The following is a 57,671-nucleotide window of genomic DNA, read 5'->3' as shown; positions in this document are numbered from 1 at the left end:
AACTAGCTATTGCCCATATTGCTGCAGCAAGTATGTTCAGAACAAAAAACTTTTTCTTTGATACTCCGGCTGATCCTATGATAAAAGGACTGATATTTCTTACTCCATATATGAATCTAAATCCAAATATGAATAAAGTTTCGAAATTTGTTAATAGACTTATAACTTTATCGTAATGTTTTTTGAATTTAGGGAATTTTTTTAAGAAACGATTACCATACTTATGTCCTATCAAAAAACATGATTGATCTGATATGACAGAACCTAAAAATGCTAGAAAAATGACTTTGTATATTGACATATGACCTGCACTTGACAAAACAGAAGCTGCAATTATTATTGTTTCTCCTTCAATCATTGATCCTATGAACACAGCAAAATATCCGTAATTCTTAAAGAATTCAATCATGCCGGTACTTACGTCGCTCATAATTTAATTTGCAAAGACGTGAGCATTGTAGCAAGAATATAGCAAAATGAGAATGATGTTTTTACTAGTTATTTTACATTTTTATTAGCAGAATGCTTTAGTGTGCACTTTTTAAAAATTCAAGTTTATTATCGAAATCCATCTATTCTTGAGTTTTTTGAAGCAATATAATTTTGACAGTCACTATATACATATATTTATTTTCAACATCATCATGTGTGTACAACTTTAAAATTATCGAACGAATACAAAATTCCTGCAGTAATTGTTTTTGACTAAATGTTCTACAAATTAATATTTTTTGGTATCTTAAGTTATTGTTTTTTTTGAATTTCATGTTTAATTTAAGTGGAATGAATGCACTTGTTAGTGGTGGTTCAAATGGAATAGGAAGAGCAATTTCAATTGCTCTAGCTAATCAAGGAGCAAATATCACGATAACCGGAAGAAATGAAAATGCTCTGAAAGATGTGAGTGAACGTATTTCTGCAAAATATATTGTATGCGATTTCAGAGATAAATCGTCTGTGGAAAGTCTCATTAATCAATTGTCGGAAATTAAGTTTGATATATTAGTTAATAATGCTGGTATGACAAAAGATCAAATATTATGGAGAAGTAAAAGAGAGGATTTTGAAGAAATTCTGAACGTAAATCTACTCTCTGCATATGAATTATGCAAGCATTTCTCTATGGGAATGTGTAGTCGAAGATTTGGACGAATTATCAATATATCGTCCGTAATTGGAACATTGATGGGAAATGCTGGACAAACTCATTATGGTGCTAGTAAAGCGGCATTGGTTGGATTTAGTAAATGCTTAGCACAAGAACTTGCAGCAAAAGGAGTTACTGTTAATTGTCTTGCACCTGGATTTGTAGAAACAAACATGACAAAAATAATATCTGATGAAATGCAACAAAAAATATTAGCAAATATTCCTATGAAAAGATTTGGTTCAGTAGATGAAATTGCTTCATCAGTAGTATATTTGGCAAGCAAAGAATCATCATATATCACAGGACAAGTTATATCTATCAGTGGAGGTTTGGTGTGAATTTTCACATAAAAGAAATGAATATTTTAACATCGACAAGTGCAAAAACATAATATTACACACATTACACAGTATTTTTCATTTTTTTACTTTCGATTGAGTTAGTTGTAAATTTCGTGCAAACTTCTCATTGAACGTTAATTTTTGTCAACAATGTACAACAAATTTAGGTTTTTTTTGCATAATTATGTTGCGCTCTGTAGAACTGGCTGTATAGAGACTCCTCATGGAGAGATACAAACTCCAGCTTTTGTGTTTTGCGGAACTAAAGCATCTATAAAAGGCTTGAGTATAGACAATGTAATGCAAAATGGGACTCAAATAATACTAGGTAATACCTACCATCTTATGCTTCAACCAGGTGAAAATATAATATTTGAACACGGTGGATTGCATAATTTTACTGGCTGGAATGGTCCTATGATGACAGATTCAGGAGGGTTTCAGATATTTAGCCTCGGACACGGATCTGTTTCTTCTGAAATAAAGAGAGCGCATATACAAAATACATCATCTTTGGTGAAAATTACTAATGATGGTGCAATATTTAAATCTTATATTAATGGCGATACATATATGCTTACTCCTGAAAAATCCATGGAGATTCAAGTGAAATTGGGTGCAGATTTATGCTTTGCATTTGATGAATGTACTGCTTTTAATGTTCCTAAAGAATACACAGCAAACTCAATGAGACGTAGTCATGAATGGGAATATCGAAGTCTAAGTGCATTCTCTGATCTTCAAAAGCAGTACTCTTATCAACAAGCTTTATACGGCATTGTGCAAGGAGGTGTATATTTAGATCTTCGAGAAGAAAGTGCGAAATTTATATCAGACAAAAATTTTTTCGGAAATGCAATTGGTGGATCTCTTGGCGGAAATCAAGAGCAAATGTATGAGATAGTAGAGATGACAGCAAATATGTTAAAAAAATATAGCATTCACAAACCAATTCACTTGCTCGGTATTGGAAGAATGAAAGATATAGTTTTTGGTGTATCAAGAGGCATCGATACTTTTGATTGCGTACATCCAACTAGAATTGCTAGGCATGGATGTGCTCTAATATTGCCATCGTACGATACGGTAAAATCCAATCTCTTACAATTAACCTTCTCATCGAATAGGGAAATTTCTCTTCATTATAAAGATCGCGAGTTCATAAATTTAAATAATTCAATTTATGCAAATGATAAGACTCCGATTCAAAATGAGTGTAATTGCACATGTTGTATTCGTTACTCAAAATCATATATACATCACTTATTTAAAGCAAAAGAGATATTAGCTCTATCTGCAGTTACATCTCACAATGTTTTTGTTATGAACAAGTTTATGAGTATGATTAGGCAGTGCATCAATGAGATGTGATTAGCAAATCAATAGTCAATGCATGGATAGAGTGAAATCTTCAAATATAAAGAAGCAAAAGAGATATTAGCTCTATCTGCAGTTACATCTCACAATGTTTTTGTTATGAACAAGTTTATGAGTACGATTTTACTATTTGATATTAAACAACCAAATTGATAATAATGATTCAAAAAAAACTTCAAAGAAGTTCAAGTTATTTCTCCACGCATACTGTTTTTGTAAACATCCGTAATTCTAACATACAATGTTTTTCCTATCATTTCCTTCCAATTATTTGGCATATCTATATGAACAGTTTGCATATACTGACTTTTTCCGCTAATGCTAGTATTATCCTTTCCAATTTGTTCTATTAATACGGAAAGCTCTTTATTTAAAAATGAATTATTAAATTCTAACTGCTGTGCGTTAAGGAGATTTTGCAGTCTGTACAACCTATTAAATTTCACATCATGACTAAGTTGAGGCAGAATAGATGCTGGAGTTCCAGGACGAGGACTATAAGCAAATGAATAAGCTTGAGCGAAATATACTCTTTCCACTAATTTTAAAGTCATATCAAAATCTTCTTCTGTTTCAGTAGGATATCCAACTATAAAATCTGATGAAAATGCTATGTTTGGACATACATTTCTTAATTTGTCTATTATATCTATGTACAAGTCAATTGTATGCTTTCTATTCATGTGTTTTAGGACCGTATTTGAGCCAGATTGTACAGGTAAATGCAAAAATGGTTGTAATTTGTCTACTTTTCCGTGAGCTCTTATTAAATCATCATTTATATCACGAGGATGCGATGTCGTGTACCTTATTCTTTGCAATTGATCAATTTTGCTCAATTTGTCGATCAAAAATGCAATATTCACTTCATGATTTTCGTACAACCCGTGATATGCTGTTACATTTTGCCCGAGAAGAGTAATTTCTCTACATCCATTCTCAACAAGCTTCTCAGCTTCTTTAATTATATCATTCACAGGACGAGAATACTCTGGTCCACGCGTGTATGGAACGCAGCAAAAAGTACAGAATTTATCACATCCTTCTTGAATTGATAGAAATTCTGAAACTCTTGACGAATTATTTACAGTAACCAAAAAATCAAATTTTGATTCAATTGGAAAATCAAGATCTATTACTTTTATTCCTGTTTTTCGTTTTAACTTCTCCAACATTTCTGGTAGTCTATGATAAGTTTGTGGACCAAAAATTAAATCAACAAATGGAGCATTTTTTAAAATTTCTTTCCCTTCAGCCTGAGCTGTACACCCAGCGACAGCAATAATAAAATCTTTTCCTTCGTCTTTTTTTTGCATTTTAATTTTGCTCAATCTTCCCAAATCGGAATATACTTTAGCACTTGCTTTTTCTCTTATATGGCATGTATTTAAAATGACAAAATCAGCGTCGTCAAGAGATTGACTCTTATTAAAACCAATTGATAGCAATACATCGGACATTTTATCTCCATCATATGTATTCATCTGGCATCCATAATTTCTAACAAAGAAATTCACAGCAAAAAATAAATAATATTTCAGATAGTACAACAGAGATTAAAAAAAATGAACAAATTGAATAAATTACTATGAATGGAATAAAAATTCTGGAGTGTTTTGAATATATTAAGTATAATCACATAATATGTTTGTATGTAAATTTTTCATAGTGGAATATCTCAACATCTTTTTTGCTCTACTATCTGTTTCAATATTGTTTACTTTATCATTAAAGAAAATCGGTATGGAGCCTACATTAGGATATTTGATTACTGGGTTTGTTTTAGGCCCATATGGCTTTGGAATGTTACAAGATACAAAAGAAATTGCATTTTTTGGAGAACTGGGAATAATCTTGCTTCTATTCAATATAGGAGTTGAATTGTCATTTAAGCGATTAAAAACTCTAAGTTCATTCGTATTTGGATTAGGTGGGAGTCAGTTTTTTTTTACGGCTGCAACATTAATAGCAATTTGTCATTTCTTGCTGAAATTTCAGATATTTGATTCTATATTGATAGGTTCATCTTTATCTCTTTCTTCTACGGCATTAACAATGCAGATTTTATCTCAGCAATCTGAATTATCATCAAAATTAGGAAGAGTAAGCTTTTGCGTTTTGTTATTTCAGGATTTGATAGTCGTTCCTATAGTAATTTTATCAAAATTGCTCTACAGCGATGTGAAATTCGTAGATGCAATTGCTGGTGTCTCTAATAATATTTGTGTTGCACTTTTTTTATGTATAGTTTTAGGTAAGTTTATATTGAAACCGTTATTTAAAATTGCAGCTGAAGAGAAAATTCACGATATATTTATGATGATGACTCTTGCAACAATTATTGGAATCAGCATGATAACTATGCGTGCTGGTCTTTCTGTTGAATTTGGTGCATTTTTAGCGGGTTTGATGTTATCAGAAACAAATTATAGACATAGAGTTGAAGCTGATATACAACCATTTCGCGGAATATTACTAGGAATATTTTTCATAATAATTGGTGCACAAATAAATCCACAAACAATCATGCATCATCCATATGAAATAATGTACGTAACGATTGGATTAGTTATTGTAAAGTTTTTTATCATGTTTTTAATATCAGTATTATTTGGTCTTTCTATGATTGTTAGCATGAGAATATCAATTTTGATATCAGGCTGTGGAGAATTTGCTTTTGTATTGCTAGGAAATCCAAAGCTTGTGCTAGGTCAATACATTAAAGATATAATATTTATGTCAGTATCTTGCTCTATGATCATTGCACCGATTCTTGATGTGCTCATTCGTTATTTTTCTCACAAATTTGTAAAACACATTAAGCCTTCAATATCAAAAAGTATATCCGATAAAGTTGTGATTATTGGTTATGATAATGTATCAGAAATACTAGTTAAATTGTTTAATTTCAATAATATTGACTACATTCTTATAGATAGCAAAGTCGATCGAGTTGAAGAATTACAATCAAAAGGTTTGAATGTTGTATACGGAATTCCAACAAAAGACATGATTTCAGGAATATTGAAATTATGTGATGCTCGAGTTTTTATTGTAAACCTCAAAAATGTCAAAGAATCAATAAATATGGTTTATGGAATTCAAAAAGAATGCTCCGGGAAGATTTTTGTCAGAGTTATAAACGATAACCATAAGAATGATCTGGAAGATTTAGATGTTTATCATAGCACTCCAGAATCTCACTATTTTGCTGAGTGGGTTGGGAAATTATCTCTCAAAGAGTTTGGCTTTTCTACTGATGAAGCTGAAGATGCATTTAAAAAGATTTTTTAATTTAGTTTTCTTATAATAAATTGTATTATTAACTCATTAAGTCTATGTAAAGTTACAATCCTTTAAAGCAATTCCCAGTGCAATTATTGTAATTTGTATCTGAATGAATTTTCAGCATCTGTATTTTAAGTGAATTTTTATCGATTATGTCCATTACTGAAAGTATACTTAATGCAATTGGTAAATCGTATTGTGTTCCATCTTTTTGAAGATTTGCTGGACTATTAAGCACTGATATTACCAGATAAATCATACCGTTCAAATATTTTTATTTTATATCTTCTCCAATTTAAAGCACTCAACGACATCTCTTATCTGCACATTGTTGTATTTTTTGAAAACAATTCCACACTCTTCTTTTGCAGAAACTTCATCTTCATCTATTCTTCTTACCTGAAGAGAAATTACATCTACATGCGAAGCAATTACATTCCCATTTCTGATTATTCTAAATTTCTGAGATTTGCATACTGATCCTTTTCTGACAACGCATCCTGCGACTCTATATTTATCATTATTATCATTTTTCATATCAAAGATCTGAATCACTTCTGCAGATCCCAAAAATATCTCATTGAATTTTTGCTCAGTATTATCTGCAATCAAGGATTGTATATCATCGATAATCGAGTAAACAACTCCATAATGCTGAATCTTCACATTCGCATATTGGGGTTTAGGTTTCCCGACAAGAGACTTTACATTGAAAGCGATTATAGTTGCATCTCCAAGATAAGCAATGGATATATCATTTTCAGATATGTCTCCTACATCTGAATGCATGACTGAAATTTTAACATTATCCTCTGACATGCTTTCTATGGCGTAAACAATAGCATTCATAGAACCCGCTGTATCAGCTTTTACAATAAAATTTAATTCTTTGCCTTTTTTGACACGATCTCTAACTTCATACAATAGATCTTTCTCTTTGATTTTTGACAACTCATTTTCCTTTCGTTGTTTAGCCACTGCTTTTGCTTCTTTCTCATTTCTTGAAACTAGAATTTTTTCTCCAACTTGAGGTATCGACTCAAATCCAGCAACAACAACAGGACAAGAAGGGCCAGCAGATTTGATTTTTTGTCCATTTTCGGAGATCATAAATCTCACTCGACCAACATCATTACCACAAACAAAAACATCTTTGTTATTTAGAGTTCCATTTAGAATGATAACAGTTGCAATATGACCATTTCCTTTATCTGTTTTTGATTCTAAAATCACTCCCACAGCTCTGCCTTTTTCATAAGTCTTTGCGTCTATCATCTCCATTTGAAGTAAAATTGCTTCTTGCAATTCTTTTATTCCTTGACCGGTTTTAGCTGAAATTTGCACTTCCATTACATCTCCGCCATATTTTTCAACAATAACATTATGTTCTGCAAGTTCTTGTCTCACTCTTTCAGTATTTATATCATCTTTATCAATTTTGTTGATAGCAACAATTATTGGCACTTTTGCAGATTGAGCATGCTGAATTGCTTCTAATGTCTGAGCTTTAACTCCATCATCTGCCGCAACCACAAGAACAATTATATCAGTAAATTGAGCACCTCTAGCGCGCATATCTCTAAACATAGCGTGTCCAGGAGTATCTATGAAAGTTATATTACCTTTATCAGTTTTTACAGTATAAGCACCTATGTGCTGAGTAATTCCTCCTTTCTCTTGACTTGCAATACTGGCGTTTCTCATTTTATCCAAAAGAGAGGTCTTGCCGTGATCAACATGCCCCATAACAACAACTATAGGAGGGCGGCGGAAAGACTTTTCTGCATTTTCGATTAATCTCTGAGCTGGATCACTTGAAATTGAAATTTTTCCAAATTCTTCTATGATTATATCAGCCATTTCTCGAGGTATTTTCTTATCATTAATATTGCCTCCAAGAGATTGAATTATTCTTTCAATTTCTCCTACACTAACGGAAAGTCTATGTGCTAGATCAGCAATCACTATTCCTCCTGAAGAAACTAAAATTTCATTATTTTTATTTGTCTTTTTTATCTTTGTTTTGTGTCGAACAGATGAATGAACATCTTCTTTTTGAATATCTTCTTCATATAATTCATCGATTATGCTAACACCTTCTTCTATATCATCATCTACATCCGGAATGTATACATCTTCTTTTGCAAACAACTTTTCTTTCTTTTTCTTCTTATAATTTCTTTCAGAATCTATATCTGTATCTTTTGCTGTTGGTTTATGTTCGTATTCTTTGATCTGAATCTTCGATTTATGAGTTATCACATGCTTTTCAACAATATCAGGAATGTTGCTATCGAAAATTAGGGTACTATTTTGTACAGAACTTTCCACAACATCCTCTTCGTTTAAGTTTACTATATCAGAATGCTCTTTCTGATTGACTTTCATATTTTTCAAAGCATCTAACCTTGCTTTAATTTCATCTTTAGTCAAATTTCCAAAAGAAGCTACACCTTCCTCTTTTTCTGAATCATTCTTCGGCAAACTCTTGTTACGAGGAGAAACGATTTCCACTTCCACATTTTTTGATCTTCCATAAGAAAAGCTCTGCTTGACTTTCTGAGGTGGTAAAGATTTTCCAGAAGACGGAGTAATTTTTAAACTCAAAATTTTTCTATCTTTATCATCACTACTCATCGAACCATCCAAGTCTCTTGCGCACATCAATTATAATATCACCAGCTGTTTCTGCGGTAAACATAGGAGAATCTATAAATTCACTAAGTTCGTAAATATCTAATCCAGCAAGTTCTTCAAGAGATTTCACTCCTTTTTGGGCTAATATCAACACTAATCCCAAGTCGAGCTTTTCATATTTTATCAAATCTTCATTAACATTGAGCTTATAACATTCTTCGATCAAGAAATTTTTAGCTCTAGAATGAAGTTCTTGTGCAATATCAGAATCAAAACCATCTAGAGAGGCAATTTCATCTATACTAGCATTTATAATATCACTAAAAGACATAAATCCTTCTGTTACTAAAAATCGTGCCATAAATTCATCTATCGAAAGAGCTCTAATAAAATCATCAATAATTTTGTTTATTTTTTCAGCATTTTGCTGATTATAGTCGCTTTCTGAAACAATTTTGATGTTATTATTGGTTAATTTACATGCTAGCCTTATGTTGGCACCTCCTACTCCTATAGCAATATTAACCTGATCGTTTGGAACAACTGCAGTTATATTTTGATCATGAACTACTAATTTTGATACCTCAGCTGGAGATAATGCGTTCACTACAAAAGTCACTTTATCACTTGACCACAAAACCACATCTATTCTTTCTCCTTTAAGCTCTGCACTTATAGCTTTTATTCTCTGACCCTCAGGTCCAACGCATGGACCTATTGGTTCTAATCTCAATTCTCTTGATGAGACGGCAACTTTTGCTCTCTTCCCTGGAATTCTTGCGACAGATTTTATTTCTATAGATCCATCATGAATTTCCGGTACGTTTATTTTAAATAATCCCAACAAAAATTCGTTATTTGTTCTAGAAAGTAAGACTTGAAATCCGCTATCTCTTCTCATCACTCTAGATATTGCAACTTTGACTCTTTCATACATGCGAAGCTCTTCTCCATTTATTAATTCCTCTTTTCTTAACAAGCCAGTTCCTTGATTTATATCAACAATAATATTTCCAAATTCCATACTTTTTACTTGGCAGGTAATGATTTCTCCAACTTTGTTTTTGAAAAATTGATACTGAATCTCTCTTTCAAGAGAACTGATTTTCTTCAGAAAAATATCTCTAATTTTTCTTACAAGAAGCCTCTCCATGCTAGGAAAATCACAGGGAAAATCGATAAAATCTCCTATATTTACTTTTGAGTGAGTGTTTCTCGCCATATCTACATTAATTTCAGTTAAATGATTCCTCACATTATTCACTACTTTCATTTTTTTGAAAATTACAATAGAGTTATCGTTCTTGTTTATATGAACAATTATGTTAGGTATTTTATAAGTCAAAATTATAGCATCTTTTATAGCATCTTCCATGATTTTCAGAGTATCTTTTGGATCTAAACCCTTTTCATGAGCATAAATTTCAAGATCTTTGAAAAAACTCACAGCAATTTTCATATTTAACATATTTTTTCTCCTTTTATATTCACGTTAGCAGTTTTTCTTTATGCAAATTTCAAATCTAATTCTTTGAGAAAATTCATTTACCAGCAATGATAAAATCGATCTGTAAATTTCACCACAAGTATGTAGACTAATTTCTCTATTTGTGCTTTTTATCGTCAAAATCAATGTGTCTCTTGAATTTAATTCAATATTCTCAATATCAGCTTCATAAGAATCAAGAATTTTTACAATCGAACTCCTTACCCGTGATAGGTCCATTAATGATAGTAGTAATTGGAATGCTTAAGGCTAATATTTTTATGAGAAATATGCAAGATAAAAATTTTCATTTTATCAATTGATTATAGACTCATTAATGATACAGTTTCTGTATGCAGTCCTTAATGATATGAAAATAGTTATACTAAATACATCAAAAAGAGTCGCAATCATTCCAAATGATGCAAGAGATATGATCAATAATGGTCATGAGGTTTTTGTAGAATCATCAGCAGGAGATGAATCCCTATTTTATGATGAAGATTACAAAAAGTGCTCTATTTTTGATTTAAATACTATCAATGATATTGGGCCAAATGTTGTAATTGGAGTGAAAATCTCCAAATCAGACTTGATTCGAATTGCAAATTCTTTGCGAGAGCCTTGTACATTTATATTTGCAAAAATTGATGATTTTGAAGAAATTGAGATAGATGTGAAAAGCTCTTTTGTTGCATTTTCTCTCGATATGCTCCCAAGAATTACTAGAGCACAAGACATGGATGTATTGTCTTCACAAAACAATCTACTTGGTTATGTTGCGGCTATTAAAGCTTGCGAATTATCTCAGAAAGTTATGCCAATGATGAATACATCAGCAGGAAGAATTCATCCAGCAAAGGTAATTGTAATAGGGGCTGGTGTTGCTGGATTACAATGTATTGCAACATTTAAGAGAATGGGAGCAATAGTATATGGATGTGATGTGAGAGAAAATTGCAAAGATGAGGTCGAAAGTTTAGGGGCAAAATTCTTTGCTATTCCATCGAAAATCGAACTGAGTGGTGGTTATGTAACAGAAATATCTCAGTCTGATATCGAAAATCAGCGAAACTTACTTCGAGATCATATTTCTGATGCTGACATAGTTATCTGTTCAGCATTGATAAGAGGGAAGGTAGCTCCAATTATTATTACGAAAGATATGGTGAAGAGTATGAAAAATGGCGCACTCATTATTGATTTGGCCATAGAGCATGGAGGAAATTGCGAATTATCTCAAAACGGAATCACAAAATTTGGCAAAATTACTATACTTGGATCAAATGATTTAATAGATAATATTGCAAACGAAGCATCAAAAATGCTTTCAAAAAATAATATGAATTTTCTCCAATACTTGTTTAATACTGGGTATTTTGATTCTTTGGAAACACATGAATTTGAGCAAAAGCTTAACGAAGATGAGATCTTGAAATGTATGTATAAGTTGTGCAAAACTGCAGATTGAAGAAATAAATAACCAACCAAACAGTAATATAGCAAACAAAATTTCACATTCAAAAAAATTTAATATTGACCATGCAATATGGTGATATATACCATATAAATAATACGACTTATTTTATTTTTTCATGAAATCTTTAAAAATCATACTCACAGCATGTACATTAGTTTTTTTTACCAACTCGATAACAAATTGTAAGACAGAAAAACTTGATTTTGAGGTGAGAGAAGCTCATGATCCATTAGATTACAATCATGATAGATCTGATAGATATAAAAAAATCGACAGAGATTGGGGAGGTTTGTTAGGTGGATCATATATTCTTTCTCCTCACTCTGGAGAGCAATTAACAGAAAAATCATTTCAATTCTTATTTGGATTTTTTTACAAACGAAATATGTACATATCTTGCTTAGCAGGACTCACTCATAGCACTGTATCAGACATGTCGGAAATGATGCGCACATTATCGAATTTTCAGATATCAATCGAAGCACATGTTGGATTTTGCATAACAGATTATTTTGCTGTAAATGGATTGGTTGGGATGTGTTTTGATCGAATTAGTTTTGAAAAAGTTATGTCAAATGTTAATTCATTTGAACTCGGGGCGGAAATGTTGTTCTCATTTTGGATAGTACAAACGTCATTAGGAATATTAACAAAAATCCCTTTCAATGCTTCCATAAAGGAAGATGAACAACCTGAAATCAAAAAAGATAAGCCATTTGATTGGGTATTTAGAATCTCGTTTATGATTGTACTATAATTAATCGTAGCAACTGTAGAAAATGAGTCAATAAATGTGGCCAAATGCAGAATGGTCAAATGAGTCAACTTACAACAAAGCGCAATAAGAAATGAATTCACTAAGCGCGCAATAGCCTTATTTTCTGATATCTTTCAGCTTATCATATTCTCTGAGCTTGATACTATGTAGAACTATCACTGTCAATAAAATCATTAAATATGGAGTGAAAAATTGTTTTTATACTATCTTGATTGGCACTTTGCATAATTTCAAAGCTTATTCTTGTAACAGGCTCTGTACCAGATGGTCTCATATTGAAATGACTGATAGAATTCATTGATATATAACGCAAACATTCCTCAAATTCAATTTCAGACTTATCACAATTCTCGCAATTATTTTGAAGATAGTTCTTTGCATTAGAAATAATTTTCTCCAAATTTTCATTTCTTATGTTGAATTTTAATCTCATATTTGGAGTAAAAATTGGCATACTCTCTTGGCAATTTCTCAAAATACACAATAGTAAAATACTCACAAGCATTCCATCTCCGCAAAATGGATTAAATTTAGTTAATATATGACCAGAAGCTTCTCCTCCGAGAGTGCTTTTATAAGCAATCATAGCATTTGATACGTTTTTATCTCCTACATCACACACAATATACTTGATCTTATGTAAATCAAAGAAATCAAACAATGCAGAATTGCTATCGGTCGTGGTTACTACAACATCATTATCACTACTGTATAAAGAAAATATGGCGAGAATTTGATCTCCATCTAATATGTTACCATGTTTATCGCAAGCTATTACTCGATCACCATCTCCATCAAAAGCGAAAGCCAAATCGGCTCTATGAGCAATAGTTGCTTCTCTTAAGAGATTATTATTCATAATTCCTGCATTTAAGTTTATTAGCTCAAAATCAGATGATGTATTGATTAAAATACATTCAATTTCAAGAAGTTTGTGAAATATATCATATATAAACATTGATGGCGCGCCATTCGCGCAATCAAATAATACCCTTTTTGGTTGTTCAGCATTAAAATTATGCTCTTTTATGACATTTGATTTTAAGTAAGAAACGTATGATTGAAACAAATCATTGTGAATGTTAATTCTAGGAGGATCTGCCATCATTTCAATTGAATTATCATGAGCATTATTTGCATTATTTGAAATAAAATCCTCATCAATTTTTGATAATTTCATACCATTCTGGTCAAAAATCTTCAGTCCATTGTATTCATGAGTATTATGAGATGCCGTAATCATTATGCTACAACAGAATTTAGTTGATTTAATACCATGCAATGCTCCGTGAGCTAAGATCGGAGTTGTTACTATATCTGCAAAAAATACTTGATATCTGAAGTGGTTAAAAACGTTAATAAGTATATTTGAAATCAAAATTCCAGATGGTCTTGAATCTCTGCCAATTAATATAGTATCATTTTCAGAATGATTCTTTCGAGATTCGATTAGTGCACATATTCCATATGCAATTTTTCTGATTCCGACAGGATTAATGGGATATACTCCGAATTTTTCGCGAATACCATCGGTTCCGAACATATTTACAAGTAATTACACGCACTAAAATACTAACGTTATCAGATAATACTTATACTGTAAAGAAGTGTACATATTGGAAAATTTTTATTAAAATTCATAATGTTTTTTTTTATGAAAGTATGACTGAATTCACGAAAAGAATATCGAAATTCGTATTTTACTTAACCATAGCTTCTTCACAAATTAATCCTGCTTGTTATAAAAATGATCGTTGTGATTTTAATCATAACAACATTATTAATATTGAATTCAGTTCATTATTCCTTCAAAATAAGGATGAGAAATACAAAAAAGAATTTTGTGAAAAACTTTGGAAAGAAGAGTACGAAATAGATCGTTACGTACATGGTGCAGTAATGAGTATAGGACAACAAAATAAGTCATTAATTACTGAATATTTCTCAGAATATTTTTGTAGATTTTGTAGAAATTTGATTGGAAATATAAAATTCAAATACCCTCATTATTACATATGTAAGAAATGCAAATGCGATACATGTAAAGAGTCTCCTGTATGTCACATAGACTATACTGATCATTCTGATAAGGATTGTTGTGATGTAGAATTTTCCAAAATTTTTGTTGATGATTATGAGAGAAAAATTGACGATTTGATTCGTGATAAAAGACATGTTATAGATTCAGAAATTGACTTTTATTTCGATACTTGTCGTAAGATATACAATCATCAGTCCGATATGTTGACAAAATACAATGTTAACCCACAATATGACTTTTTGGATGGTAGGCATTGGCTTATTTCAGGAATAATAACAAATTGTATTCAATCTGTTGAAAGTGATGAAGGAATAAAGTTTTCTCTAAATAACGATTCTCAAAAAATATTGGAAATCTTTTCTAGAAACAAAGAAGAAGATTTTTGCAAAATATTAATCAATCGAATATCTAAATATTTTTTTCAAGATCTATTTCAGTTAATTCTCAGAAAGAAAATTACTTTAAAACGTATACCTGTTTCTGAAGAAAATAGCATTTTAGATCAAAAACCTATTTTACAAAATGAATTAGAAGAAGAAAGTTTCATTCAAGAAATTGATCCTGTGCAATTTGCAATAAAATCTGCGGAAATGAATAAGGAAGCCATAAGACTTCGATATTTTTCTGAGTCACACTCAAATTCTATTGCACATGAACTGTATTTCAGCAATTCTATACACCTTATGTTAGAAAACATGCCAAATTGTGTTACAAATACTCGACACGATATTTCAGACAAATCGCTATTCATTGTAGCTATTCAAGGAGCTCTGAAAGCACCTAATGTTTTATCATATCAAGGAGAATCAGAAACTCCTCGTAGTTTCGTTGATATATATGGAGATTTCTACTCATTTAAGATGTACTTCAGATTTATACTTAAGCACTTGCCAGAACAATTAAATAAAATATCACAAGAATTGTCTAAGAATAGAGATAGAGATGACCTCATGAGTACTAGTCAGTCTATCACTCAACAGTTTGTTCAAAGTGTAAAACCTAATGCTTCTGCTCAAATTAGCAAAAATCAACAAAAAACAGAAAAAACTGTATCAAAAAAGAAAAAAGATGATTTTGAAGAAGATGATGAAAATAAGCTCATTCCAGTTATTGATGGAAAAGGTCAATACAGAGAATCTAATACAACTTATCATATATCTGGAGTTGGTACGTTTTATACTAAAGAACAAATTGTACATCCATCAGAAATTTATCAACTAGTATGCAAATACATTGTAGTTTGGGTTCGAATGAGTGATAGAGAGTCTTCATTTGTAGATTTTTTTAAGAAAATGGAAAAAAAAGTGAATCTATATATACAGTCCAAATATCTTAAGATGGAAGATCACGCAAAAGCAGCGTATAGAGGTTTAATTGATGAGAAGATAGACCCGAAAAGAATGCACGAAAATAATGCAATTATTGATCGTATAGGGTCAATATTTGATTTAGAAGAAGCTGCAATGAGAAAGAGAAAAACTGAGAAATTAAGACAACAGATAGAAAAAATGAAAATAAATGAAAAAAAAGAACAGAAACAGAATCTTATTCTTATATCAAACGACATATCAATTGATAAGATAGAGGAACTTTTTGAAATTAGTTAAATGTCAAAGTTTTTGCTAGATCCAATCAATCACAGAGTATCTATGGATCGAAGAGTTTCATAGTTTTGCAGATTGATAAAGTGATGAAGATGCGCAAGTATTCTTGAGAATTTCTAAGATATTTTTTGATTGTTTGTTGATTGATTATTTGCTTTCCAGCGTGATTACGTTATTTGCATTTTCCATAATATCAATTATACGAAGTTATCAATAATCCAATAATCAAATTCGTTCAATGAAAAACGCTAACAAATCTCTGATAAAAAATCACTAACAAATCGATGGCTACCTTTCAATCTTTGCAGCCTTCATCAGAATATATTCTGATTTTATAAATCTGAAGTCTACAACAGAAGATGATATTATTTTATCTCGATATTTTTCAAATATTTCAAACGCATTTTTTATGTTTTCTCTTGGCATTTTTAGAGTAATTTTTGATTGACTTAGTCTATTATTGTCTAAATTACCTGTAATATTCACATTCCATCTGTAACTAGGCAAAAATTCAAGATCGAAATGATATTCTTTCATATTTGCTCTGATAATATTTATATTTTTAATATCTTTTGCGATTGCATTCAAAAATTCATCATTCAAGGATGGAGAGAATATCATCAGTACATTTTTCAGCACACTTTCATTAATCATTGAAATTGGAAATTTTTGTATTATTCCATCGTCAAACAAAATTGTAATTTGCGATTGTTCTTGCTTGTTAATAGAAGTAATGATAGCAATTATTTTTTTTTGCTTGACATGTATTAATAATTTGTGAGGAAAAACTTTTTTAACAATTAAATACTCAAATACGCCAAGATGCCACAAATTTCTGTGAATAGCATATATATCAGCGAACACAGTGGATTTTGGAATGCCATTTCTTTCTTCATTTCCAATAGTTGCGTGTTGTTTAACAATATTTAGAATATAATCCTTCTTTATGAAGATATCATCAGATATTTCAACATCGTGAATTATGATGCCTTTTGATGTTAGGAACAAGTCTAAAGAACTTCTTAAATAACTATTAAATGGGCAGTAAATTATTAATCCAATTATTAAAAATAGAGCAATTATTCTAAATATCTTCAATAAACGCGCAATTTTTCGTAAAGATTGCATGAATTTTCTGATAAATAATTCTCTTAATTTTGCTAACTTCATTAAGCGATATAAAATTCAATATGATTTATATACTATGGAAAAAATATTATATAAGTAAATGATATTTGTTTATTGTTATTTATTTTCATCACAACAGTTATCACAACCGCAACCTATAAGATAACGCCTCATTGATGTGTTTTTTTGAAATCGAGCTATTTTCTACGATAGATAAAATATCAGCAAAAATTTTCGCTTGAATTTTATTAATGCTTATTTTCAAAACTTGAGCAATTAATGCAACTATTGCTTCGTAGTCATTTTTATCATATACCTGATCGTGTTGTGTTTCTCTTGAGATCTTGCTAAATCTTTCAAGACACTCAAAGTAACTTACTGCATTATTTACATTTTCATATTGTTTAGCAATATCGATATCCGCTGCTGTTCTGGCAACTTTAATAATTTTATCTCGTTCACGCATAGATATCTTAAATTTATCCACACATTTATCTAATAAAGGCAGAGCTTCTTGCTGAATTTCTATTCCTTTCATTTGTTCTGGAGACAGAAAAGCATTTAACACCCCATATCTATAATATTGAATACTTCGACATATTATAACTCTGTTTAAGATCGTCGCACTGCTATCTCCTCTATCATTTTTTTGTATATCTTCTTGAGATAATTCTGGTAAATAACATTGCAAATCAATTCTATCTAATATTGGTTTTGAGACCTTTTTTTGGTACATTTCAGCACATCTAGGTCCATTAATACATGGCTTTTTTCCATAATTTCCGCACATGCAAAGGTTCATAGCTGCAATGAGTTGAAATTTTGCAAAATATGTCCTTGAAGAATCAGATCTTGTTATTGTAATATGACCATTTTCTATCGGTTGCCTCAATGACTCTAGAGTATTTCTGGAAAATTCTGGAAATTCATCTAAAAACAAAACACCGTTATGTGCGAGTGATATTTCGCCAGGCTTTGGTTTTGATCCTCCACCTATTACAGATACAGTTGAAGCAGAGTGATGTGGCGCGCGAAATGGCCTAATAGATGTCATTAAATGATATTGATCGTAGTGATTACTGATGTTATATACCATTGCTGTTTCTATTATTTCTCTAGTGTTCATTTTTGGAATAATAGTCATAATTCTGTTAGCCAACATAGATTTTCCAACACCAGGAGGTCCCATAAATAAAAGGTTATGTCCTCCAGCTGCTGCTAATTCTAGTGCATATTTCCCCATTTTCTGACCAACTACATCCGTCATATCTTCAGATGTTTTTATTGTTTTTTCATAAGGATTTTCATTTATTCCAAAATATTTTTTGGCTCTAGCTAATTCTTCATAATTTAAGTCATCATTTATAAATTCTCCTGAAAATATTTGCAATGATTCTGTGCCTTTAAAATGATTTACTAATGAGATTATATCTTTAGATGCAAGTATGCTCTTATTGCCACTCCAAAATGCATGATCAATGCAAGTTGATGGGCATATTATGCCTTTATTTAATGAATTTGCTTTCATAGATGCACATAATACTCCTGGGACTGTCATAATATCTCCATTTAGAGATAATTCTCCCATGCATACAAAGTCTTTAAGTGAATTTTTATCGATTATGTCCATTACTGAAAGTATACTTAATGCAATTGGTAAATCGTATTGTGTTCCCTCTTTTTGAAGATTTGCTGGAGACATGTTTATGACTATTTTTTTTGGAGGCATTGCTAATCCTATAAAACTTAAAACTGAACGGACTCTTTCTCTTGATTCAGCTACTGCTTTATCTGGCAAGCCAACTATTATGAATGCAGGTAATCCATTTGAGATCGATATTTCTACTGTTATTATGTCGATATCTATTCCTCTGAAATTTACCGTATATATTTCACTACAAACTTTGCTCGTTGAAGTAAATACTGCATCGTTAAAAACTTCATTAGTCATAAAAATAAAATTCTCCTAAATAGGTATTAAATTATAAGTAATAAATTGCAAACAAGTAATAGTCATGTTAATGAATTTTTAAAAATGTGATAAAAATCTACATTTTCTGCATAATACAGCTAAAAATATAATTTCAAAAAATTGTGTGAAAAATCAAAAAATATATTGACTGATAATCTAAAAAATATATTGACTGATAATCTAAATATATATTCAAAATGGGATATCAATATGACATTAATTTTGAATTTTTTGCTGTTTATACTCCTCAAAGTTGTCTGGATTCCATATTTGAAACATTGGTCCCCTGCCAACAAAACAAGCTTGATTTGATAAATTAGCATGTTTTATCACTCCTTCGGGTAAAGTCACTCTTCCATCTTGGTCAAATGGCAACATAATAGCATTTGAGAAAATATCAGCAGTTATATCATCTTGTTTTTTCAAAAATGAATCTAAAATTCTATCACCCTCTATTTCTTTACTTAATCTCTCCATTCTACTCATTCCACATCCATCTACAGTGTTGAAGAATTGGGACTTAAATAATATTATCCCTTGAAATGATTCATTTATTAACGAAAGACGGAATTGAACTGGAATAGAAACTCTTTTTTTTACATCTATCTTATTAATATGTGTAGATAGGAAAATTGACACAATCAACAAGATAAAAAGAATGAATGAGGGTATCATGGGGGACAATGGTAGTCAATGGGATCTGATGGGAGTAATCCACAAAGTTATCCACAAGGTGTGCGCTATCATAAATGATATATAAAAGTCAAATATATTGAAAAAAATGAAAAAATACCCTGCTGATCAATCTTTTTTTATTGTGCAAACTTTATGAATTTATTAATGTAATTACCTTGAGAATGAAGTTATCCACAGAAAAATTCTGTATAAAAAATCTTTTTGTCTTTTACTTTTTAGTTTGAAATTAGCTGAATTATCTAATAGAATTAAAAATTCGATTATGTTTTCCCAGTATGAATAGAGTTCCGATTACAAAAAATGGTATTAAAATCATTAAAGATGAATTGTACAACTTGGAACAAGTGGAAAGACCAGAAGTAATTCGAGCAATATCTACTGCAAGAGAGTTTGGGGATTTTTCAGAAAATGCTGAATATAAAGCTGCAAGAGAAAAGCAGAGAATGCTGGAGAAAAGAATAGATTATCTCAAGCAGAGATTGTTGATGGCAGATATAATCGATACATCTAAGTTTGTTGGGAAAAAAAACATCATGTTTGGAGCAACTATAACTCTAAGATCTAATGGAGATGAAATTCGGTACCAAATCGTTGGCGAAGATGAATCTGACGTTGATTGTGGAAAGATATCAATTTCATCCATGATGGCGAAACAATTGATTGGAAAAAAAGAAGGAGATTTTTGTTCGATAAATGATGGTACTACTTATGAAATTATAAGAGTTTTGTACGAATGATAATGACTTTAGCGGATGATCTATTTGATTTGAATTTTTGCTCTGTAAAATTAACCGTAAGATTAGACAAAATGACTTATTGTCTGATTTGTATAAAATGTTGTTAATAAATTTTCAAAATTGAGTTTCTTTTCCTTTATGGACTAAATACTTTTCACTCTTATAAAGACTTGGAGTTTTTTATCGATTTTTATTCATTCTATCATTATATTTTATCATCGATTTATTTTCAACTCATAGACATATTCATTCATATAAATAATAATTCACTACATTATTCATAGAAAATTATGGACGCTGAAAATTCATTCAATTTGATTGAGATCGAAAAGAAATGGCAGAAAAAGTGGAAAACGAGCAATATATTCAAAACTTCAGATAATCCGCAAAAACCTTTCTATACACTTGTTATGCTTCCATATCCATCTGGAACTTTGCATATGGGACATATACGGAACTACACAATAGGTGATGTTTTTGCAAGATACAAGAAAAGTTGTGGGTTTGATGTTCTAAATCCAATGGGTTGGGATGCATTTGGCTTGCCTGCTGAAAATGCGGCAATGAAAAATAAGATTCACCCGATGTATTGGACTATGAATAATATAGCAGAAATGAAGGAACAGATGATTTCTGCTGGATTCTCTTATGATTGGGAAAGAGAAATTACAACGTGTAATGTGGAATACTATAAGCATATGCAAGAGATTTTCCTCCTATTTCTACGGAATGGAATTGCATATAAAAAAGAAGCAATTGTAAACTGGGATCCAGTTGAATGCACAGTGCTAGCTAATGAACAAGTAATAGATGGTAAAGGATGGAGATCTGGCGCACAAATAGAAAAGAAAATGCTAAATCAGTGGTTTTTGAATATTTCTGATTTTGCAGATGAATTGTTACTTGGTTTAAATGAGCTAAAAGAATGGCCGGAGCAGGTAAAAGTGATGCAAAAAAATTGGATTGGCAGATCTGAAGGGATAGAAATATCATTTAAAATAGACTCAAGTAGTGGAAATTCATTAAATGTTTTCACAACAACGCCAGAAGCGATATTTGGCTGTACTTTTTGTGCGATTGCGTATAATCACCCTTTCGTTAGTGAAATTTTGAATATGACAAATGACTCTAAGCTCAAAAACGATATGCTAAGCACTATAAAACAATGCGAATCTGGATCTATATCGGAACGGGATTTAAGTACAGAAGAAAAAATTGGAATAAATACGGGAGTACATTTGATTCATCCAATAACTAATGAAAAAATCGATTTATATATCGCAAACTATGTTTTAAATAATCATGGCACTGGTGTTATTTTCGGATGCCCTGCATGTGATAAGCGAGATTACGAATTCGCTATCAAATATGGTATAAAAATTAAACAAATTCTGACCGAAGATTACATTTCAGATAGGTTTTCTTACGAATTTCGCATAACTTCTGATATTAATGAGAATAAAGAAGAGCAATTTTTTACATCAACAGTAAATTCAACACTAATAAATTCAGATTTCTTAAATGGATTGACGATTGCTGCTGCTAGAGAAAAAATTATAAATTATCTTGAAGATAATCAAATAGGAATCAAAAAAATTTCCTTTAGATTGAGAGATTGGTGTGTTTCAAGGCAACGCTATTGGGGATGTCCAATTCCAATAATATATTGTAAAAAATGTGGAATGGTAGAAGCAAAACTACCGGTTTCTTTACCTGATGACGTCAATTTTGATGAACCTGGAAATCCACTGTCTCGCCACTCAACATGGAAATATGTAAATTGTCCTAAATGCGATGAGCCAAGCGTGAGAGATACAGATACTCTGGACACTTTTTTCGATTCTTCTTACTATTTTCTGAGGTATTGCTCACCAAAGTCGAGTAATGTTTTTTGTAGAGAAAAAATTCACCAATGGATGCCTGTAAACCAATATATTGGAGGAGTAGAACATGCAGTTTTGCACTTATTGTATGCTAGATTTTTTACAAGAGCTTTAAAAAGATGTAAATTTGTTGATTTCGAAGAACCGTTTAGTAATCTTTTTACTCAAGGAATGATATGCCATAAAACTTATAAGACTAAGTCAGGAGAATGGGTAAATCCTAAAGATTTGCGTACAGACAATATGGAAAGTACACTTTTTACAAAAAATGGAGAAGAAGTTATAGTTGGACCTTCTGAAAAAATGAGTAAATCCAAGAATAATATAATTTCTGCAATTGATGTTCTCAAAAATGATGGAGCAGATGCGCTCAGAATGTTCATTCTATCTGATAGCCCTCCTGAAAAAGACTTGCAGTGGAGTAATGCTGGATTGGAATCGTGCAAGAAATACGTTAAATCAGCATTTACAGCATTTCTTAGGTTTTATAAGCAAAAGAGTCAGTCCAGTATTGCTACTGATGATGTTTATTTAGTCAAAGCACTCAACGAATTTGTACATAAAAGTACTGAATACATAGAAAGTTATCAGTTAAATAAGTATATTGCGCAGATTCGCATATTCTCAAATATACTCTTTAAGTTTGAATTTAGTACGCAAAACTCAAGCGTATTGATGAATGTATGGAAAACATTCATAATTGTTATTTCTCCTGTAATGCCTCATATTGCAGAGGAAATGTGGTCAATGATTGATGAAAATGGATTTGTGTGTGAGCAAAAATGGCCTTCTTATAGTATTTCACGAGATAATACTAAGATATTAATACAGGTTAATGGAAAGTTAAAAGGAATATTAGAATGCTCACACTCTGAGGCAGATAATGAAAGTTATTTAAAAAACAAAGCTATAGAAATATCTGGTATTGAAGAGAATACGATAAAAAGATTCATTATTGTTCCATCAAAAGTGGTAAATATTCTGCAGTGAGTACAATTTTCTGAAAAGACAAAATTGAGACTAATAAACTTTTACAAGCTATTTATTGGAGATTTAGAAAATTTTTTGAATTGCATGTTCAAATTATTACATTCTATGGTACTATTACTTTGCGGGCTGATAGCTCAGTTGGTTAGAGCACACGCTTGATAAGCGTGGGGTCGGAGGTTCAAGTCCTCTTCGGCCTACTTTTCATTGTCCGAACTTTTTCATTTTGTCCACTTTATCGATATTGTATGAGAACGACCAACATGCCAAAGTTTTATGCATTTACTCGAGATTTTATGGTAATATAATTGTCTTTATATATGAAAGAATGAATTTGTTGATTTAGAAAAATGCCTTGATCTGTTCAATTTTGTAGAATAAAATGCAACTGTATTTTTCACATTAGTTGATGATAAAATATATTTCTATTATCATATCTATCATCTCAACTCTGCCATTGTTTTTATCATTTTTTTCTCATTTCAATATAATTAAGTTGAGTTTTTTTGATAAAATTTTCGTTCGTGTTCAGAGTTTTGATGTATCTCATGGTGAATCATTTGTAAACCTAATGGGCTTCTATATTGTATTTTTATCATCCACTCATATGGGAGTTCCTTTGCTAAATAACAACAAGAAAGGTGCAATTATGATATTTTTGAGTTTAATTCCGTTGTTTTTAGTCATATCATCATTGCAGCAACCTCATCAATATAGATTGATGATATTCCCAATGCTATTAATCTTTATTTGTATTTTGGAGAAATTGTATGAAATGTCTTCTCTTTTTCCAACGTGGCTTATGCTCACTAGATTATATATATCGATTGTATTGTTAGCTATGTTGCTTGGAATTGTTATTGTTAAATAGTTGTATTAAGAGATCGTTTGAAAAAAATTATCACTAGAAACTGATTAAAAACAACTGTTGAGATTAAATCATTACTGTGGACTTTAACTATTGCAATCATCTATTTTTTTCTTCACTTGCTAGCTGAAATTTGATTGCAATGCTATATTTCAATTTTCTGAAAAATCATAAAAGATCAGAACATTCCATCGACAAGTGGAATTTTCACTACCATTCCGCTTAATTCTTCTGTCAGTTTGACTTGGCACCCCAATCTTGATGTAGATTCGACTCCAAAAGCAAGATCCAACATTGCATTTTCCTGATCTGTCATAGGATTGTTTTGAGACGTTTTAGTTGACCAATCGGAATCAACTACAACATGGCAAGTAGCACACGCACAAGAACAACCACAACTTGCAATAATATCATTTTCTAGACCATTCTCATGAGCAAGATCGACTAAATTTTGTCCTTTATATCCCCGAGTTAATATTTCTTCTGTTCTTCCATTAGGCCATACTTTTACAAATTTTACTTCTATAGATCTTATTTTCTCCATAAATTATATTATCAAAATCAATACTGTGTTATAAATTTAGCATAATAATTTCAATAAATTAATACTGTGAAAATAGAAGATTATACAGAAAAGGTTATTACTCCAGAAACAGCAATATCTTTGCTCAGCACTGATGAAGTTGTGATTTTACCTACAGAAACTGTTTATGGATTAGCAGCAAATGCTTATTCTCATATTGCAACGAAGAAAGTTTTTGATATAAAGAAACGTCCTTATCGCAATCCACTTATTGTGCACTACTATTCGATGGAACAAGCTCAAAGAGATTTATTTTTTAACGATATCGCATTAAAATTAGCCAGAGAATTTTGGCCAGGTCCACTGACATTAATCACTCACAGAAAGAGATCTTCAGAATTATCATCTCTAGCAAGCTCAAATATGAGTAAAGTTGCTGTGAGAATTCCATTACATCCTATTACTCTTGAAATCATAAGGAAATTTGGCAATCCAATCGTTATGCCTAGCGCAAATTTATACCAAATGACTAGCACTACAAACATATGCGATGCAATATGCAGTTTGCAAAAAGTTCTTGGTGTTAATGGTGGTTATTCATATTATGGAGTAGAATCAACAATAATAGATTGCTCTAGGGAAACTCCATCGATTTTGAGGTATGGCGCAATACCTTGTTCTGTTATAGAGCAAAAATTAGACTTGAAGTTGTATACTTACACTGACGGTAAGCGAATGCCAGGATCTCATAACAAACATTACTGCACCAATAAGCCAATAAGAATGAATGCATCTCATGTTGAACCAAACGAGGCATTACTTGCATTTGGAGAGCATAACATAAATGCAGAAATTTCTTTGAATTTGAGCAAAATGGGTAATTTAAAAGAAGCTGCTCGTAAATTATTTTATTCTTTACAAAGACTTGATAGAAGTAATTGTGAATCGATTGCTGTTATGCCAATTCCAAATGAAGGAATAGGAATAACCATAAATGATCGATTAAAACGTGCATGCTTCTCAGAGCGAAAGCATTTTTGAAAAAAAATCTAAACAGCTGATATTTACATTTCTCATACATGAAAATCACAAGCATTAAATCAACTACATAAAATACATAAACACTCTATGTCTCATTTTAACTGAGAATAGAGTATAACAATTAACAAAACTAGATGGAGTTTTGTAGTTGAGATTGTTAGAATTGAAAATACTTGATCATTTAAGAATAATGAAATTTGTATATCGCATTTTGTGCATTTGTTTTTTTTCAGTTTTTTGTTTCACTCATCCAAATAATGTTGTAGATGAAAATCCATTATCTGTTGAATTAATATTGGAAGAAATAAAGAGCACAGATCCTACAATTCAAGGAATATATTCTATGGCAAAGCAAGTGTTTGTTGTGGATTATGAGTCTGATGCGGTGCTTCTATCAAAAAATCATGATCAAAAAATGTCGCCCTCTTCTATGACCAAAATAATGGTTTTGTACATAATATTCTCAGCTTTAAAGAATAATAAAATAGTTCTTGATGATATGTTGATGGTAAGTAAGAATGCTTGGTCGCAAGAAGGATCAAGAATGTTCCTCGAAGTCGGCAAAACTGTATCTGTAAGAGATTTGATTTGTGGTATATCAGTATCATCTGGAAATGATGCAACTGTTACTATAGCTGAAGGATTGTACGGAGGAGAAGAAATTATGGCTTCTGTCATGAATGATCAAGCTAAGTCATTAGATATGAACAATACTTCTTTCTCAAATACATCCGGATTACCAGATCCCTCTGTGCATTATTCAACTGCAGAGGATATATGCAAACTATCTATTGCTCTTTTTAGAGATTTCAAAGAATATTACACTGAATTTTGCGGAATGACGACTTTTACATATAATAACATACGACAGCCAAATATAAATCCAGGATTAGCATACGGAGCAGACGGAATAAAAACAGGATGCACAAAAGTTGGAGGTTATGGTGTTTCTTGCTCGATAGATATTCAATTCCCAAATCAAAATCGACGTATTTTCATAGTTATAAATGGATGTGAAACTGAAAAAGACAGAAAAGAGTGCATAAGAAGAATAATATCTTACTGTAAATCTAGATTGACAACAATTTCTGTTCTGAAAAAAGGAACAAAAATATGCAATGTAAATGTTTTGAATGGAAAAAAAGATAATGTTGCGGTTTATATAAATGAGGACCTGGATATTATAATTGATAAATTACATCTCGTTCAGCTTAAACAGAAATTGAAGTGCAATTTAGATGAATACGTAAAAGAAAAAATAATTTCTATTATTAAACCAATAAATGCTCCCATTAAGATGGGATCGAACGTTGGAGTTGTATCTATAGATTTATTTGGTAAGAATATTTATCTTTACTCTGCTGATGAGGTTCAAAAGAAATCAGAAGTCATGATTATGTTCTCTAGTTTGAAGAAAAAAATCATAAACTCTATTAGAGGAATGTTTAATTAAAATGAGTGATGAAGATATTGATTAATATAAATTGGTACTAGTTGTATTAGTTACAGCAAGTACAGCATTGACTTAGAGTTGATTTTCATTTACATATGTATCCAAGGTTTTTACAGTATGTTTTATGTCAAATATGCAAGGAAGTATTGGAAAATTTTCTATATTAGTAGTTTGGATTACTGGTGCGTTATTTTACTTTTTTCAATTCATTATGAGATCATCTCTCGTATCGTTTTCTGACTCCATAATGCAAGATTTATCAATATCAGCTGATATTTTCTCTATTATTTCATCTGCATACTACACATCGTACACCATGGCGCAGATTTTGATTGGTTTCTTGCTTGATAGATTTGGCCATAAATTAATTTTTAACTTGTCATTATTTCTCTGCATAATCGGGGGTATAGTTTTTGGAACTAGTAACAGTATTGCTTTTCTCTGGATTGGTAGATTTTTGATTGGACTGGGAGGTGCATCTGCATTTATAGGCTGCGTAACTTTATGTGGAAATTTATTTTCTCAAAAGAATAGACCATTTTTTGTTGGATTGACAGCTTCACTTGGAAAATTCGGTGGAATATTAGCAGGAGGTCCTGTACATGCTCTAACTGAATATTATTCTATATCTTGGCATGAAATATACATTTACATTTCTCTCACAGGAATTGGTTTGCTAATCATAATGATTATTTTTATGAAAGATTTTAGAGAAAATTCTTCAGTAAAAAGTAAAGTAAGTGGTGTGAAAAATATATACGGAGAGATAAAAATCATGATGAAAAGCAAAAAAATGTGGATTATATCGGTGTATGGAGGATTGACATATGTACCTATAATTATTCTTGCAGACACTTGGGTAACTTTATTCATAGAAAACAAATTTCATGACTTTTTGATAAATGACTCTCACAATTTGATCTCTTATTCTAGTTCAATGATGTTCCTGGGAAGTATAACTGGAGCACCTTTCATTCCTTTTTTTGCAAGATATTTTTCTAGAAAGATAATATTTTTCACGACAAATCTTATATCGAGTTTGTGTATTTCAATTTTAATTTACGCAAATATTGATTTTTACACAGCGATGTATTGCCTTTTTTGTATAGGCTTTATGTACGGATCTCATACAATGATGTTCCTTTATGGATATGAATTATTCCCTAAAATTGCATCTTCTGCAGCTGGATTTTTAAACACTCTCAATATGATGATAGGCGGAGTGTTTTTACAAAGCTTATGTGGTTTTTTGATTAAAGCATGGGGATATAATCCTTGTGTCAAGGGAGATATGAATGTATTGAGTTTGCAAATAGGACTTCTGATTGTATTGGTATCTATGATAGTTGGAGTATTGTTAGTTTTTGTTCTACCTGGAAAGTTTTTTGATAAATCCACAAGGTAATTTGGTAGATAGTATTTCAAAAACTGCTAACATTATACATCTTCAAGTACATCTTCTGTCGTATCATCAACATCAACTTGAGATTCAACCATATTAGTATCCATGCTCATAATCAATTTCGTGATTTTATCTCCAATTATAGGATTTTCTTTCAAAAACTGCTTAGCTACTTCTTTTCCTTGGCCAAGTTTTTGCCCCTCAAAAGAATACCAAGAGCCCGATTTTTCGACCACACCAGCATTCACTCCAAGATCTATTATCTCTCCAGTCCTAGATATTCCCTCTCCGTACATTATATCAAAACAAGCAGTCCTAAAAGGAGGAGCGACCTTATTCTTCACCACCTTGACTTTCGTTTCATTTCCAGTATTTTCATCACCTTGTTTCAAAGAAGTCCCTTTCCTTATATCAAGTCTAACAGAAGCATAGAACTTAAGTGCATTTCCTCCAGTTGTAGTTTCTGGATTACCGAACATTACTCCAATTTTTTGACGAATTTGATTGATGAATATTACAACAGTTCCAGATTTTGCAATTATTCCAGCTAACTTTCTCAGAGCCTGACTCATTAATCGAGCTTGCAATCCAACGTGCGTATCGCCCATTTCTCCTTCTATTTCAGCCTTTGGAACTAATGCAGCAACACTATCAACTATTATCACTTTCACAGCACCAGATCTAACAAGTGTATCTGCAATTTCAAGCGCCTGCTCTCCTGTATCGGGCTGTGAAATGAGCAATTCATCAACATTAATTCCAAGCTTTTTCGCATACACTGGATCAAAAGCATGTTCCGCATCTATAAATGCACATATATCCCCCTTTTTCTGAGCTTCAGCAACAACATGCATCGCAACTGTTGTCTTTCCAGAACTTTCAGGTCCATAAATCTCAATTATCCTACCAACAGGCAATCCACCAATTCCAAGTGCTTTATTTAAGGATATCGATCCAGTCGAAATTGCCTCTACAGCTGAAACCTCCCACTGTCCTAAACGCATAATAGACCCCTTTCCATGAGCCTTTTCTATCTGACCAATCGCCGCATCAAGAGCTTTAAGCTGAGATTTTCTAAAATCATCATTTTGATTCTTATTCAACACTTCATAATAAGTAAATAATCAACTACTATTGAACAACTTTTTACTGAAGAATGCAATAAGTTCATTTATCAAAAATTTATATTAATTGCATATCATGGAACTATAAGACAATCAATCACGCAATTTTAAGAAATCTATAATGCAAAAATAAACTCGCACTTTTATACAAAATCAATAAACTTATATTTCACATAAAGTCTATCAAAAGCACAACAATTACTAAAGTTCTAATTATAGGAATATTAGATAAAATATGAAATGCAAATATATACAATCAAATATAATTTCTATTTCGATCTAAAATAAATTTTTATCAAAAATTTATATTAACTTATTATTATATTGACATAATTAGTTTTATTAAAAATATGAACATATTGAATGTACTTCATGATTATGTCTACAATACAAGAAATGTTCTACAAAAGACAATTTTAATCATTGTCATCTCACTTACCACAACTTGCAGCATAGTATATTCCATGAACTCAGAGCACGATGAAGATCATAATTCAGAATCAAGGGTATCTGTTACTCAAAAAAAAGATCCTAAAAAAATATATTTTTGTAGTCAATCTGTAAAAAAATTCTTAGATCAACATAAGATTAAAGAACACAAAAAACGAGAATTAATAAATCAAGCAAAAAAATTAGATATGAACCTAGTAAAGGCTATTACTGAAAGTAATGAAGATTGCTGTAAAAATTGCTGCTCATGCTGCCCTTGTTGCTCATTGGATTGCTGTAGAGATTATTTTTGTAGACCATTACTTGTCATGATAATAATGACTACATTTGCCATTGTTCTATATATGGCAACAAATAATTCTACTCAAGATATCATAAGCCAAGCTATAGATGGAATAAGAAATTCAACAAAAAGAATATAGCATCAAGTTGCTCATATTTTAATATAAAATAGATATTTATTATTTCATAATGACAGTGATCTTCGTCTAATAAATTAGAAATAATGAAAGTAAAAAATGCAAGTATATTTTTTTTCTCAGCTATATGCTCAGTATTCTTAACATATTCAAGCTCGAATGCAATGATGAACTCACAAATGGGCTCAGAGGTGCATGATGAAGATGAGTCATTTAAGAGACAAACAACAACAACAAAACAGGCAGTTGAAACACTGAACGAGCGCACGGACGATATTCAGAAGATGATAAAACAACATAATGAACTTACATCAAAAGCAAAAAGACGGGACGATTGCTTTCAGAGTATTGTCATATTTTGCCTTAGTTTCACATGTATTAGTCATATTGCTACTGCTGTCATTCTAGGATTGATATATGGACTACTTGACAAAACCTACGAGAAGGTTGAAAGCATATCTCTGCAAATAGATGATGCAATATAATCGAAAGAGTGAATGAACAACATGCAAATGTAATGATGTAATATCATAAAAATCAAAGGATCAAAGGGAAGTTCTACCAAAAAAAGCTGTATGAATAGTAGCACTATCTAGATGCTCCAATTCTCCACCTAGAGGAATACCTTTCGCTGGAGTAGATATAATAGTATTAGCATTTCCAAGAGATTTTATCTCATTAACTAGATAATGCATAGTAGAGTGACCGTCCATCGTTGGTGAAAATGACATTATAATCTCAAGTTGATTATCTCTATACGACCTAACTCGTCGAAGTAGTGCATCTATATATAGATCAGATGGAGTTATTCCATTGACCGCCGACAGAGTACCATGTAAAACGTGATAATGTCCGTTATAACATAAAGAGCGTTCTATCGATATTACATCAATTATATTACTTACCACGCATATTTTACTGCTATCTCTTTTCATTCCACTGCATATATCGCATATTCCATTTTCACATATGTAATAACATTCTGAACATGTAGCAATGCTATTTTTTGCATCAATTAGATTTTTGATAAAATCATCAATAATATTATCTCTACTAAATAACAATTGTAGAGCAATTTTATATGACGATCTGTTCGTAAGAGAAGGAATCTTTAAAAGTGAATTTGATAACCTATCCAAGATTTTTGACATAATTCACAACTTGATTGTGATGATATTAGATCACTTCGAGCAGATAGTATCAATGACAATTATATATTTATATAAAAATTAACCTTGCTTAAATAAGCATTGCACCATAATCTGGTATCTCGAAAATAAAATAAGATGATAAAAAAAGCAAATAAGTATGAATTTATTGAAAATTTTAAATCCAAAGCATGTATTTTGCTAAAATTTTTGTGCTATATGCTATCGTTATCCATTTACGAAAACTCATATGGATCAAAAAGATTGGAATTAGAAGATGTGTATGATGTATCCACTTCAAGTATACAATTGGCAAGAGATTATATATCCACAGGAATTAGAGTAAACAGACAATTTATACAAAAAATACAAATACACAATCAAATTGTAAAACAACAAATACAGCAAAAGACTAGTGACAGTTCTGAATATATCCACTTCTGTACATCATTAAGACAATGTACGCAAAAAAAATGCGATATACATGGACGAGCGATTTTTATTTACAATGATCTTGCACGAAACTCCACTCCAACAGAAAAAATGGATGCATTCAAAAGGGAATGGAATAGACGCATATCAAATTTACTCAGTATATTTTTTCCATCAAGAAGTGAATCAGATATTGGAGAAGTTGAAGGATGGAATGATAGACAAAGAGAAAGATTATCGATAGAACAATCCATGAGCGACTATGATGAAGATATGGATTACCAAAATAATGACGCTGATGCACCATATCAAATACAAAAAACAAATAAAAAATATGGAAGGAACAATACCCCTAAAAGACAGATGCAATATTCTGACCAAAGTCAAAGATTCAACACAGAAGGAGGAGATAGATCTCAGTTTATTCATCATGGAAATATTGAAGATCAATTTTCAGATCCATTAAAAGTAAATACACAACAATTATATGATATAGATCCAAGGATAATCGAACAATTCTTTTTTATTCCATGTGAGACATTATTGCTAATATTAGATGAAAACAATCTGAGAGCAATAATGAGTGATGAGGAAATTCAGGCAATCACACTCAATCAATGGATTGACATGCTCAATACAGTACCTGGATACAGAAAAAGTATATACGCAAAAATACAGATAAATGAACCAGTAAAATCATTTATTCAAACATCACAAAGGATTTTTGAAAAAGAAATTCCATATGATCAAGACTCAAACACCAAAGAGTTTAAAAAATTTTTGGAGAAAAAAATATACATACATATGCCTTTATATGCAAAATCAGCAAAAGTATTAAATAGCATAATAATGAAAGAAAAAAGTAAAAGAATGAACCAAGAAATAAGAGGACTACTATTCTTCATCTTCATATGGAAAGAGTTAATGAATATATACGCTCTAGAAATTTCAAGAGAGATGCTTTATGTGGAGAATATAGATAAAAATAGCAAACAAGACGCAATAGAAGATTGTATTCGAAAACAAAAATATATAAATCATTTGCTAGGAGTAAATATAAATAAAGCACTGATCGATGAAAGATCCAAAGGATCTACTCTAGAAAGACAAATGGCAGTAATGAAAATAGTAGCAGATTCCTTGAATATATTAATTCAACGATACGGCAATGATATAAAAGCCAACAAAATCGCAAAAATGTGTATGTTAATGCAAAATTGTTATAAAAACTGGATTACAGGAAACGGCTGGTGTAGATTTACAAGAACTTCATAAAAATAAAATCACAATTCACTATCATTAAATGATCACTTTGGGAAAAATTAACAGTAATTACAAGTATACAAGTATTATTTTATAACTTAATTTATAATAGTAATTATAGAAACTACATAACAAAAAAAATTTCAAAAATACACATACAACAATTATATACTTGGACATAAATATGGTATAATTTCCTCTATCTTTCAACTCATTTATTCATAATGCAACTAAAAAGTCCAAATGAAAGGTTTTTAGAGCTAACTCTAGCAAAATGCCCTGTTGAAATTGCATTTTTTGATGCAGATAAACAGGCATTTTTCCCTAAAAACAGCATTTGGAATTCTCAAGAAGATTACGATTTAGAGTCTTTTTCACGAAAATTCATCTCAAACGAAGATCAGTCAAAATTTATCGAAACTTATGAAAAAGCAATGTATGGTCATAATATCCATATAGAAATACATGTGAAGAAATTTGGCTTACAAGAGGCTTTTTTTTCATCTTTAGATTCTAGAAATGGAGTATTTGTATACATATTTCAATCAAAAAACTGGATGACAAAATTTAACAATATTCCATTCATGGCGTTGGATAAATCAAATAACATACAGTATATTTCAAAGCAATTGCTACATGATATCGATTCACCTCAACAAACCATTATTGGTCGAAATGTGTCTCTGATAATAAATGCAGATAAAATTCATAATGAACATGTTGTAGAGATTAAAAAAAAAAATAACCAAACTCTTCAAATGAAACTTCTCATAGATGAATCACATTCACTAAAAATTATCGTAATGATCAAAATGCCGGATGTGCCTCATATATCTAGTATTATAAAAAACACAGATGCATTGAAATTAATTCCTGTACCCTACATAATCGTTGATGAATTTGGTAGAATCGAGTGGTTTAATAATAAATTTGCCGAAGATGTTGCTCCAAAAGGAGAAAAAATCTTTCAAAGAATGATTGGCTCTTGGTTGAAGTGTTCAGATAAAGATAAATTGACAGAATTGCTTGAAAAAGAAGAATCTTTTAGACTATATACTAAAGATAAAACGTTTGAAGTCCATTTTCATAGAGTTAACAAAGATGAAAAAAAGATATACTATACTCTTATGGTGATAGACATCACTTTACTCGAGCAAAGAGAAAAGAAAATTATGGAAGCGCAAAAATTTCAAACAGTAGGAAAAATTGCTAGCAACATCACTCATGATTTTAATAATATCCTTACTGCCCTCAGAGGAATATGCGATATAATGATCAATAATAAAGAACAAGTGCAAAGCAATGAAGAAGATTTATTAAATATGAGTGAAAGCATAGCAAGAGCAAGTAAATTGGTCAGATCAATATTATCATTCTCAAAAGAGAATTCTACGAGTTTTGGAGAAATCAACTTGGAAAAACAAATCGAGGATCTATCACCATTATTGCAACGATTAGTTGGGTCTAAAATATCAATAGATGTAAAGCACGAGCAAACAAATCCAATAATAAAATTTGATAAAAATGGACTAGAAAGGATCATAATTAATCTTGTATCAAATGCTAGAGATGCAATGCCAAATGGAGGAAAAATATCAATAGGAACAAAAGAAATAACTTTTAATGAACAAATGAAAAGCAAAAATTGCTCTATTCCAAAAGGGAAATACAAAGCTTTGTACGTTCAGGATAATGGATGCGGAATGTCTCAAACAATAGTTAATAAAATATTTCAGCCATTTTTTTCAACTAAAAATGAAAATGGAACAGGATTGGGACTATCAAATGTCTTGGAAATACTAAACGATAATAATTCATACGTAATTGTCGATAGCGAACTTAAAAAAGGATCAAAATTTACGATAATTTTTGGGAATGAACAAAAACATATATATTTACATGAAGAAAAACCTCAAATTGAAGTGAAGAGACATATTGAACACAATAAAGTAAATAATATTAAGAAATATGCACAAGGTAATGAAGCAAATATACAAACAAATCATAAGCAAGATGAAGAAAATAGTGACTTTTATCAAAATTTACTCAGAAATTTAAAAATATTATTAGTTGATGATGATGATGCAGTAAGAACTTTTACATCAAGAGCCATTAAAATGATTACTCCTCATGTTATTGAGGTAAATAATGGAGTTAGCGCTATTGATATGGTAAAAACCCAACATTTCGATATAATCGCAACAGATGTTGAAATGCATGAAATTAATGGACCAGAATTAGTTATAAAAGTGAAAAAAATACAACCAAATATCAGAGTATTATTTTTATCAGGATACGATGAAAACGCCGTTAATTTGAACAAAAAATATGAATATAAATTCTTAGCAAAACCTTTCGGACTTAACGAATTGAATAAGTATATTCTCGATATTGGATTGGAAATATATAAAGAACAAAAGAGTAATAAAAAAATTTCTCAAAAGTAATAATCACGTGTAAAATCAATCGATGATTATATTGCAAATATGTCAAAATTCCCCTCTAGAACTGAACTATGCACTGCTCACAAATTTGAATGGCTTATACAAATAGGGTTTTTAAGTGATGAAGACAAATACAAAAATTGCAGTATTGTAAGCCAAAATACAAATAACACAAATAACGATATTGAAAATATCGATTTAACACTGACAAATCAATATAAACATAAAAATTGTAATAATATAAGAGCAAATGATAATAAAAATGAGAATTCAAGAAATTATATGAGCGAAAACAATAATATGAACAAAAACTTTAACAACAGTTCTGAAAGAAAAAACACAAATAGAGAAAATTCTCAAGAACCAATATGCTATTCTGAATTGAACATTAAATTAGATGAAAATCAACAAAAATGCAAATCAAATGAATCCATATTCGTTCAAAATTTCGATGATAATGACAAAGTTTCTCAGCTTATATATCTAAAACATATAGTACACAATATAGATTGCGACCTGAAATATATAGCAAAATCAACTGTTTTTGGAGATGGGAATGTGAACGCAGATGTAATGCTAATAGGAGAAGCTCCAGGAGAAGAAGAGGACAATACAGGTATGCCATTTGTCGGGAAAAGTGGTCAGCTACTACAAAAAGCAATCGAAGCAATTGGATTATCAAGACAGGATGTATATATTACAAACATTCTTCCTTGGAGACCTCCATACAACAGACAACCAAAAGAGGATGAGATCAAGATGTGCATGCCATATTTAGAAAAGCATATATCAATTATATCTCCAAAATTTTTGATTTTAGTAGGAAGCATCTCTGCAAAATCTGTTATGAGCGGAAATATTAGTAACTGCTCGGAAATTATTAGTAAAAAAATACACATTCAAAAATGGAACAAAAAATTTCAAAATAATACCATCACTGAAATAAGAGGAGAGTGTTTTTTTTACAAAAATCAATTTATGGATTTGGATATTATAACAATGTGCGTATTTCATCCATCATATTTGCTAAGAAGTCCAACAAAAAAACAAGATATGTGGAGAGATATGTTCCTTTTGAAATCATTATTTCACTCAAAAATCAATTAGATAGGCTTGATAATAAGAAAATAATGAATCGTGTAAAGATTTGAAAAGTAAGAAATATAGATAAGAAAAAAGATACAATTTAGCGATTTAAAAAATTTCCTCAAAACTGGGCAGAGATTAATAAAGTTAGCTATTGGAGCCAAAATGAATAAGAAATCCAACTCACTTCTCCAATAGTTGTTTCATGTAGTTATTGAGAATTTTCAGTCTGTATTAATCACCAAGATCTTTTACTCCCAATTTTCTTATTTTTTTGTACAGAGCAATTGCATACTTATCATTTGATCGCACAAGAGCAAATATCTTCCCAAGTGCAACACTCATAGCAGGAAGACACTCAACTTTTACCATCACATGCCCTTTTCTTACGTATCCCAATATTTCCGCACATCTTTTTGATAAATCAATTATTCGACCTTTTATGTACGGGCCACGATCATTAACTAGAACTATGAGGCTACGACCATTTTGCAGATTAGTAACTCTAACAAAACAAGGAATAGGCAAAGTTCTGTGAGCAGCCGTAATTTCCATTGGATCAAAAATGTCTCCTATTGCTGTCGGCAAACCTCTACATTCATTAGAATAGTATGAAGCAGAACCAATTTTTGCATATTTAAAGTGATTCTGAGGAATAAAACGCATTTGATTAATAATATAAGGCGCATATTTAAATTTAGGTATACTACGATACAGCAAATAATGAAAATCATTTTTATTATCTTGATTTTTCTCATTATCTCGTGATTTTTTCACTTTAGCATATTTCTGATTTGAAACACTGTTAGTCCTTGCACTTGAATCAAGCATAAATATAACCATCACAATGACTAACATTCTAAGCATAAATAGACACATATATCTTAGTAAATGCCATTGTACAACATATTCAATAAATATCAAAATTCTCAATTTTTAAAGATCTGCTGGACTTTACATATACTGAACATAAACAGTTTTACTACAAAAAAAATGGAATAAATGTTATTGATAAACTACTTGCAAAGTATTCATAAACTACAGAAACATCATATAGACTCAGTAATCGACCACATATCACAAATGGAAGCAGCATAATTACTCACACTTCCAGCTCCCATAAAAAGTACGATATCACCATTTTTGCACAAATCGTTGAGAGTTTTCTTCAATGCATCAAGATTTTCGCAGTAAAAAGCATCAACATCTCGATTCTTCAGAGCTTTATATAGATCAAATGAATTCACATCTCCAGAAATTTCACCAGCTGAATAAACAGGCAATATCACAACAACATCACTATATCCGCATGATGCAACAAAAGCATCAAAATTGTCTGAAAGTCTGGTAAATCTATGCGGCTGAATTATAGAAATGATTCTATTTTGATTAATCTGTCGAGCCGCAAGTATAGTTGCCGTTATTTCAGTAGGATGGTGAGCATAATCATCAATTATAGTTACGCCTTTTTTGTTAAGACTGCTTAATATAGAAAATCTCCTCTTCGTTCCATCAAATAGATACAAAGAATTCTGAATAGCATCAAACGAAATATTATATATATGAGCAACACTCACAACCATTAAAGCATTCATTACATTGTGCTCTCCAACCATATTCAAATTCACAGAATGATATTCATATGGAGTATTGAAATCATATGCAGATTCCACAAACGATTTCATATCACTTATATCATAAAAAGCAAACTTATGTTTTTCAATTATACTTTTTTTCAAATTTTCATATAAAATAATATCAAATTGAGTAGAGTAATTCTTGGTCTTCACATTAGACGCAATGACTAAAGTGACATCATATACTGCAAAAAAATCAGAGTCTATATCGAAGAATTTACTCACATAGTGTAAATTTGACAAACAGATATACACCTTTTTCCGCCTAATTTCAGTGATATTTTGAGATATAAAATCCTCATTATTTGAAATGTCATTCTCAGCAAATAATGGTATTTCATCAGATCTCGAATTAGACATAACATGAATCAAATCCATCACATTGGAATCATTTCCACAAACTACGACTGCTTTTCTTGCATTTAGCATGAATTTCAAAAAAGATTGCTTCAATTTATTTTCATTTTTGTGAAAATCCATATGCTCTAATTCTATATTGGTCACAACAGCAACATCACTATCTAATTTTATAAAAGAATCATCAGATTCATCACCTTCATTAATAAAGTAACTCTGACTCATCGAAAGAGACAAATTTTGATAAAAATTGCTTTTTAAATTTTGAATAATTCCACCGTTCATAGACATGAAACTCAACCCAGAGTAATAAAACAACATCGTACATAGCGAAGTCGTTGTAGTCTTACCATGAGTACCAGAAATCGTAATCACATCACGAAATTTGCAAGAAATATTAGCCAAAACTTCAGCTCTATGCAACAATTTCATGTTATGTTGTCGAGCAAAACACAATTCAACGTTATCACTTTTTATAGCAGAAGAAAAAATGCAAACCTTTGCTTCTGATTGCGCAATATTGTCAGCATTATGGCCAACAGAAACTATAACTCCTTCACTTAAAAGCTCATTAATTAGTTTAGAATCATTAATATCACTCCCATAAACTCTATAACCAGCAAAAAACAGAGCACGTGCCACAGCACTCATTCCAATGCCACCAATAGCCAAAATATACACATCTCTTTCGCCAAGAGAAAAAGGATCCTCTAATAAATTCACCTTTATTGATTCTTTTTTATTATTGACAGCAATGCTTTTTGAATGACATTTTGTATCATTACCATTATATTTTTTAATTTCTTTCAAAATTCTATCATTAGCATCATTTGGCATAATTTTGCCAAGATTCATTCCTGTAGTGCTCAATATTTCTGCATTTTCAAAAAAACTTCTTATATATTCACTTAGTAATTCTGAACTTAATTGAGACTCTTCTATACACCAGCTAGACATATGATTCACTAAATGATAGGCATTAACACACTGATGGTTTTGAGATGCAAATGGGTAGGGTACTAATAGCATAGGCTTATTTAAATAAGAGCATTCAGCTATAGAAGATGCACCTGCTCTAGAAAAAACCACATTTGAAATAGCAATATCTTTTGCAATATCATCAATAAATATATCAACATGATGATTAATTTTCATTTTAGAGTATTGATTTTTCAAGTAATCGATATCACTCACATGACAATGCTGCTTTATATGTATTTTATTTTTAATCTCATCACTTAAGAGCATAATCGCACCAGGAAGATACTTACTCCACACTTTTGCAGCTTGACTCCCACCTAAAACCAAAATATTGAATTTTCTAGCACTTTCATTCATACCAAAGAAAGGAATACCATTGATATACTGGTCAAATATATTTCGTATAGGAACTCCTGTCCAAATTATCTTTTCTCGAATATTCTTTATTTTTCTACTCATACCAAAGAATTTCAAAAAATTCAAATTTAAGTTAGTTATTTCTGGGTCAAAACCAGTCATAACAACATCAGCCAAAATAGATAGAAACATATTCGCCTTTCCAAAAACAACATCGGATTGATGAATCAATAATGGAATTTTTAGCATTTTTGCAGCAATAGATGGAGCAAATGAAGCATACCCTCCAAAACTAACGACACAACAAGGCCTATGAATTTTTAAAAATTTCTTAGATTTTAATACTCCGCTTAAGAGATGGAAATAGCGCTTTATTCCTTTCACTCCAGATAAGTCTGAAAAAACTTTAATGTGTAATGTTCCAGAATTATTTTTAGGAATTTGACCAGACAAATTATTTTCAAAACAATTAATCAATTTAATATAAAATTCATTCCTATTTTCACATTGATTTGAATTGCCTTCACCTATGTAGCTATTTTCATCGATAAATTTATGAATATCATATGAATTAACAAAATTTCGAAGCAACTTATATCCTCGAAAATCTGTTAAAATCACAACATCATATCCATCTTTTACCAAACTCTCAGCTATACCTTGCGCTGGAAAAACATGACCTCCAGTTCCACCAGTAATAAGCACAATTAACTTATTTTCATTCATTTTACCTCGATTGAATATCAAAACTAAACAGATAGGGTGATTTTTTTGTTAAACAAAGTATAGACCCTATTATTATAGCGCATGATATCATTGATGATCCTCCATAACTTATAAAAGGTAGAGTAACTCCTTTCGGTGGAATAATACCTATGTTTGATGATAAATTGATCAAAATCTGCAATATAAAAGAAGAGGACATTCCAACTACAGTGATAGCATTCTTTGCAGAATTTTCATTCAGAACTAGTAAAAATATTCTAAATATTATCAAAACATAAGCTAATATCAGTATCAAACACAGTAATAATCCTCCATCTTCTGCAATGCCAGCAAATATAAAATCTGCATGTAGATCAGGCAAATTCTTTTTCGTTATGCCTCCGCCCAACCCCTTCCCTGTAATTTTTCCACTCGACATAGTCTGAAATGACTTAAACATTTGAAATTCAGATCCAAACTTATCCTTCTTTGTCGAAGAAAATGATTTTATAAACATATTAACTCTTTTGTTAACATGCGAAATGCTTAAGTAAGAAACAACCGAAATTCCTATAATGCACGCAAAAAATATAGCAATCCACTTCATTCTTATTCCGTAGATAAATAATTGACATAATAAGCTAGCAAGCAATATAAATGTCATTCCAAAATCGGGCTGAAGAATAATAAAACCAAAAACGATAAGATATAAAGGAATAAAGAAGCGCTTTTTATCAAAATCAATAATGTATGATGTAAGTACAGGTAGAGTAGGCTTTAGAAATTCTGATGGCTGAAGAGAAAATCCCATTATAGATATCCATCTCTTTGCACCCTTCACACTGCCTCCTACAAAAGGAACGGCAACTAACATAACTAGTGTAAATACAAACAAAAATAATAAAAATTTCACCAAATTTTTTTGATTCAATGAAGCAAGAAAAATAATAATTGCAATAGACAATAAACTAAAGAAAATATGTTTCTTAAGAAAAATCATACCAGACCAATTGTGTTGCAGTGCAACATATTTACTGTTTAAAAATATGAAAAATGCACCAGAAAATATTAAAATTATGCACAAAGAAAAAATAACTCTATCAATTGCCTTCCACCATCGAATAATCTCGTTTTTATACTTACGATAGTGAATATTCTCCATTTCAAACAACATTCACGGAACTGTTTTTAATATACGATAGACGTGTTTTAAGAGCAATGGTACTTTGCATATTGCACATCAATCTCATATTGCATTAATCTATTGGACCTCAACTTTCTTTGTCGATCAATTTAAATTCTGCAATACTAACATTTAATTGCAATGTAATTTTTAATTTTATACAATACGATATGCCCAGGTGGCGGAATGGTAGACGCGCTAGATTCAGGTTCTAGTGAGCTTTGCTTGTGGAGGTTCAAGTCCTCTTCTGGGTATAATTTCACCAAAGGTGTATTCATAGATGATCTTGCCGTGTAAGCTATTCCTCACCTAAACTAGATCCATCAATATGCTTTATATTACCTTTCTTCAACACTTCTGGTCGTTTCTTTGATATAAATTCTGAGTAATTACCATTTGGAACGAAGCATATATCTTGACTATCCGGTTTATTTGCAACTGAAATATTGAAATACATATTTTATATTATTTCTTCAACACTTCTAAAATCACCAAGAATTTGAAATCCAACCACCTCCAAGTACTCTAGTTTCGCAATATAAAACACACGCTTGGCCAGAAGCTACACCATATTCAGGTAAATCGAATTTCATAACTAATCCTTTTATATCAATACAACTAGAAAAATCAATCTTATCAATCATCATTGATCTATCTTCTAATTTTATAGCATAAATCTTGGCATAAACAGGAACATGACTAGATCGAATTTTTACGGTCAATCTCATTTTCAAAATATTTTCAATAGAATCTAACAAATTAATATCACCAATTGTCACGAAATTTCTTGCCAAATGCTGTCTCTCACCGACAGTGATTTCGTTTTTATCAGAATCAATTTTCACTACAAACATTGGTTTATTCGAACTAAGGCCAATGCCTCTTCGTTGCCCTATAGTGTAAGCAATAGTGCCATTGTGGTGACCTAAACTAGATCCATCAATATGCTTTATATTACCTTTCTTCAACACTTCTGGTCGTTTCTTTGATATAAATTCTGAGTAATTACCATTTGGAACGAAGCATATATCTTGACTATCCGGTTTATTTGCAACTGAAATATTGAAATATTTAGCATATTCTCTTGTAACAGACTTATCAACCATACCCAAAGGGAAACACAAAAAATTCAACTGTTCTTGAGTGGTTCCAAATAAGAAGTAACTTTGATCTTTTGATTTATCTACTCCAACATGCATTTCTGCTTTACCATTTTTTGAATCTTTTCTCACATAATGACCAGTCGCTAGAGCATCTGCGTTTAACCTTTTCGAGCAATTTAACAGATCTACAAACTTGACAGATTGATTGCATTTTACACACGGCAAAGGGGTTTCTCCTTTTATGTAAGAATTCACGAAATAATCAATCACAGATTCGTTAAATTTAGATTGATAATTCATAACATAATGAGGAATACCTATTTTTTCACAAACATACCTTGCATCATCTATATCGCGACTAGCGCAACAACGTTTTTGAATAGAACAAGTATTCTCTGAATCATACAATTTTAAAGTTATACCAATAACTTCGTATTTCATAGCATGAAGAATACAAGCAACAACTGAACTATCAACACCACCAGACATTGCAACTACAATTTTTGAACCAATCTTGTAAGGAATATCGAATCTATCAAAATCCACAACAATCAAACAAAAATACTATATAATAGTACACAAAAATTCCAATTTCAAAAGCAAATTTCACTTCAACTCACTTGTTTAAAAATGATATTTTGATACTATTGCTGTAATGGTTTAATGGCGTAACAATGCCGAGCAATTTACTGTTTTCATCATTAATATTTTCACTTCCAATCATTATATCTCTTGCTCTATATCCATCTTTCATTAAATATGTATCTTGCAATAGTATAAGACAACACATAAAAGAATTTATGCCATTATCACATCACTCAAAAAAAGGAACTCCTACAATGGGAGGAGTAATGATACTTGGCACAATAATCATTTCATATATTTTAGCATCAATAATTTTGCAACAAGAAATTGAAGATATAAACAATAACATAATACCTATTGGAATTCTGACTATTTACTATTTCGCTGTAGGATTTATCGACGATATCTCAAAGATTCGTAACAAAAATTCTGGAATAAAAGCACTAACCAAAATATTTCACCAATTTGTAGGAGCAGCATTATCAATATTATTTCTCAAAATAGAACCATCTTTCTTTTTACCAATTTTTGGAAAAATTTTAGTTAATCAATATATATACTATATTTTGTCAACAATAATAATTGTTTCAGCATCTAATGCATTTAATATAACAGACGGATTAGACGAACTCGCAACATTAAGCGCACTACCAGTAATTCTAGCAATTTACATCATGAGCGGAAATTGGATATCATCTGCAATCGGAGCTGGATTAATAGGATTTTGGTTCTACAATCGAAAACCTGCAAAAATATTTATGGGAGATTGCGGTGCACTTCCAATCGGAGGATTAATGGGGTTAATATGTATAATCGAAAAAATCGAATTCTTCGTTATACTGGCAAGCTTTATATTCGTAATCGAGTTAGCTTCAAGTTTGATCCAAATTGGATCATACCATCTTCTCAAGAGAAGAGTATTCAAGATGTCACCGCTACATCATCATCTAGAATGCAATAATTGGACTGAAGAAAAAATAGTGATGACTTTTGCTATATTATCTCTATGCTTTAGCACAATAGCAGTATTTTTGTGGATAAAGTCGTGAAATGATAGACCTAAGAAATGTAAACTCAATTTTGGTAATAGGACTTGGCATCACTGGAAAGTCCGTTATAAAGTTCTTTCGTACACATTTTTCAAAAATTAAAATTTACATACACGATGATGACATAAATAAGTGTAAAACTCCCATCGAAGGTGAAATTCACTCAAATTATTTCAATTGCAAAATCATTCCAGATTTGGTGTTTGTTAGCCCTGGATTAAATTTTGATCACTTATTAATAAAAAAATTACAAAAATACTCATGCAAATTAATCAACGATGTAGAGTTTTTTTTACAGCAAGTAGATAAAAATGCCCTTATCATCGCTATCACAGGCAGCAACGGAAAATCTACTACAGCCTCACTTCTGCAAAATATATTGGGACAAAATTATGGACTTTGCGGAAATATAGGCCAATCACCTCTTGCATTAATCAATGCAAAATTAAAAGGATACATTATAGAAATATCATCAGCTCAATTAATGCTAATTCAGTCAATTCATAGAATTAATATAGGAATATTGACAAACATCACACCTAATCACTTGGATTTTCATCATAATATGGAAGAATACTGTAAAGTTAAAGCAAAGATATTGTATGCTAATAAGGCTTTTACTTGTGCAAATGATGCAAACATTACAAATTTATTAGCACAAATGAACAATACATCAAATATCACATTATTTTCAGCAAATGAAATACTTTCAAATGGCTACTCCATGATAGATAGCACTCTATACATTAATGGCAATGCAATTGTCAATGAATGCTATGCGAAAAATGTACCTAGCGAAGCATTACTCATATCAGCGGCAATTGCACATTCTATCAATTTTTCAAGCAAACATATCATTGATGGAATTAAATCTTTCAAAGGGCTTCCACACCGAACAGAACTCATATATATATCAAGTAACATACTTTGCATAAATGATAGCAAGTCCACAACAATTGCAGCCACAATATTTGCAATAAAATACTGCAAAAATGAGTATCATGACAGGACAATAATTCTCATTATTGGAGGAGGAGACAAAAAAAAGCAGAATTTTTCATCATTAAAAATACATTTGCAAGGCATTAGCTACGTCTACGTAACTGGAGAGTGTAAAGAACGCATGTATCAATCAATTACATCTCAAGATCAAATTACAGATGTATTTACAGATGTATTGCAGACCAACAATCTAAATTCTGCATACACACTGCAAACAAATGGCAATTTTGCATATGAATTGCAAATAGAAACAAGCCTTGAAGAGATCTTGAGAAAAGTATCGAGCAAAATAAGCAAAAATCTGAAGTATTGCATATTATTCTCTCCTGGATGTGAGAGCTACGATCAATATCAAAACTTCGAGCACAGAGGGCAGACATTTCGGAATTTATGCACAAATATTTTGAAACAAAACAAATAACTATATGATTAACGAATTCTTATTCCGTATCCCCAATACAAAAAATCGCAATAGAACCTTGCGCAAAGCTCAAAAAAAATACATTGTACTTATAAAAATACTGGGAGACCTGGATTCGAACCAAGGTTGCTCGGTCCAGAGCCGAGAGTTCTACCGCTAAACTATCTCCCAACGTTTTGATTATACTCTTATTCACAATCAAAATCAATTAGATTTAGCAATAATCAAAATATCAAACACATCATAGGGAAATATCTTCAAAAAACTCAGTGACCATAATTGGAAGATTCATAATCAAAAATTATAGCATCAATCGCATAATACACCTTCAATTTCATTCAAAATACTGACAATTACACTCCTTTTTTCTAAACGATAATCCCTGTAATTTATACACATTCGCATCACATTGTAAGCAACGTGAGCTAAATTCGCACCAACATCATCAGAGACCCCATCACGATAACATTTGAGAATTACTTTCAAAACTCCAACTTCAATCGCACTCATATCCGAATTTTCATAATCATTCCAAAATTTGATCGCATCTAATTTTAGCGAAAACGAACTTGAACTTCTCATTAAATCCAAGATGAATGAGTTCTCATATGTCTCCAATGAATATTCGCTCAAAAAATACATACACCTCGATTTTATCGTTTGCGAGATCTTGTTAATATTACTAGTAATCACGATCATATAAGTATCATGAAGCTCTTCAATAGTTTTTAATAAGGCATTTGATGCATTTGTATTAATATTTTGAAAATTATTTATTATCACAATCTTTTTTTTCAAAAATAAAGGAGATTTCTGACAAAAACTCACAATTTTTACTGCAATATCAATTGTAATTTCTCCTTTTTCATCAATAAATAAAAAATCTGTGTAAGTACCATTTTTTATCATACTTAACACTTTGTCAGCATCCTTATGACCAATGCATCTCTCATAAACCTTTTGAACATCATCAACTTCATCAATTGGCACATGAGAAATAGATGACTCATTCAAAGGAAATAACGAGATCTGACCAAGACTGTTATTTACAATCTCACGACTTTGAATAATATAAGCTGTAACAACATTTTGTACTTGAGACAAATCAATCGTATTTTCAATAATCAAAGCCATTCGGGGCATTTTCAGCATCAAATCAAAAATCCTTAACTCATTCCTCAATTTCATTGCATGACTCAATAATCAATAAATGATATGTAAAAAAATCATATCACACAATTATCTTTCGCAAAATAATAGGACTAAATCCAGCTATTATAAAAGAAATATTGTAAGCAAACGAAAAAGCAGTAACTCTAAACGCTGTAGGAAAAATTCTGTGAATGATACTGGAGAATTTTATCATAGATGTAGATATAATTAACTGATAAAATATGAAAAACACAAGTAAATTCTTGCTTTGAAAAGCAAAAACACACACAGCAAAAGATGCTAATAGCACAAAAAATGGAGCACTTTTAAAATACTCAAAAAGCTCACCGATAACTGGATTTAATCCAATCATCACTACAATTCCAATCAGAGAATACATATGTACTGAAGCTCTATCCATCATTAAAAATTCCTGAGCAAAAGCTGGAATATGCAAATTTATTATGATCATAACAGCTGGCAATAACATGATAAATATGGAGAATAAAACCTTATCATACATACGAATGAGCGTTTTTAACTTCATAAAAATAAGCTTACTACGATTGTGAGTACTGCAATCCATCCTAAATTCAGGAGATTCTGAAATAAATCTTCGAGCAAAGAAAAATATCAACGACATACAACCACCAAAAATGAAAGGCATTCTCCAGCCAAATTCCATTACCTCATCAAATGAAAAAATTCTAAAAACATAAAAACACATCAAAGATGCACTCACACTACCTATAGCAGAAGCAGAAATAACAAATGAATGATTTGCCTTATTTTCATCGCTTTCTATACTCATAGTAATAGCATTTGGCATCTCAGATGCAAAAGAAATACCTTGCAATACACGTAAAATCAATATCAAGCAACAAGCCCACTCTCCTGGATAAATGCATCCCATGAGCAATGTTGACATCGCTACAAATAACACTGAAATATTCATAGACACCTTTCTTCCATAAGTATCAGCAATTAAGCCAAATATTAGACCACCAAAAGGACGGACTAAATAACCAAGCGCAAAAGACACGTAACTATTTATAATTCTGCCATCAAAAAATAATTTGTTTAAGATATCAAGCATCATGCCATACACAACGAAATCGTAGTACTCAAGCATCGCACCTGTACTGGATAATAAAGTATTTTTCGAAATTCTAAGAGCCATAAACTCAACTAAGAAATAGACATTATGTTAACATAAATAGAAAATGATTCAATAAATCAATTCAAATAACACACATTTTAATAAAATTCATCGAAAATTAATAACAATCAAAACTTAAATTAATTAATAGTAAAACTGAGAACCAACAGGTACTTTATCTTTATACTTACTAAGTAGTCTCTCTCTAAAGCATTTTTCATTGTATTCTATTGCTGATTTAATTACACCACCTCCAATCACACTTTGCTGTATTTCTTTGAATTTACTTCCATCAACTAAAACAACATACATATAATTATGTACAGTATTTTTGTCAACTTTAAAAGATGATTCTACACTAAATTCACCAATAATATTAACAGGCATTAGATTCACATCCTTTATATCATGAAAAACACCAAGCCCAACCTTATTCAAGAGTGAATTTCCGTAACTGAGAGTATCTTTAATCCCCTTATCAAGCATTTTGAGAAGACCTTTGTGGTTTGGTATTTTCTGCAATTCCCCCATGACTTTTAGCGGATCATCAACTCTGACGTACACAACTGCATGAAATGGAACTTGCTTAGCAAATACTGCACTATTCTTACTCCACAGAGCAGATATGTTTGTCAATAAATTATATACAAATACAGATTCCTTTGAAAAATCTTTGATTTCTTGATCTTGAGGATTTGAACTAGTTAGAGAAAAAACATCCAAAAATACATTATAGCTCTTTTTATTTTGAAATACCTTTTGTCCAGTGCCAGGATTCATAACAGATAGCACATCACACAAAATAGCCAATCCAGGATAGTAGGAAGCTATATCTGCTTGACTAATAACAAATACAGAAGCGATTGGGTCGATAGATGAATTGCCAGTTATAGGGGTTATAAGAGCAGGCATATCTGGCACATGATCCCCTTTTAATGACAATATCTGAGACTGAGGCTTATCCTTATACGCGAACATAAGCTTTGCTGCTAATCCAATACCAACGTCACCTTTAATATGCGTATTTACATCTGCAAAGTGTATTTCATTCACAGATTTCAAAAAAGCTTCTTGAGCTTCACCACCCACAAACTGTTTAATGGTTGTACTCAACTGATTAATATCGAGAGACTTATCAAATACAAAAACTATCGGAGTATTTGCTATTTTCTTGCAAAGAAACATATTTTCGTTGAATCCAAATGGAACTCCAATTTCATTATTATAATCATCAAAATCTCTCTTGATGGTATTTTGTGTTGAAGTTATCTGTGTTTGGTTATCATCATGTTGAACAGATTGAACAGGAATTGGATATAATGGAGAAGTATAAGATAACTTAGCTACCTTACACTGCATCAAAAAAGTATATAATGGAAGTAGACGTGGAAATTGCTGCATCAAAACACATTTTTCTAAAATTTTTTCTGAAAACTTTTTATAAAATCCACCTGCATCTTTGTACGATGCAATCTCTGGAGATTTATATATCGAATTAACAACATTTGCTGCTTGACGCATCTCATACCCAGATAACATTAATGCAATCACAGCTTCTTTAAGAAGAAGATAATAGGCATCTGAAGCGAATTCGCTCAAACACGTTGAAATACCTTTATCGTTGTCAACTATTATAGATTTCAATATACCATACATCGTTGTATTTCCAAGAAAAGAAGAAAATGCTTTATCAGAATTCTCTTGCGAGAATTTAAGTTGGTCAAAATTCACTCCAGATCTTTCACAAAAATCAAGCAGAGCAACTCTTTTTTCTATTTCATCTTTAGAAATACTAGGATTTTTTGATAACTCTGCTCTGAGAGCATTCTTCTTATTCTCTCTTACAGAGTGCATTTCATCAAAATCCTTGTATTGATTTATAGGAATATATTTATACATACCATTAAAAGGCACTTGTACAAAAATTTGAATTGAATTACCTATAGCAGAATTTTTATTTGACCTTAATATAATACGAATTGGGTCTCCTTTAGATGCATCACTAAACATTTGAATAAACGTATCAGGTATACGTAAATCGCCATATCTAAATATTGGAGAAAAAAACTCATCAAATCCATTTACCTTCCTTAAACTATCTTTAAGTTGAGTAAAATACAGCTTTACGCTCCTTTTCATGTCTGTATCCTGCACCCCATCTCTACTCGGCATAGCATCACATTGTAATGTGTAGCAAGAAAATATTGCAGTAGAACAAATAAGCTTCAATATATCATTCACTTTCATTTTTTATGATAATTCGCAACTAGCACATAGTAGTATGCTTGGAGTTAATGAATCGTGAATTTTTAATAGAGAAATAATATTAGAATTATATTTCCTTATACATCTAAATTTCTCACATTCAAAGCGTTATCTTGAATAAACATCCTTCGAGGTGCAACATCATCTCCCATCAAGACATTTAACACTTCACCTGCCTTCGCTATATCATTTACCTTTATATTCAATAAAGTCCTGGCTTTGGGATCAAGCGTAGTCTCCCATAATTGAGATGGCATCATCTCACCCAATCCCTTATACCGCTGAATTGACATTTTCTTTGTCGTGCAATCAATTATGTAATTCAAAAAATCATACGGAGTGTTAACTCTTATCATCTCTCCATATTCTATTGTTATACCATTGCAAAAAACATCATAAATCTCTTTAATGAAGGTCAATTTTTCATGCAATACACGAAGTGAATTAATGTCTACAACATAAGAGTAATTTACTCCATTCTCAATCTTAAATATTGTCAATACATTCTCATTTAATTCAACAGACCAAGGCACAAATTTTACTTTAAAATTCAATAGTTTTACCAAACTTTCACAACATATATACTGCATATCATCTCTTTCTGAATTATCTGTTCTTATAGACATAACGATCTTCTCAATCATGTCCTTTTCCTTTATTTTTAGTTGCAAACGAAAGCATAAATCATCAAAAGCTTGACATATTCTCATAGTTGCTAATATATCTAGCAATTCTTCATTGGCATTTCTTACCAAAGCCTTTTGAGATGCAATATTCGCGATATACTCATTCAAAGCATCTTCATTCTTAATATATGTAATGTTTGATCCAATTTTCACTCCATATAAAGGCGGTTGCGCAATATAAATATACCCATTACAAATTAACTCAGGCATGTATCGGAAAAAAAACGTTAATAACAACGAACGAATATGGCTACCATCAACATCTGCATCAGTCATAATGATGATTTTATGATACCTAACTCTAGCAATATCAAAAGTATCACCTATTCCACATCCTAATGCAGATATAAGAGTACGAATTTGCTCAGCATCCATGATCTTATCAAGATGTGCTTTCTCTACATTCAAAACCTTTCCACGTAAAGATAATATTGCCTGGCATGATCTATCTCTAGCCTGTTTAGCAGATCCTCCAGCACTATCTCCTTCTACTATATAAAGCTCTTTCATAGCTGGATTTTTTTCTTGGCAATCTGCCAATTTTCCAGGCAAAATATTAAATTCTGAATCTTTTTTACCTCTAACCAAGTTCCTTGCCTTTCTAGCTGCCTCTCTCGCACGAGCAGCTTCGTAAGCTTTATTCATGACCTTTTTAGCTGAAGTAGGATTTTCCTCAAACCATTCACTTAATTTTTCAAAAACTACTTTCTCAACTGCATTTCTTACTTCTGTCGATACTAATTTATCCTTTGTCTGAGAAGAAAATCTAGGATCAGGGACTTTCACAGAAACTATCGCAGATAACCCTTCTCTAATATCATCACCAATTAATTGCAATTTTTGTTTTTCAACATAAGAAGAGTCGTTATAATTATTAACAGATCGCGTAACTGCTGATCTAAACCCAGCTAAATGTGTTCCACCGTCATTTTGAGGAATATTATTTGTAAAGCAGAGTACTTTTTCCTTATAATCATCAAACCACTGAATAGCAACATCAATCATAATATTTCCATCTTGTGCACATATCAGAATTGGTTTTTGAAATAACGGAGTGGAATTTTCATTTATATAAGCAACAAATGCAGACACTCCACCTTCGTAACAAAAAATATCACTCTTACCACTTCTTTCATCTATAAGAGATAAAGATATGCCTGGATTTAAAAATGCCAACTCTTGAAAGCGCTTCTGCAACGTAGAGTATTCAAATACTATATTACCAAATATCTCAACAGATGGAAGAAAAGTAATCTGAGTTCCTTGATCATTAATATTTTCACGCACACACTTGAGAGGAGATACTGCACATCCATCTTTAAATGATATTTTGTACTCATTATTATTTCTCCAAATCGTTAAATCAAGATTACTAGACAAAGCGTTCACCACAGAAACACCAACTCCATGTAATCCTCCAGAGACCTTATAAGAATTTTGGTCGAACTTTCCTCCTGCATGTAATTGAGTCATAATAACCTCAGCAGCAGATATACCTTCTTCCTTGTGAATATCAATAGGAATTCCTCGTCCATTATCACGCACTGTAACTGAGTTATCAGTATTAATACGAACAGTAACTACATTACAATACCCAGCAAGTACTTCATCAATCGCATTATCAACTACCTCATATACCATATGATGCAATCCGGAGCCATCGTCTGTATTACCTATATACATTCCAGGACGTTTTTTTACTGCTTCCAGACCTTTCAAGACTCTTATTGAATCCGCATCATACTTTACAGAGTTCTTAATATCGTCTGAATCCATTTAATCAAAATAAACATACGAACACATTGTACTACACAATCACAAAATTTGTAACTTAACTTATCAAAATATAAAACTCATCATTTGAGTCAATTGAAACTTCACATAAATCACTCAACGTATTTTTCAACATCAATCATCGTAAAATCATCTGCAAGATAATCAGCAAGATCACCAAATAAAGCAACATCTGTTGCAGTAACAAAAACTTGCACTCCACATTGAATTAATTTGACAATTTCTTCAAAAATAATCGTAAGGTGATAAGCATCAATATGCGCAGCAATTTCATCTAGTAGTAAAATAATATTCTTCTTACCTTCAGATATGTACAGCCTTGATATAGAAAAAAGCATCGAAACTACAATCATTTTTTGCTGACCAGTAGAACATAAATTTGCTTGAGTTCCATAAGCACTTGCATTAATATCGCTTCTATGCGCACCAAATGCGGTCTTTTTCTTTATTGCATCTAACCTACGATTAAATTTTAGTGTCTTCTTTAATATTGCTACAGCATCATCAACACTAATATCAAATATACCAACATTATCAAGTAATTTACTTTCAAATCTTACAATATCGAAGACATTTGAAGTAAGATTTACAGTCACTGCTGGAAAATCATTCATAAACTGCATTTTGTTGAGCTTATTCCAAAAAGTCAATCTGCACAATTCTATACTCCAGGACAAAACAGACATTTTATCTTCAATAACATCAAGCCAATTATCATATTTTCTGAAACTCTCAGCACTTTCATCCTTTAATAAATTCAATATTTTAGATCGTTCTTTCAAATACTTATCATAAGCTATCAAATTAGAAGCATACTCATCATCAAAATTAGCAATCAACAGATTAAAGAATCTCCGTCTAACTGATATTTGATCTGTGAATATTCTATCAACTCCAGGAGCAAATGTCACTATCTTCGCAATTTTCAAACAATCAGTTGTCTTTGCAATTTTGCTATTAATTTTAATTTTTCTACCAGAATTTGTCTTCTCTATTCCAACTCTTATACTCCCATCTTGCGCACACATCATGTCAATGAAAATAGCCCAAAAATCAACAAACCCAACATTTTGCATATTTCCAAAATCATCGCCTCTAATGCCATTACCAGATGATAGTAGAGAAATTGCTTCTAGAATGTTTGTCTTTCCTACTCCATTTCTTCCATACAAGAGCACACACAAACTGTTAAATTTCAAATCGAGATTACAATAATTACGATACTTAGTTAATAACAACCTTTTAATAGACATAAAACTATGAAGATAATCTTACAGGCATGAGTACACTAAAAGCATTTTCAAAACAATCAAACACCACAGCAGCGTCAGATGAAGATTCATTAAAAGTAATCTTAATTGTCTCATTTGCAGAATTCATCGCTACATCAAGTACATATCGTGCATTAAAACCAATTCTCACAACAGATGAGATATCACTTGATACAATTTTCACTACATCTTCAGCAGACACAAGAGCATCATTATACAACATGTTTACATTACCATCAGGCTGAAATTTCATCTTTATGATCTTATTTTTTTCCTCAGACACACTTGATATCTTCATAATTGAATTAGCTAAATCTCTGCTCTTCAATTCAACTGAACGCATATTTTCTCCAATTCTATTAGGAATAATCCTCACATAATCAGGAAATTTAGCATCTATTACCTTGGATACAAAAATCAGATCATCAACTATAAACACTATCTGACCATTCAAAATCTTAACTTTGACATTTTCACATACTGATTCGAGCAAAATTCTTCTAACTTCAATTATAGTCTTTCGATGGACAATAACTCCTTCAGATGGAAGTACCTGAACATCTAGCAAAACACTAGACACAGCCAAACGATGTCCATCAGTTGCAACTGCAAAAAACTTACCATCCTTAAAATGAAAATATATACCATTTATAGCATATCTAGTCTCTTCAAGTGACATACAAAAATGTGTTCTATTTATCAGAGATAACAAATCTAATCGATTAATTGAAAAAGACAATTCTGAATCAGAAATAGCAAATAAGTTCCTAAAATTAGCATAATCTAATGGGAATCCATCTACAGATAAAACATCAAAAACAAAATTTGATGCACCAGAAGTCACTTCAAGACTCTTTTTTGAAAATTTCACTTCAATAGGATTATCCTCATCTAGCCTCTTAACGGTTTCACAAAGCATATGAACAGGGAAAGTACATACTCCACCTGATATAACCTCACATTCCATAGTTTCCAAAAGGCAAATGTCCAAATCCGTGCCAATAACCTCGCATGAATCACTTATCACATTGAGCACTCCATGAGATAATATTGGAACAGTGGATCTTTTATTCACGACCGCACTTTGGTGACTCAACACTTTTAAAAATTGGGACTTCCTCAATTTTATATGCATGTACGTTTATTGAAAAACTCGATAGATTATGCAAGAAATTTCTTGATTTGTGAATAGAAATAAACAGTCAATTAAAATTCAACGAAAATTTATAATAAAATCAAATAAAAAAATACTTAGATTGTATAAAAAATCACTATTTTTGAAAAGGTTTTCACTGATGAGAAATAGATTAAATATTTACCAAAACATCATAACTTTGCTGCAATTTTGCTCACATAAATATGAATTATTTCATCAATTTTGCTTTAAGGATTCTAATATCATTTTTTATATCTCCATCTTTATTCATCAATTCTGTTATACTTTTCACCGCATGCAAAACAGTTGTGTGATCTCTACCACCAAATTTTTTACCTATATTAGGTAGTGACATCGTTGTCATAATTTTACTTAAAAACATCGCTATCTGTCTGGCTTTAGCAATATCTTTAGTTCTAATTTTTGCATTAATATCAGTAACCTTGACGTGATAATAATCAGCAACAATTTTCTTAATCTCGTCGATATCAAATTGCTTTAAATTTCCTCCGCCAAGACGAAAAAGCACATTAGAAACCATATCCTTAGAAACATACGCACCAAAACTTTGAGCACATAAGGTAATGAAAAGACCTTCCAATTCACGAACACTAGGGACAGAACTGTTAGCAATCAACTCTAGCACTCCTTCTTCAAATTTTGCATCACTTTGCTGAACTTTAGACTGCAAGAAACTCAATCTTAGCTCATAATCAGCATCATGCACAACGGCAACTAATCCAGAACCAAGTCTTGACTTTATTCTATTTGGAATTCCATTTAATTCCGATGGTAATTTATCAGATGAAACTATAACCTGCTTATTTTGCTCCATCAAGCTATTCCAAGTGTGAAACATCTCTTCTTGTGTTGATCCCTTATCAGCTATGAACTGAATGTCATCTATTAGTAAAATATCAACTTCTCTAAATTTTTTCTTAAAATCCAACACATTCTGATATCGTATAGCATTAACAAATTCATACATAAAAGTCTCAGCAGTACAATACAACACTCTTTTATTTCTTTCATTTGATGCGTGCAAGCCTATTGCATGCATAAGATGAGTTTTACCCATTCCAACATTGCCACAAAAAAACAAAGGATTGTATACTGCATCTTCTTCCGCAACACGCTTAGCTGCAGCGTATGCAAGTTCATTTGATTTTCCAACTATAAAGGAATCAAATGAATATTTTAAGTTCAGATTTTTCGATTTAACCAATGATAGATCAAGTGCAACGGGACCACTAACATCATTCTCTTTAGAAAGTTGACTTTTGATTTTAAATCCATCTATGCACAGTCCAACACTACTTAGCATGTCTGTTATTTTATCAATATAATACGAAGAAACCCAGTCTTTCACGAACGGAGTAGAAGCAAAAAGAAATTTCTTACCAGCAACCTCTCCTACAAAGAGCTGATCAAACCAACATCGCGAAATTTCAGGACCAAACTCTTTGTGCAGCAAGCGATTCACTGCAACCCATCCCATTTTACATACATCTGTTATCTCAATATCATCAAATTCTTCAGAATAATTCACATTAGAAATTTCACTACTCAT

At 31.2% G+C, this 57,671-nt stretch carries 42 protein-coding genes, 3 tRNA genes and 1 pseudogene (1 of these 46 running past the window's edge); 21 read left to right on the top strand and 25 right to left on the bottom strand.

The annotated features are described in order from the left end of the window. Positions 1–430 carry the 5' portion of a DedA family protein gene (locus tag Gromo_RS00230; protein ID WP_231158960.1) on the bottom strand. The gene continues 146 nt to the left of window position 1, outside the view, so 430 of the gene's 576 nt are visible here — the first part of the coding sequence; it begins with the start codon at positions 428–430; the stop codon falls past the left edge of the window. Between the two features lie 335 nt (positions 431–765). Between Gromo_RS00230 and Gromo_RS00225 the strand changes: the two genes are divergently transcribed. Then, positions 766–1,488 (top strand): 3-oxoacyl-ACP reductase family protein, encoded by a 723-nt coding sequence (locus Gromo_RS00225; RefSeq protein ID WP_231158959.1) that lies wholly within the window; start codon positions 766–768, stop codon positions 1,486–1,488. Between the two features lie 153 nt (positions 1,489–1,641). Next, a complete protein-coding gene (gene tgt / locus Gromo_RS00220; RefSeq protein ID WP_231158958.1) occupies positions 1,642–2,862 on the top strand; it encodes a tRNA guanosine(34) transglycosylase Tgt in 1,221 nt (406 codons plus the stop codon). Positions 2,863–3,053: 191 nt separating this feature from the next. Here the strand turns inward: tgt and miaB are convergent, their stop codons facing one another. Beyond that, positions 3,054–4,385, bottom strand: a complete 1,332-nt coding sequence (gene miaB / locus Gromo_RS00215) for a tRNA (N6-isopentenyl adenosine(37)-C2)-methylthiotransferase MiaB (protein ID WP_274381156.1) — start codon at positions 4,383–4,385, stop codon at positions 3,054–3,056. Between the two features lie 127 nt (positions 4,386–4,512). On the opposite strand from miaB, the gene Gromo_RS00210 reads away from it, so the two are divergent. Further along, a complete protein-coding gene (locus tag Gromo_RS00210) occupies positions 4,513–6,162 on the top strand; it encodes a cation:proton antiporter domain-containing protein (RefSeq protein ID WP_274381155.1) in 1,650 nt (549 codons plus the stop codon). 52 nt (positions 6,163–6,214) lie between these two features. Here the strand turns inward: Gromo_RS00210 and Gromo_RS00205 are convergent, their stop codons facing one another. Genes Gromo_RS00205 through nusA form a run of 3 tightly spaced genes read right to left on the bottom strand, consistent with a single transcriptional unit; the run spans position 6,215 to position 10,261 of the window. Beyond that, a complete protein-coding gene (locus Gromo_RS00205) occupies positions 6,215–6,394 on the bottom strand; it encodes a magnesium chelatase domain-containing protein (RefSeq protein ID WP_231158952.1) in 180 nt (59 codons plus the stop codon). Between the two features lie 41 nt (positions 6,395–6,435). Next, a complete protein-coding gene (gene infB / locus Gromo_RS00200) occupies positions 6,436–8,820 on the bottom strand; it encodes a translation initiation factor IF-2 (protein WP_231158951.1) in 2,385 nt (794 codons plus the stop codon). Further along, positions 8,786–10,261, bottom strand: coding sequence for a transcription termination factor NusA (gene nusA, locus Gromo_RS00195; protein WP_231158950.1), 1,476 nt, complete (start codon positions 10,259–10,261; stop codon positions 8,786–8,788). Before nusA ends, infB begins: the two co-directional genes overlap by 35 nt. Before the next feature lie 388 nt (positions 10,262–10,649). Here nusA and Gromo_RS00190 point away from each other — a divergent pair, with 388 nt between their 5' ends. Together Gromo_RS00190 and Gromo_RS00185 are read left to right on the top strand one after the other, a co-directional pair. Further along, entirely contained in the window at positions 10,650–11,750 is a 1,101-nt protein-coding gene (locus Gromo_RS00190; RefSeq protein ID WP_231158949.1) for a Rossmann-fold NAD(P)-binding domain-containing protein, read from the top strand. A gap of 124 nt (positions 11,751–11,874) precedes the next feature. Further along, on the top strand, positions 11,875–12,516 hold the full coding sequence (locus tag Gromo_RS00185) for a hypothetical protein (protein ID WP_231158948.1): 642 nt from the start codon (positions 11,875–11,877) through the stop codon (positions 12,514–12,516). Between the two features lie 163 nt (positions 12,517–12,679). Here the strand turns inward: Gromo_RS00185 and Gromo_RS00180 are convergent, their stop codons facing one another. Then, positions 12,680–14,080, bottom strand: coding sequence for a hypothetical protein (locus Gromo_RS00180; RefSeq protein ID WP_231158947.1), 1,401 nt, complete (start codon positions 14,078–14,080; stop codon positions 12,680–12,682). A 119-nt stretch (positions 14,081–14,199) separates the two neighbouring features. On the opposite strand from Gromo_RS00180, the gene Gromo_RS00175 reads away from it, so the two are divergent. Then, positions 14,200–16,185 (top strand): hypothetical protein, encoded by a 1,986-nt coding sequence (locus Gromo_RS00175; RefSeq protein ID WP_231158946.1) that lies wholly within the window; start codon positions 14,200–14,202, stop codon positions 16,183–16,185. A gap of 285 nt (positions 16,186–16,470) precedes the next feature. Here Gromo_RS00175 and Gromo_RS00170 read toward each other — a convergent pair whose 3' ends face one another. The 3 genes from Gromo_RS00170 to Gromo_RS00160 all read right to left on the bottom strand — a co-directional run bounded on the left by Gromo_RS00170 (position 16,471) and on the right by Gromo_RS00160 (position 19,921). Next, complete coding sequence (locus tag Gromo_RS00170) at positions 16,471–17,310, bottom strand: cell division protein FtsQ/DivIB (protein ID WP_231158945.1); 840 nt, start codon at positions 17,308–17,310, stop codon at positions 16,471–16,473. Between the two features lie 142 nt (positions 17,311–17,452). Then, entirely contained in the window at positions 17,453–19,261 is a 1,809-nt protein-coding gene (locus Gromo_RS00165; protein WP_231158944.1) for a YifB family Mg chelatase-like AAA ATPase, read from the bottom strand. Positions 19,262–19,498: 237 nt separating this feature from the next. Next, on the bottom strand, positions 19,499–19,921 hold the full coding sequence (locus Gromo_RS00160) for a division/cell wall cluster transcriptional repressor MraZ (RefSeq protein ID WP_231158942.1): 423 nt from the start codon (positions 19,919–19,921) through the stop codon (positions 19,499–19,501). A 332-nt stretch (positions 19,922–20,253) separates the two neighbouring features. Here Gromo_RS00160 and Gromo_RS00155 point away from each other — a divergent pair, with 332 nt between their 5' ends. The 4 genes from Gromo_RS00155 (at position 20,254) to Gromo_RS00140 (ending at position 24,456) form a co-directional block, all read left to right on the top strand. Continuing rightward, positions 20,254–20,715: a GreA/GreB family elongation factor gene (locus tag Gromo_RS00155; protein WP_231158941.1), complete on the top strand. Its 462-nt coding sequence runs from the start codon at positions 20,254–20,256 to the stop codon at positions 20,713–20,715. A 290-nt stretch (positions 20,716–21,005) separates the two neighbouring features. Further along, entirely contained in the window at positions 21,006–23,588 is a 2,583-nt protein-coding gene (leuS, locus tag Gromo_RS00150) for a leucine--tRNA ligase (protein ID WP_231158940.1), read from the top strand. 123 nt (positions 23,589–23,711) lie between these two features. Further along, positions 23,712–23,785, top strand: a tRNA-Ile gene (locus Gromo_RS00145). 209 nt (positions 23,786–23,994) lie between these two features. Beyond that, positions 23,995–24,456, top strand: a complete 462-nt coding sequence (locus Gromo_RS00140) for a hypothetical protein (protein WP_231158939.1) — start codon at positions 23,995–23,997, stop codon at positions 24,454–24,456. A gap of 175 nt (positions 24,457–24,631) precedes the next feature. On the opposite strand, the gene Gromo_RS00135 is transcribed toward Gromo_RS00140, so the two are convergent. Continuing rightward, complete coding sequence (locus Gromo_RS00135) at positions 24,632–24,997, bottom strand: 2Fe-2S iron-sulfur cluster-binding protein (RefSeq protein WP_231158938.1); 366 nt, start codon at positions 24,995–24,997, stop codon at positions 24,632–24,634. Between the two features lie 66 nt (positions 24,998–25,063). Here Gromo_RS00135 and Gromo_RS00130 point away from each other — a divergent pair, with 66 nt between their 5' ends. The 3 genes from Gromo_RS00130 to Gromo_RS00120 all read left to right on the top strand — a co-directional run bounded on the left by Gromo_RS00130 (position 25,064) and on the right by Gromo_RS00120 (position 28,875). Then, positions 25,064–26,017 (top strand): L-threonylcarbamoyladenylate synthase, encoded by a 954-nt coding sequence (locus Gromo_RS00130; protein ID WP_231158937.1) that lies wholly within the window; start codon positions 25,064–25,066, stop codon positions 26,015–26,017. A gap of 190 nt (positions 26,018–26,207) precedes the next feature. Continuing rightward, on the top strand, positions 26,208–27,470 hold the full coding sequence (locus tag Gromo_RS00125) for a D-alanyl-D-alanine carboxypeptidase family protein (protein WP_231158936.1): 1,263 nt from the start codon (positions 26,208–26,210) through the stop codon (positions 27,468–27,470). A gap of 124 nt (positions 27,471–27,594) precedes the next feature. After that, positions 27,595–28,875 carry an MFS transporter gene (locus Gromo_RS00120; protein WP_231158935.1) on the top strand — a complete coding sequence of 427 codons (1,281 nt, stop codon included), beginning with the start codon at positions 27,595–27,597 and terminating at the stop codon, positions 28,873–28,875. A gap of 32 nt (positions 28,876–28,907) precedes the next feature. Here Gromo_RS00120 and recA read toward each other — a convergent pair whose 3' ends face one another. Next, positions 28,908–29,978, bottom strand: coding sequence for a recombinase RecA (recA, locus tag Gromo_RS00115; protein ID WP_274381154.1), 1,071 nt, complete (start codon positions 29,976–29,978; stop codon positions 28,908–28,910). A 368-nt stretch (positions 29,979–30,346) separates the two neighbouring features. Between recA and Gromo_RS00110 the strand changes: the two genes are divergently transcribed. Beyond that, positions 30,347–30,868: a hypothetical protein gene (locus tag Gromo_RS00110; RefSeq protein WP_231158934.1), complete on the top strand. Its 522-nt coding sequence runs from the start codon at positions 30,347–30,349 to the stop codon at positions 30,866–30,868. Between the two features lie 83 nt (positions 30,869–30,951). Then, a complete protein-coding gene (locus Gromo_RS00105; RefSeq protein ID WP_231158933.1) occupies positions 30,952–31,350 on the top strand; it encodes a hypothetical protein in 399 nt (132 codons plus the stop codon). A gap of 60 nt (positions 31,351–31,410) precedes the next feature. Here Gromo_RS00105 and recR read toward each other — a convergent pair whose 3' ends face one another. After that, positions 31,411–32,016: a recombination mediator RecR gene (recR, locus tag Gromo_RS00100; protein ID WP_231158932.1), complete on the bottom strand. Its 606-nt coding sequence runs from the start codon at positions 32,014–32,016 to the stop codon at positions 31,411–31,413. A 135-nt stretch (positions 32,017–32,151) separates the two neighbouring features. On the opposite strand from recR, the gene Gromo_RS00095 reads away from it, so the two are divergent. The 3 genes from Gromo_RS00095 to Gromo_RS00085 all read left to right on the top strand — a co-directional run bounded on the left by Gromo_RS00095 (position 32,152) and on the right by Gromo_RS00085 (position 37,259). Then, on the top strand, positions 32,152–33,720 hold the full coding sequence (locus Gromo_RS00095; protein ID WP_231158931.1) for a hypothetical protein: 1,569 nt from the start codon (positions 32,152–32,154) through the stop codon (positions 33,718–33,720). A gap of 212 nt (positions 33,721–33,932) precedes the next feature. Then, positions 33,933–36,155 carry an ATP-binding response regulator gene (locus tag Gromo_RS00090; protein ID WP_231158930.1) on the top strand — a complete coding sequence of 741 codons (2,223 nt, stop codon included), beginning with the start codon at positions 33,933–33,935 and terminating at the stop codon, positions 36,153–36,155. 39 nt (positions 36,156–36,194) lie between these two features. Continuing rightward, positions 36,195–37,259, top strand: a complete 1,065-nt coding sequence (locus Gromo_RS00085; protein WP_231158929.1) for a uracil-DNA glycosylase — start codon at positions 36,195–36,197, stop codon at positions 37,257–37,259. Positions 37,260–37,472: 213 nt separating this feature from the next. Here the strand turns inward: Gromo_RS00085 and Gromo_RS00080 are convergent, their stop codons facing one another. The 3 genes from Gromo_RS00080 to Gromo_RS00070 form a co-directional block, all read right to left on the bottom strand. Beyond that, entirely contained in the window at positions 37,473–38,105 is a 633-nt protein-coding gene (locus Gromo_RS00080; protein WP_231158928.1) for a septal ring lytic transglycosylase RlpA family protein, read from the bottom strand. Positions 38,106–38,287: 182 nt separating this feature from the next. Next, positions 38,288–41,296 carry a glycosyltransferase gene (locus tag Gromo_RS00075; RefSeq protein ID WP_231158927.1) on the bottom strand — a complete coding sequence of 1,003 codons (3,009 nt, stop codon included), beginning with the start codon at positions 41,294–41,296 and terminating at the stop codon, positions 38,288–38,290. A gap of 1 nt (position 41,297) precedes the next feature. Continuing rightward, positions 41,298–42,437: an FtsW/RodA/SpoVE family cell cycle protein gene (locus Gromo_RS00070; RefSeq protein ID WP_231158926.1), complete on the bottom strand. Its 1,140-nt coding sequence runs from the start codon at positions 42,435–42,437 to the stop codon at positions 41,298–41,300. 193 nt (positions 42,438–42,630) lie between these two features. On the opposite strand from Gromo_RS00070, the gene Gromo_RS00065 reads away from it, so the two are divergent. Further along, a tRNA-Leu gene (locus tag Gromo_RS00065) sits at positions 42,631–42,712 on the top strand. Between the two features lie 50 nt (positions 42,713–42,762). On the opposite strand, the pseudogene Gromo_RS00060 reads toward Gromo_RS00065, so the two are convergent. Beyond that, positions 42,763–42,909 (bottom strand): annotated as a pseudogene (locus tag Gromo_RS00060) (tRNA 2-thiouridine(34) synthase MnmA); the annotation flags it as partial. Positions 42,910–42,946: 37 nt separating this feature from the next. After that, a complete protein-coding gene (gene mnmA, locus Gromo_RS00055; protein WP_420797327.1) occupies positions 42,947–44,086 on the bottom strand; it encodes a tRNA 2-thiouridine(34) synthase MnmA in 1,140 nt (379 codons plus the stop codon). Positions 44,087–44,235: 149 nt separating this feature from the next. Here mnmA and mraY point away from each other — a divergent pair, with 149 nt between their 5' ends. Together mraY and murD are read left to right on the top strand one after the other, a co-directional pair. Further along, positions 44,236–45,195, top strand: coding sequence for a phospho-N-acetylmuramoyl-pentapeptide-transferase (gene mraY, locus Gromo_RS00050; RefSeq protein ID WP_231158923.1), 960 nt, complete (start codon positions 44,236–44,238; stop codon positions 45,193–45,195). A 1-nt stretch (position 45,196) separates the two neighbouring features. After that, the gene (gene murD / locus Gromo_RS00045) at positions 45,197–46,618 is read left to right on the top strand and encodes a UDP-N-acetylmuramoyl-L-alanine--D-glutamate ligase (RefSeq protein WP_231158922.1); all 1,422 of its coding nucleotides are present in this window, start codon (positions 45,197–45,199) and stop codon (positions 46,616–46,618) included. A gap of 100 nt (positions 46,619–46,718) precedes the next feature. Here the strand turns inward: murD and Gromo_RS00040 are convergent. The 8 genes from Gromo_RS00040 to dnaA all read right to left on the bottom strand — a co-directional run bounded on the left by Gromo_RS00040 (position 46,719) and on the right by dnaA (position 57,671). After that, a tRNA-Gln gene (locus tag Gromo_RS00040) sits at positions 46,719–46,789 on the bottom strand. A gap of 138 nt (positions 46,790–46,927) precedes the next feature. Then, the gene (locus Gromo_RS00035) at positions 46,928–47,806 is read right to left on the bottom strand and encodes a hypothetical protein (RefSeq protein WP_231158921.1); all 879 of its coding nucleotides are present in this window, start codon (positions 47,804–47,806) and stop codon (positions 46,928–46,930) included. Positions 47,807–47,849: 43 nt separating this feature from the next. Then, the gene (locus Gromo_RS00030; protein ID WP_231158920.1) at positions 47,850–48,950 is read right to left on the bottom strand and encodes an MFS transporter; all 1,101 of its coding nucleotides are present in this window, start codon (positions 48,948–48,950) and stop codon (positions 47,850–47,852) included. Positions 48,951–49,073: 123 nt separating this feature from the next. Then, positions 49,074–51,176 carry a hypothetical protein gene (locus Gromo_RS00025; RefSeq protein ID WP_231158919.1) on the bottom strand — a complete coding sequence of 701 codons (2,103 nt, stop codon included), beginning with the start codon at positions 51,174–51,176 and terminating at the stop codon, positions 49,074–49,076. A gap of 95 nt (positions 51,177–51,271) precedes the next feature. After that, the gene (gene gyrB, locus Gromo_RS00020) at positions 51,272–53,656 is read right to left on the bottom strand and encodes a DNA topoisomerase (ATP-hydrolyzing) subunit B (protein ID WP_231158918.1); all 2,385 of its coding nucleotides are present in this window, start codon (positions 53,654–53,656) and stop codon (positions 51,272–51,274) included. Positions 53,657–53,766: 110 nt separating this feature from the next. Beyond that, positions 53,767–54,927, bottom strand: a complete 1,161-nt coding sequence (recF, locus tag Gromo_RS00015; protein ID WP_231158917.1) for a DNA replication/repair protein RecF — start codon at positions 54,925–54,927, stop codon at positions 53,767–53,769. Positions 54,928–54,931: 4 nt separating this feature from the next. Beyond that, the gene (gene dnaN, locus Gromo_RS00010) at positions 54,932–56,080 is read right to left on the bottom strand and encodes a DNA polymerase III subunit beta (protein WP_274381153.1); all 1,149 of its coding nucleotides are present in this window, start codon (positions 56,078–56,080) and stop codon (positions 54,932–54,934) included. A 229-nt stretch (positions 56,081–56,309) separates the two neighbouring features. Continuing rightward, positions 56,310–57,671 carry a chromosomal replication initiator protein DnaA gene (gene dnaA / locus Gromo_RS00005; RefSeq protein ID WP_231158915.1) on the bottom strand — a complete coding sequence of 454 codons (1,362 nt, stop codon included), beginning with the start codon at positions 57,669–57,671 and terminating at the stop codon, positions 56,310–56,312.

This window comes from Candidatus Gromoviella agglomerans (genome assembly GCF_021065005.1).
Taxonomy (GTDB): domain Bacteria; phylum Pseudomonadota; class Alphaproteobacteria; order CAJXXZ01.
This window is presented reverse-complemented; position numbering and strand designations above follow the sequence as displayed.

What these genes read in the sequence shown, in the direction of transcription:
- Gromo_RS00030 (WP_231158920.1), bottom strand. Translation starts at nt 48,950, where the DNA reads ATGGCTCTTAGAATTTCGAAAAATACTTTATTATCCAGTACAGGTGCG.
- Gromo_RS00025 (WP_231158919.1), bottom strand. Translation starts at nt 51,176, where the DNA reads ATGAAAGTGAATGATATATTGAAGCTTATTTGTTCTACTGCAATATTT.
- Gromo_RS00075 (WP_231158927.1), bottom strand. Translation starts at nt 41,296, where the DNA reads ATGAATGAAAATAAGTTAATTGTGCTTATTACTGGTGGAACTGGAGGT.
- Gromo_RS00165 (WP_231158944.1), bottom strand. Translation starts at nt 19,261, where the DNA reads ATGACTAATGAAGTTTTTAACGATGCAGTATTTACTTCAACGAGCAAA.
- Gromo_RS00135 (WP_231158938.1), bottom strand. Translation starts at nt 24,997, where the DNA reads ATGGAGAAAATAAGATCTATAGAAGTAAAATTTGTAAAAGTATGGCCT.
- gyrB (WP_231158918.1), bottom strand. Translation starts at nt 53,656, where the DNA reads ATGGATTCAGACGATATTAAGAACTCTGTAAAGTATGATGCGGATTCA.
- Gromo_RS00180 (WP_231158947.1), bottom strand. Translation starts at nt 14,080, where the DNA reads ATGTTCGGAACCGATGGTATTCGCGAAAAATTCGGAGTATATCCCATT.
- Gromo_RS00125 (WP_231158936.1), top strand. Translation starts at nt 26,208, where the DNA reads ATGAAATTTGTATATCGCATTTTGTGCATTTGTTTTTTTTCAGTTTTT.
- mraY (WP_231158923.1), top strand. Translation starts at nt 44,236, where the DNA reads ATGCCGAGCAATTTACTGTTTTCATCATTAATATTTTCACTTCCAATC.
- Gromo_RS00185 (WP_231158948.1), top strand. Translation starts at nt 11,875, where the DNA reads ATGAAATCTTTAAAAATCATACTCACAGCATGTACATTAGTTTTTTTT.
- infB (WP_231158951.1), bottom strand. Translation starts at nt 8,820, where the DNA reads ATGTGCGCAAGAGACTTGGATGGTTCGATGAGTAGTGATGATAAAGAT.
- Gromo_RS00080 (WP_231158928.1), bottom strand. Translation starts at nt 38,105, where the DNA reads ATGCTTAGAATGTTAGTCATTGTGATGGTTATATTTATGCTTGATTCA.
- Gromo_RS00175 (WP_231158946.1), top strand. Translation starts at nt 14,200, where the DNA reads ATGACTGAATTCACGAAAAGAATATCGAAATTCGTATTTTACTTAACC.
- murD (WP_231158922.1), top strand. Translation starts at nt 45,197, where the DNA reads ATGATAGACCTAAGAAATGTAAACTCAATTTTGGTAATAGGACTTGGC.
- Gromo_RS00190 (WP_231158949.1), top strand. Translation starts at nt 10,650, where the DNA reads ATGAAAATAGTTATACTAAATACATCAAAAAGAGTCGCAATCATTCCA.
- nusA (WP_231158950.1), bottom strand. Translation starts at nt 10,261, where the DNA reads ATGTTAAATATGAAAATTGCTGTGAGTTTTTTCAAAGATCTTGAAATT.
- dnaA (WP_231158915.1), bottom strand. Translation starts at nt 57,671, where the DNA reads ATGAGTAGTGAAATTTCTAATGTGAATTATTCTGAAGAATTTGATGAT.
- Gromo_RS00225 (WP_231158959.1), top strand. Translation starts at nt 766, where the DNA reads ATGTTTAATTTAAGTGGAATGAATGCACTTGTTAGTGGTGGTTCAAAT.
- Gromo_RS00170 (WP_231158945.1), bottom strand. Translation starts at nt 17,310, where the DNA reads ATGCAATCTTTACGAAAAATTGCGCGTTTATTGAAGATATTTAGAATA.
- Gromo_RS00210 (WP_274381155.1), top strand. Translation starts at nt 4,513, where the DNA reads ATGTTTGTATGTAAATTTTTCATAGTGGAATATCTCAACATCTTTTTT.
- Gromo_RS00090 (WP_231158930.1), top strand. Translation starts at nt 33,933, where the DNA reads ATGCAACTAAAAAGTCCAAATGAAAGGTTTTTAGAGCTAACTCTAGCA.
- Gromo_RS00140 (WP_231158939.1), top strand. Translation starts at nt 23,995, where the DNA reads ATGATAAAATATATTTCTATTATCATATCTATCATCTCAACTCTGCCA.
- Gromo_RS00085 (WP_231158929.1), top strand. Translation starts at nt 36,195, where the DNA reads ATGTCAAAATTCCCCTCTAGAACTGAACTATGCACTGCTCACAAATTT.
- Gromo_RS00105 (WP_231158933.1), top strand. Translation starts at nt 30,952, where the DNA reads ATGAAAGTAAAAAATGCAAGTATATTTTTTTTCTCAGCTATATGCTCA.
- recF (WP_231158917.1), bottom strand. Translation starts at nt 54,927, where the DNA reads ATGTCTATTAAAAGGTTGTTATTAACTAAGTATCGTAATTATTGTAAT.
- Gromo_RS00120 (WP_231158935.1), top strand. Translation starts at nt 27,595, where the DNA reads ATGTCAAATATGCAAGGAAGTATTGGAAAATTTTCTATATTAGTAGTT.
- Gromo_RS00070 (WP_231158926.1), bottom strand. Translation starts at nt 42,437, where the DNA reads ATGGAGAATATTCACTATCGTAAGTATAAAAACGAGATTATTCGATGG.
- recR (WP_231158932.1), bottom strand. Translation starts at nt 32,016, where the DNA reads ATGTCAAAAATCTTGGATAGGTTATCAAATTCACTTTTAAAGATTCCT.
- Gromo_RS00035 (WP_231158921.1), bottom strand. Translation starts at nt 47,806, where the DNA reads ATGAAATTGAGGAATGAGTTAAGGATTTTTGATTTGATGCTGAAAATG.
- tgt (WP_231158958.1), top strand. Translation starts at nt 1,642, where the DNA reads ATGTACAACAAATTTAGGTTTTTTTTGCATAATTATGTTGCGCTCTGT.
- dnaN (WP_274381153.1), bottom strand. Translation starts at nt 56,080, where the DNA reads ATGCATATAAAATTGAGGAAGTCCCAATTTTTAAAAGTGTTGAGTCAC.
- Gromo_RS00110 (WP_231158934.1), top strand. Translation starts at nt 30,347, where the DNA reads ATGAACATATTGAATGTACTTCATGATTATGTCTACAATACAAGAAAT.
- Gromo_RS00155 (WP_231158941.1), top strand. Translation starts at nt 20,254, where the DNA reads ATGAATAGAGTTCCGATTACAAAAAATGGTATTAAAATCATTAAAGAT.
- Gromo_RS00095 (WP_231158931.1), top strand. Translation starts at nt 32,152, where the DNA reads ATGATAAAAAAAGCAAATAAGTATGAATTTATTGAAAATTTTAAATCC.
- leuS (WP_231158940.1), top strand. Translation starts at nt 21,006, where the DNA reads ATGGACGCTGAAAATTCATTCAATTTGATTGAGATCGAAAAGAAATGG.